The sequence below is a fragment of the Thiomonas sp. SCN 64-16 genome (genome assembly GCF_001725585.1).
Classification (GTDB): domain Bacteria; phylum Pseudomonadota; class Gammaproteobacteria; order Burkholderiales; family Burkholderiaceae_C; genus Thiomonas; species Thiomonas arsenitoxydans.
The window spans coordinates 1-56,636 of the sequence record NZ_MEGQ01000006.1 but is presented as its reverse complement, the minus strand read 5'-3'; the positions used below and the strand labels follow the sequence as shown (position 1 = coordinate 56,636).

The 56,636-nt window shown below is 62.4% G+C and carries 53 protein-coding genes and 3 tRNA genes (1 of these 56 running past the window's edge); 19 read left to right on the top strand and 37 right to left on the bottom strand.

Annotated elements, in window-relative coordinates; genetic code table 11:
- From ABT24_RS02965 to leuA, 3 genes are all read left to right on the top strand, one after another.
- Positions 1-147: the 3' portion of a chromate transporter gene (locus ABT24_RS02965; RefSeq protein ID WP_276728579.1), read on the top strand. Its footprint begins 387 nt before the window's first position; 147 of the gene's 534 nt are visible here — the last part of the coding sequence; its start codon lies off the left edge, out of view; its stop codon occupies positions 145-147.
- Between the two features lie 16 nt (positions 148-163).
- Positions 164-1,741, top strand: coding sequence for an NAD(P)H-hydrate dehydratase (locus ABT24_RS02960; RefSeq protein WP_276728582.1), 1,578 nt, complete (start codon positions 164-166; stop codon positions 1,739-1,741).
- Positions 1,742-2,126: 385 nt separating this feature from the next.
- Complete coding sequence (gene leuA / locus ABT24_RS02955; protein WP_276728585.1) at positions 2,127-3,839, top strand: 2-isopropylmalate synthase; 1,713 nt, start codon at positions 2,127-2,129, stop codon at positions 3,837-3,839.
- A 110-nt stretch (positions 3,840-3,949) separates the two neighbouring features.
- On the opposite strand, the gene ABT24_RS02950 is transcribed toward leuA, so the two are convergent.
- The 13 genes from ABT24_RS02950 to ABT24_RS02890 all read right to left on the bottom strand — a co-directional run bounded on the left by ABT24_RS02950 (position 3,950) and on the right by ABT24_RS02890 (position 15,857).
- Positions 3,950-4,026: transfer RNA gene (locus ABT24_RS02950), tRNA-Pro, on the bottom strand.
- Positions 4,027-4,057: 31 nt separating this feature from the next.
- A complete protein-coding gene (locus tag ABT24_RS02945; RefSeq protein WP_156052671.1) occupies positions 4,058-4,462 on the bottom strand; it encodes a MerR family transcriptional regulator in 405 nt (134 codons plus the stop codon).
- Between the two features lie 201 nt (positions 4,463-4,663).
- Positions 4,664-5,011: an integration host factor subunit alpha gene (locus tag ABT24_RS02940; RefSeq protein ID WP_276728694.1), complete on the bottom strand. Its 348-nt coding sequence runs from the start codon at positions 5,009-5,011 to the stop codon at positions 4,664-4,666.
- Between the two features lie 44 nt (positions 5,012-5,055).
- Positions 5,056-7,497 (bottom strand): phenylalanine--tRNA ligase subunit beta, encoded by a 2,442-nt coding sequence (pheT, locus tag ABT24_RS02935; RefSeq protein WP_276728588.1) that lies wholly within the window; start codon positions 7,495-7,497, stop codon positions 5,056-5,058.
- Between the two features lie 68 nt (positions 7,498-7,565).
- A complete protein-coding gene (gene pheS, locus ABT24_RS02930; protein WP_286737323.1) occupies positions 7,566-8,609 on the bottom strand; it encodes a phenylalanine--tRNA ligase subunit alpha in 1,044 nt (347 codons plus the stop codon).
- 158 nt (positions 8,610-8,767) lie between these two features.
- Positions 8,768-9,124 carry a 50S ribosomal protein L20 gene (rplT, locus tag ABT24_RS02925; RefSeq protein WP_013105707.1) on the bottom strand — a complete coding sequence of 119 codons (357 nt, stop codon included), beginning with the start codon at positions 9,122-9,124 and terminating at the stop codon, positions 8,768-8,770.
- A gap of 49 nt (positions 9,125-9,173) precedes the next feature.
- On the bottom strand, positions 9,174-9,371 hold the full coding sequence (gene rpmI, locus ABT24_RS02920) for a 50S ribosomal protein L35 (protein WP_013123033.1): 198 nt from the start codon (positions 9,369-9,371) through the stop codon (positions 9,174-9,176).
- Positions 9,372-9,585: 214 nt separating this feature from the next.
- Complete coding sequence (gene infC / locus ABT24_RS02915) at positions 9,586-10,131, bottom strand: translation initiation factor IF-3 (protein ID WP_156052675.1); 546 nt, start codon at positions 10,129-10,131, stop codon at positions 9,586-9,588.
- A gap of 51 nt (positions 10,132-10,182) precedes the next feature.
- Complete coding sequence (thrS, locus tag ABT24_RS02910; RefSeq protein ID WP_276728593.1) at positions 10,183-12,102, bottom strand: threonine--tRNA ligase; 1,920 nt, start codon at positions 12,100-12,102, stop codon at positions 10,183-10,185.
- Between the two features lie 146 nt (positions 12,103-12,248).
- Positions 12,249-12,325, bottom strand: a tRNA-Val gene (locus ABT24_RS02905).
- 47 nt (positions 12,326-12,372) lie between these two features.
- Complete coding sequence (locus ABT24_RS02900; RefSeq protein WP_276728596.1) at positions 12,373-14,589, bottom strand: RelA/SpoT family protein; 2,217 nt, start codon at positions 14,587-14,589, stop codon at positions 12,373-12,375.
- On the bottom strand, positions 14,586-15,425 hold the full coding sequence (locus ABT24_RS02895; protein ID WP_286737321.1) for an alpha/beta fold hydrolase: 840 nt from the start codon (positions 15,423-15,425) through the stop codon (positions 14,586-14,588). The genes ABT24_RS02900 and ABT24_RS02895 overlap by 4 nt, the downstream gene beginning before the upstream one ends.
- 90 nt (positions 15,426-15,515) lie before the next feature.
- Complete coding sequence (locus tag ABT24_RS02890) at positions 15,516-15,857, bottom strand: transglutaminase (RefSeq protein ID WP_276728697.1); 342 nt, start codon at positions 15,855-15,857, stop codon at positions 15,516-15,518.
- Positions 15,858-16,032: 175 nt separating this feature from the next.
- Between ABT24_RS02890 and ompR the strand changes: the two genes are divergently transcribed.
- The 3 genes from ompR (at position 16,033) to ABT24_RS02875 (ending at position 19,134) form a co-directional block, all read left to right on the top strand.
- The gene (ompR, locus tag ABT24_RS02885; RefSeq protein ID WP_013105699.1) at positions 16,033-16,761 is read left to right on the top strand and encodes an osmolarity response regulator transcription factor OmpR; all 729 of its coding nucleotides are present in this window, start codon (positions 16,033-16,035) and stop codon (positions 16,759-16,761) included.
- Entirely contained in the window at positions 16,730-18,205 is a 1,476-nt protein-coding gene (locus ABT24_RS02880; RefSeq protein ID WP_276728601.1) for an ATP-binding protein, read from the top strand. The genes ompR and ABT24_RS02880 overlap by 32 nt, the downstream gene beginning before the upstream one ends.
- Positions 18,206-18,324: 119 nt before the next feature.
- Positions 18,325-19,134 carry a DUF2189 domain-containing protein gene (locus ABT24_RS02875; protein WP_276728603.1) on the top strand — a complete coding sequence of 270 codons (810 nt, stop codon included), beginning with the start codon at positions 18,325-18,327 and terminating at the stop codon, positions 19,132-19,134.
- 3 nt (positions 19,135-19,137) lie between these two features.
- Here the strand turns inward: ABT24_RS02875 and ABT24_RS02870 are convergent, their stop codons facing one another.
- Positions 19,138-20,766, bottom strand: a complete 1,629-nt coding sequence (locus ABT24_RS02870; protein WP_276728605.1) for a peptide chain release factor 3 — start codon at positions 20,764-20,766, stop codon at positions 19,138-19,140.
- 177 nt (positions 20,767-20,943) lie between these two features.
- Here ABT24_RS02870 and dnaQ point away from each other — a divergent pair, with 177 nt between their 5' ends.
- The 3 genes from dnaQ (at position 20,944) to ABT24_RS02855 (ending at position 23,252) form a co-directional block, all read left to right on the top strand.
- The gene (gene dnaQ / locus ABT24_RS02865; protein WP_276728608.1) at positions 20,944-21,663 is read left to right on the top strand and encodes a DNA polymerase III subunit epsilon; all 720 of its coding nucleotides are present in this window, start codon (positions 20,944-20,946) and stop codon (positions 21,661-21,663) included.
- Between the two features lie 66 nt (positions 21,664-21,729).
- Positions 21,730-21,804 (top strand) — tRNA-Val (locus ABT24_RS02860).
- Between the two features lie 509 nt (positions 21,805-22,313).
- A complete protein-coding gene (locus ABT24_RS02855; protein ID WP_276728611.1) occupies positions 22,314-23,252 on the top strand; it encodes an ion transporter in 939 nt (312 codons plus the stop codon).
- Here ABT24_RS02855 and ABT24_RS02850 read toward each other — a convergent pair.
- The 3 genes from ABT24_RS02850 to wrbA are packed head-to-tail and all read right to left on the bottom strand — an operon-like array spanning position 23,194 to position 25,609.
- On the bottom strand, positions 23,194-24,624 hold the full coding sequence (locus tag ABT24_RS02850; RefSeq protein ID WP_276728615.1) for an FAD-binding oxidoreductase: 1,431 nt from the start codon (positions 24,622-24,624) through the stop codon (positions 23,194-23,196). The genes ABT24_RS02855 and ABT24_RS02850 overlap by 59 nt on opposite strands.
- Complete coding sequence (locus ABT24_RS02845) at positions 24,611-25,000, bottom strand: DUF2069 domain-containing protein (protein ID WP_276728617.1); 390 nt, start codon at positions 24,998-25,000, stop codon at positions 24,611-24,613. The genes ABT24_RS02850 and ABT24_RS02845 overlap by 14 nt, the downstream gene beginning before the upstream one ends.
- Positions 25,001-25,012: 12 nt before the next feature.
- Positions 25,013-25,609 carry an NAD(P)H:quinone oxidoreductase gene (wrbA, locus tag ABT24_RS02840; protein WP_276728620.1) on the bottom strand — a complete coding sequence of 199 codons (597 nt, stop codon included), beginning with the start codon at positions 25,607-25,609 and terminating at the stop codon, positions 25,013-25,015.
- A 17-nt stretch (positions 25,610-25,626) separates the two neighbouring features.
- Between wrbA and ABT24_RS02835 the strand changes: the two genes are divergently transcribed.
- The gene (locus tag ABT24_RS02835; protein WP_276728623.1) at positions 25,627-26,892 is read left to right on the top strand and encodes a YihY family inner membrane protein; all 1,266 of its coding nucleotides are present in this window, start codon (positions 25,627-25,629) and stop codon (positions 26,890-26,892) included.
- Here ABT24_RS02835 and ABT24_RS02830 read toward each other — a convergent pair.
- The 15 genes from ABT24_RS02830 to murB form a co-directional block, all read right to left on the bottom strand.
- Complete coding sequence (locus tag ABT24_RS02830; RefSeq protein ID WP_276728626.1) at positions 26,837-27,199, bottom strand: Mpo1-like protein; 363 nt, start codon at positions 27,197-27,199, stop codon at positions 26,837-26,839. The two genes, ABT24_RS02835 and ABT24_RS02830, sit on opposite strands and share 56 nt — an antisense overlap.
- A gap of 57 nt (positions 27,200-27,256) precedes the next feature.
- The gene (locus tag ABT24_RS02825; RefSeq protein ID WP_276728629.1) at positions 27,257-28,216 is read right to left on the bottom strand and encodes an NAD(P)H-dependent flavin oxidoreductase; all 960 of its coding nucleotides are present in this window, start codon (positions 28,214-28,216) and stop codon (positions 27,257-27,259) included.
- A gap of 1 nt (position 28,217) precedes the next feature.
- Complete coding sequence (locus ABT24_RS02820) at positions 28,218-30,002, bottom strand: acyl-CoA dehydrogenase (RefSeq protein WP_276728631.1); 1,785 nt, start codon at positions 30,000-30,002, stop codon at positions 28,218-28,220.
- Positions 30,003-30,092: 90 nt separating this feature from the next.
- Positions 30,093-31,025, bottom strand: a complete 933-nt coding sequence (locus ABT24_RS02815) for an electron transfer flavoprotein subunit alpha/FixB family protein (RefSeq protein ID WP_276728634.1) — start codon at positions 31,023-31,025, stop codon at positions 30,093-30,095.
- 51 nt (positions 31,026-31,076) lie between these two features.
- Positions 31,077-31,826 (bottom strand): electron transfer flavoprotein subunit beta/FixA family protein, encoded by a 750-nt coding sequence (locus tag ABT24_RS02810; protein ID WP_276728637.1) that lies wholly within the window; start codon positions 31,824-31,826, stop codon positions 31,077-31,079.
- A gap of 193 nt (positions 31,827-32,019) precedes the next feature.
- The gene (locus ABT24_RS02805; RefSeq protein WP_276728640.1) at positions 32,020-33,663 is read right to left on the bottom strand and encodes an acyl-CoA synthetase; all 1,644 of its coding nucleotides are present in this window, start codon (positions 33,661-33,663) and stop codon (positions 32,020-32,022) included.
- Between the two features lie 72 nt (positions 33,664-33,735).
- On the bottom strand, positions 33,736-35,022 hold the full coding sequence (locus tag ABT24_RS02800; protein WP_276728643.1) for a mechanosensitive ion channel family protein: 1,287 nt from the start codon (positions 35,020-35,022) through the stop codon (positions 33,736-33,738).
- A gap of 66 nt (positions 35,023-35,088) precedes the next feature.
- Positions 35,089-35,808, bottom strand: coding sequence for a hypothetical protein (locus ABT24_RS02795; RefSeq protein ID WP_276728646.1), 720 nt, complete (start codon positions 35,806-35,808; stop codon positions 35,089-35,091).
- The gene (zapE, locus tag ABT24_RS02790; protein ID WP_276728648.1) at positions 35,805-36,902 is read right to left on the bottom strand and encodes a cell division protein ZapE; all 1,098 of its coding nucleotides are present in this window, start codon (positions 36,900-36,902) and stop codon (positions 35,805-35,807) included. Before zapE ends, ABT24_RS02795 begins: the two co-directional genes overlap by 4 nt.
- Before the next feature lie 10 nt (positions 36,903-36,912).
- Positions 36,913-38,346: a dihydrolipoyl dehydrogenase gene (lpdA, locus tag ABT24_RS02785; protein WP_276728650.1), complete on the bottom strand. Its 1,434-nt coding sequence runs from the start codon at positions 38,344-38,346 to the stop codon at positions 36,913-36,915.
- 73 nt (positions 38,347-38,419) lie between these two features.
- The gene (gene odhB / locus ABT24_RS02780) at positions 38,420-39,730 is read right to left on the bottom strand and encodes a 2-oxoglutarate dehydrogenase complex dihydrolipoyllysine-residue succinyltransferase (RefSeq protein WP_276728653.1); all 1,311 of its coding nucleotides are present in this window, start codon (positions 39,728-39,730) and stop codon (positions 38,420-38,422) included.
- A gap of 132 nt (positions 39,731-39,862) precedes the next feature.
- Positions 39,863-42,715, bottom strand: coding sequence for a 2-oxoglutarate dehydrogenase E1 component (locus tag ABT24_RS02775; protein WP_013123007.1), 2,853 nt, complete (start codon positions 42,713-42,715; stop codon positions 39,863-39,865).
- Positions 42,716-42,993: 278 nt separating this feature from the next.
- Positions 42,994-43,527, bottom strand: a complete 534-nt coding sequence (gene def / locus ABT24_RS02770) for a peptide deformylase (RefSeq protein WP_276728656.1) — start codon at positions 43,525-43,527, stop codon at positions 42,994-42,996.
- Positions 43,528-43,542: 15 nt separating this feature from the next.
- On the bottom strand, positions 43,543-43,881 hold the full coding sequence (locus tag ABT24_RS02765; protein ID WP_013123004.1) for a DUF4282 domain-containing protein: 339 nt from the start codon (positions 43,879-43,881) through the stop codon (positions 43,543-43,545).
- Positions 43,881-44,906: a UDP-N-acetylmuramate dehydrogenase gene (gene murB / locus ABT24_RS02760; protein ID WP_276728659.1), complete on the bottom strand. Its 1,026-nt coding sequence runs from the start codon at positions 44,904-44,906 to the stop codon at positions 43,881-43,883. The genes ABT24_RS02765 and murB overlap by 1 nt, the downstream gene beginning before the upstream one ends.
- Before the next feature lie 43 nt (positions 44,907-44,949).
- Between murB and ABT24_RS02755 the strand changes: the two genes are divergently transcribed.
- Both ABT24_RS02755 and ABT24_RS02750 read left to right on the top strand, forming a co-directional pair.
- Positions 44,950-45,435, top strand: coding sequence for a YajQ family cyclic di-GMP-binding protein (locus tag ABT24_RS02755; RefSeq protein ID WP_276708506.1), 486 nt, complete (start codon positions 44,950-44,952; stop codon positions 45,433-45,435).
- Positions 45,436-45,441: 6 nt separating this feature from the next.
- On the top strand, positions 45,442-46,122 hold the full coding sequence (locus tag ABT24_RS02750) for a retropepsin-like aspartic protease family protein (protein WP_276728662.1): 681 nt from the start codon (positions 45,442-45,444) through the stop codon (positions 46,120-46,122).
- Between the two features lie 18 nt (positions 46,123-46,140).
- Here ABT24_RS02750 and plsY read toward each other — a convergent pair whose 3' ends face one another.
- Complete coding sequence (plsY, locus tag ABT24_RS02745) at positions 46,141-46,773, bottom strand: glycerol-3-phosphate 1-O-acyltransferase PlsY (protein WP_276728664.1); 633 nt, start codon at positions 46,771-46,773, stop codon at positions 46,141-46,143.
- 11 nt (positions 46,774-46,784) lie between these two features.
- Positions 46,785-47,273: an aminoacyl-tRNA deacylase gene (locus tag ABT24_RS02740; protein WP_276728667.1), complete on the bottom strand. Its 489-nt coding sequence runs from the start codon at positions 47,271-47,273 to the stop codon at positions 46,785-46,787.
- Between the two features lie 38 nt (positions 47,274-47,311).
- Between ABT24_RS02740 and ABT24_RS02735 the strand changes: the two genes are divergently transcribed.
- The 4 genes from ABT24_RS02735 (at position 47,312) to ABT24_RS02720 (ending at position 50,818) form a co-directional block, all read left to right on the top strand.
- The gene (locus tag ABT24_RS02735) at positions 47,312-48,163 is read left to right on the top strand and encodes a 3',5'-nucleoside bisphosphate phosphatase (RefSeq protein ID WP_276728670.1); all 852 of its coding nucleotides are present in this window, start codon (positions 47,312-47,314) and stop codon (positions 48,161-48,163) included.
- An 11-nt stretch (positions 48,164-48,174) separates the two neighbouring features.
- Positions 48,175-48,810 (top strand): L-threonylcarbamoyladenylate synthase, encoded by a 636-nt coding sequence (locus ABT24_RS02730; RefSeq protein ID WP_013105668.1) that lies wholly within the window; start codon positions 48,175-48,177, stop codon positions 48,808-48,810.
- 90 nt (positions 48,811-48,900) lie between these two features.
- Positions 48,901-49,560 (top strand): site-2 protease family protein, encoded by a 660-nt coding sequence (locus ABT24_RS02725; protein WP_013105667.1) that lies wholly within the window; start codon positions 48,901-48,903, stop codon positions 49,558-49,560.
- Between the two features lie 28 nt (positions 49,561-49,588).
- Positions 49,589-50,818, top strand: a complete 1,230-nt coding sequence (locus ABT24_RS02720) for a tryptophan--tRNA ligase (RefSeq protein ID WP_276728673.1) — start codon at positions 49,589-49,591, stop codon at positions 50,816-50,818.
- 12 nt (positions 50,819-50,830) lie between these two features.
- Here the strand turns inward: ABT24_RS02720 and ABT24_RS02715 are convergent, their stop codons facing one another.
- The 3 genes from ABT24_RS02715 to ABT24_RS02705 all read right to left on the bottom strand — a co-directional run bounded on the left by ABT24_RS02715 (position 50,831) and on the right by ABT24_RS02705 (position 52,065).
- Positions 50,831-51,370 carry a DedA family protein gene (locus tag ABT24_RS02715; protein ID WP_276728676.1) on the bottom strand — a complete coding sequence of 180 codons (540 nt, stop codon included), beginning with the start codon at positions 51,368-51,370 and terminating at the stop codon, positions 50,831-50,833.
- Between the two features lie 105 nt (positions 51,371-51,475).
- Positions 51,476-51,679 carry a cold-shock protein gene (locus ABT24_RS02710; RefSeq protein WP_013105664.1) on the bottom strand — a complete coding sequence of 68 codons (204 nt, stop codon included), beginning with the start codon at positions 51,677-51,679 and terminating at the stop codon, positions 51,476-51,478.
- Positions 51,680-51,843: 164 nt separating this feature from the next.
- Positions 51,844-52,065, bottom strand: coding sequence for a hypothetical protein (locus ABT24_RS02705; protein ID WP_276728700.1), 222 nt, complete (start codon positions 52,063-52,065; stop codon positions 51,844-51,846).
- On the opposite strand from ABT24_RS02705, the gene ABT24_RS02700 reads away from it, so the two are divergent.
- From ABT24_RS02700 to lspA, 3 genes are all read left to right on the top strand, one after another.
- Positions 52,042-53,013 carry a bifunctional riboflavin kinase/FAD synthetase gene (locus tag ABT24_RS02700; RefSeq protein ID WP_276728678.1) on the top strand — a complete coding sequence of 324 codons (972 nt, stop codon included), beginning with the start codon at positions 52,042-52,044 and terminating at the stop codon, positions 53,011-53,013. The two genes, ABT24_RS02705 and ABT24_RS02700, sit on opposite strands and share 24 nt — an antisense overlap.
- Positions 53,014-53,151: 138 nt before the next feature.
- Complete coding sequence (gene ileS / locus ABT24_RS02695; RefSeq protein ID WP_276728681.1) at positions 53,152-56,031, top strand: isoleucine--tRNA ligase; 2,880 nt, start codon at positions 53,152-53,154, stop codon at positions 56,029-56,031.
- A 12-nt stretch (positions 56,032-56,043) separates the two neighbouring features.
- Positions 56,044-56,571, top strand: coding sequence for a signal peptidase II (lspA, locus tag ABT24_RS02690; protein WP_013122992.1), 528 nt, complete (start codon positions 56,044-56,046; stop codon positions 56,569-56,571).
- The last annotated feature ends 65 nt before the right edge of the window (positions 56,572-56,636 follow it).

Sequence of the window (56,636 nt, the reverse complement as noted above, 5' to 3'; positions counted from 1 at the left end):
GGCTGGCTGCTGGCGCGGCAGGAAGCCACCAATTGGCAGCGCATCGCGCTCATGCTGCTTACCGTCGTGCTGGTCGTCCGCACACGGCTCAACCCCTTATGGCTACTGCTCGCCGGGGCATTGTTGGGTCTGCTCGGCTTCATTTGAGGGAGAAATTACGCACATGCTCAAACGCATCAGCCCCCTGCAATCCGAGCCGGTGTATCGCGTCGACGCGCTGCGCCAGATCGAATCCGAGGCCGCGCGCACATTACCCCCGCACAGCCTCATGCAGCGCGCGGGTAGTGCCGTGGCCCGGTTGGCGCAGGCTTGCTTTCCGCACGCAAGACGCGTCGTCGTGCTCGCGGGCGCGGGAAACAACGGCGGCGACGGCCTGGTGGCGGCCACACAGTTGCACCAGGCCGGACGCGACGTGCTCGTCCTCGCCTGCGGCGCCGAGACGCTGAACGAATGGCGCTCTCGCCTGCCCGCCGACGCCGCGTGGGCCTGGGCGCAGGCGCTGGCGGCTCAGGTTCAGTGCGCCCTGGACGATCAAAGCACCTTGCCCGAGGCCGATCTCTACATCGACGCGCTGCTGGGCCTCGGCCTGCGGGGCCCCATGCGAGCGCAGATGGCCGAGATTATTCAAAGGCTCAACGCGCAGCGCGGCGCCCCCGTGCTCAGCGTCGATCTGCCCTCGGGGCTGGATGCCGACACCGGCGCCGCAACCGACGTCTGCGTGCGCGCCAACGTGACTCTCAGCCTGCTCGGGCTCAAGCCCGGTTTATGCACCGGCCCCGCATCAAGCTTGTGCGGCACGCTGTGGCATGACGATCTCGGCGTCAGTGCGGCAACGCATCATCCGCAGGTAGCGATTGATGCTACCTGGCTCGGCGCCGATATGATTCGCCCTCTGCTGCCCGACTTGGCACAGTCCGCCCACAAGGGCCAGCGGGGCGACGTCGCGGTGATCGGAGGTGCCGCCGGCATGACAGGCGCTGCCCTGCTCGCCGCCCGCGCGGCAGCCCAGCTCGGCGCCGGCAGAGTGTTCGTCGGCCTGCTCGATGACCAAGCCCCCGCCGTAGATCTGCTGGCGCCAGAGCTGATGCTGCGCTCCCCCGCCTCGCTGATCGACGCCCAAGGCGGCCGAACCTGCCTGCTCGTCGGCCCCGGCGCCGGTTGCGACGACACCGCCCGCAGCTACTTGGCGCAGGCCCTGGCCCAACCCGTCCCCCTGGTGCTCGACGCCGACGCGCTCAATCTCCTGGCCGCGACTGATTCGCTGCAAACCCTGCTACGGCAACGCAACCCCATCACAACCCTATTGACGCCCCACCCCCTTGAGGCCGCCCGACTGCTGGGCGCCTCGGTACAGGCGATTGAGTCGGACCGTCTCACCGCTGCGCGCACCCTGGCTCAGCGCTTCGCCTGCTGGATTGTGCTCAAGGGTCGCGGCACCGTCATCGTCTCGCCGCAACAAACAGCGTGGATCAATGCCACCGGCAATGGCCTATTGGCCACGGCAGGCAGCGGCGATGTGCTGGCCGGCAGCGCGGCCGCCCTGCTCGCAGCAACAGGGAAGGCTTCATCAGTGCTCGCCGCCGTCTGGCTGCACGGCCAAGCGGCTATCCACTACGTCCGCAAACACGGCCCCGGCGGACTTACCGCCGCCACGCTGCCGTCGTGGATGGCGGCAAGCTGGGCCGATTTACCCTATCGTCGTCCCCGCCCTGGCATTGACGAAAATGCAGACTTTTGCTAACTTGCTTTCATGTCTATGTCTCGCATTCCTTTCGTCTCAAAGTTATCGATCAACGCTGAAGTTGCGCGTGATGTCAGTCTTCGGTCTTTCGGGGGCGGCGAGGGCGCTTGCGAGGCTTTGCTAATGGGCGGTCTACTACTGGCTTTGCCATTTAATGCCGCGCGCGACTGATTGACGTTTTCATCTCGTTTTCCAAATCCCAAGCGCCCGCGGCTTAAGCCACCGGGCGCTTTTCTTTTATATGCGCTTGCCATGAAGATTTTCTGCACCGATCTGAGACGACTACCCACCGGCGGTCGGGCCCTGCACCCGCGACAGCCAGACCGCCCCATCGTCGCACCCTCTTTGCCCTGCGCAACCCCATTCGCTTTCTGGAGATGACCTCATGTTGAAGCAACCGAACACCAAATACCGCGCCTTCCCTCAGATCGATCTGAAAAACCGTACCTGGCCCGATCGGGTCATCACCCAGCCGCCGATCTGGATGAGCACCGATCTGCGCGACGGCAATCAGGCGCTGTTCGAACCCATGGATGCACAGCGCAAGATGCGCATGTTCAAAATGCTGTGCGCCGTCGGCGTCAAGCAGATCGAAGTGGCCTTTCCGTCTGCCTCGCAAACCGATTTCGATTTTGTGCGCGAACTCATCGAGGGCGGCCATATACCCGACGACGTCACCATCGAAGTGCTGACCCAAGCGCGCGAAGATCTCATCCGCCGCACCTTCGACTCACTGCGGGGCGCCAAGCGGGCGATCGTGCATGTTTACAACGCTACGGCCCCAAATTTCCGACGCATCGTGTTCAACGTCGACGAAGCCGGTTGCACGCAGATCGCGGTGAATGCGGCCAAACTCATCAAGCAGATCGCTGCCGAGCACCCGGAAACCCAATGGACCTTCCAGTACAGCCCCGAGGTGTTCAGCGGCACCGAGCTTCCCTTTGCCGTCTCGGTGTGTAACGCCGTGACCGAAGTCTGGCAGCCCACGCCGGAAAACAAGATCATTTTCAACTTGCCGGCCACGGTCGAGATGAGCACCCCCAACATCTATGCCGACCAGATCGAATGGATGCACCGCCATCTCGACAAGCGTGACAGCATCATCCTGTCGCTGCATCCGCACAATGATCGGGGCTGCGCCGTCGCCGCTGCAGAGCTCGGCGTGATGGCTGGCGCCGACCGCGTGGAAGGCTGCCTGTTCGGCAATGGCGAACGCACCGGTAATGTCGATCTGGTCACCCTTGCGCTCAACCTCTATTCGCAAGGCGTGAACCCGGGGCTGGATTTTTCGAACATCAACGCCGTGGCGCGCACCGTGGAGGAATGCACACAGTTGCCCGTGCATCCCCGCCACCCCTATGCAGGTGATCTGGTGTTTACCGCTTTCTCCGGCTCACATCAGGACGCCATCAAAAAAGGTCTGGCCGCACAACGTCAAGATGCCCTGTGGGAAGTGCCGTATCTCCCGGTCGATCCGGCCGATCTCGGCCGCGCCTACGATTCGGTCATCCGCGTCAACAGCCAGTCCGGCAAGGGCGGCATCGCCTACCTGCTCGAAGCCACCTACGGTCTGGTCATGCCCCGCCGTTTGCAGGTCGAGTTCAGCGGTGTGGTGCAAAAACACACCGACGCCACTGGCGCTGAAGTCACCGCACAACAACTCTGGCAGATGTTCAATGAAGAGTATGTGCAGATTGGGCAGCCGTTGCACCTGCACAGCTACCACCTCAGCGACCACGGCGAGCGCCAAGGCGTTCGCCTGGAAATCGAAGTGGATGGCAAACACCTGAGTCTCACAGGCGAAGGCAACGGCCCCATCGACGCGGCCATCCACGCCCTGCGCCTGCCACTGGCCGTGCATAGCTATGAGGAGCGCGCACTCGGCCTTGGCGCGGATGCCAAAGCCTCGGCCGTCGTCGAAATGGCCATCGCAGGAACGGCCACCAGCACCTACGGAGTGGGCATGGACGCCAACATCGTCACCGCCTCCGTGCGCGCGTTGATCTCCGGCGCCAACCGCCTGCTGCAGCGCATGCCAGAAGCCGAGGCGCGGCAGCATCTGGAATCCCTGCAAGCCCCATTGCGTGCCGTAGCTTGAACCCTTAGTCGGGAATGCGAACCAAAAGAAAAAGCCCGCTTTAGCGGGCTTTTTTATTGCTTTTCCGTCAACGATCAGATCTGACGATCTGGTCATTTACTTAGTAATTTTGGTCGGGGCGAGAGGATTCGAACCTCCGACCCCCTGCACCCCATGCAGGTGCGCTACCAGGCTGCGCTACGCCCCGACGACCAAAGCAGGTAATCATACACCATTCCTCAGGGTTCGATCAAACTTCTGCGGATCGAGAGGAGTTCGGCGCGCAATTCGTTGATGTGCTGAATGGCAGGTAGCGGCACCGGAGGAGCCTGCTCTCCGGCATCCGGCGTGCCCGCTGCTTCTCGCATTGCGTGCTCGTCGCCAGGAATTCCGCCCAAACGCGCTCGGGCGCCGCTGATGGTGAAACCTTGCTCATACAGCAGTTCCCGAATACGGCGAATCAACAGAACCTCATGGTGCTGGTAATAGCGCCGGTTGCCCCTTCTTTTCATCGGACGCAATTGCGCGAATTCTTGCTCCCAATACCGCAGTACGTGCGATTTCACGCCGCACAACTCGCTGACTTCTCCAATGGTGAAGTAGCGCTTGGCAGGTATGGGCGGCAATGCAGGGACGGCACTCATGGTGGAGACGTGACAAATCCTAGAAACGTGAGCGGTTATGTCAAAACGGAATTCGCCCAAAGGGGCTGGTTAGTGGATTTTGCCGCATCTCAGGCGCATAACGGCAATGTCCAGCCGGATTCACCGTGGGTTCGCGGCATTCTTCACATACCTTACCAACAAATTTCGGCGTTCTTCGACGATTTGCAGACCCGGCGAAGGTCACAGCACCTCTTCGGCCAGATCAGCAAGGGCGGGGCCTTGGAGTTGATGCTTGAACTTGTGGCTGGCGTGGAAAATCACCACCCGGCGCGCGGCGATGGGAATGATTTCGCCGGTGCGGGGATTGCGGCCTGGCCGCTGCGCCTTTTCGCGTAACTGGAAATGGCCGAACCCGGAAAGTTTGATATCTTCGCCGCGGCCCAAGGCATCTCGAACGCGGTCGAAAAAGGCATCGACCATGTCTTTCGATTCACGTTTGTTGAGGCCGATACGCTCATAGAGCTGTTCGGCGAGTTCTGCCTTGGTCAGCGTCGGTGTCTGCACCGATTCGATCTGAATGCGTGCCATCTGTGTCCTCCTGTGTGCTGCTTTTGTTGTTGTTTCGACCGACTTCAACCCCTGAGTTGTGCCCCGGTTGCAGTCGCCAACTCGGCAACCAACGCCTGACAGGCGGCATCCACCCGCTCGTCAGTCAAGGTTTGCTGGTCTTGCAACTGCAGACGGAAGGCCATGCTTTTCGAGGTCGTGTCTCCGGGCGGGGTGAACAGGTCGAAGAGTCGCACCTCCCGGATGATGCCGCAAACCGGAATGTTCTGGATGGCGGTTTGTACTGCCTGCTGCATCTGCGCATAGCTGACGCCCGAGGGAACCTGAAACGCCAGGTCGCGCTGCACAGCGGGTACGCGGTTGATGGGGGCAAACACGGGCAGTTTCTGGGCCTGCAACAGCCCGGCATCCAGCTCGAAGATCACGGGTGCAAACTGCAGGTGATAGCGCTGCACCCATTGCGGATGCAATTCTCCCACCACACCCAGGCGCTCACCGCCCAGCCGAACTTCCGCGCTGCGCCCCGGATGCAAGGCGGGATGTTGAACCGGCATCCATTGCAACTCGCCCGTGCCCTCGCCTGAGCCCTCACACAAGGCCTCGACATCTGCCTTCACATCGTAGAAATCGACCCGCCGTTCCGGCTCGGCCCACTGCACGGGAACCACCGAGCCGTAGGCCAGACCCGCCAGGCGCATCGGCTGGCGAATACCCGCAACCTGCATCGGCCCGTTCTCGGCCTGCGCATCGCGCGCAAACACGCGACCGAGTTCAAACAGCCGCACCCGTTTGGCACGGTGGTTGAGGTTGTCTGCCAGCACCTTGACCAGTGAGCCGATGAGCGTGGAGCGCATCACCGACATCTGTGACGCGATGGGATTGAGCAGGCGAATGGGGTCAGCCTGACCTGCGAAATCCTGCTCCGATTGCGCATCCACAAAAGAGAAATTGAGGGTCTCTTGATAGCCCAAGGCCGCTGTTTTCAGACGTAGGCTGTGCAAACTGCGCTGGCCCTCGGGCACCGGCAGCGGATGCAGGCGCGCCACCGGCGCCTGGGTTGGAATGTGCTGATAGCCGTGAATGCGTGCGACTTCTTCGATCAGATCTTCTTCAATCTCCAGATCGAAACGTTCAGCGCCTGGCGTCACGATCCAGGCGGGTTCAGTGCTGTTGCGGTCGAGTTCAGCCTGAAGCCCGAGCCGCGAAAAAATCTCGCCCATACGGTCTGAACCGATAGGAATACCGATGACTTTCTCGCACCGCGCCACCCGCATCCGCACCGGCTTGCGTTGCGGCAGTTGGGTGATCTGATCGTCGGCCGGGCCCGCTTGTCCGCCGCAGATGTCCAGAATCAGCGCGGTGATGGCATCGAGGTGCTCGACAGTGGTCGCGTAGTCGACCCCGCGCTCGAAGCGGGCGGCCGCATCGGTAGAAAAGTTCAGACGGCGGGCGCGGCCACGAATGGCGTCCGGCCACCAGAATGCGGCCTCGAGGTAGATGTCCGTAGTGTCCAAGGTGACGGCGGTGGACTCGCCCCCCATGATGCCGGCAAGAGATTCCACGCCGTTTTCGGCGGCAATCACTCCCATGTCAGCGCTCAGGGAGATGGTCTGCCCGTTGAGCAATTCAAGCTGCTCGCCCTCGCGCGCCCAGCGCACGGTCAATCCGCCGCGAATCTTGGCCAGATCGAACACATGGCTCGGACGGCCCAACTCCAGCATCACATAGTTGGAAATGTCGACCAGAGCCGAAATGCTTCGCTGTCCGCTGCGTTCCAGCCGTGTCTTCATCCATTGCGGTGTTTCGGCCCGAGCATTCACCCCGCGGATGATGCGGCCGGAAAACCGCCCGCAGAGATCGGGCGCTTCAATGCTCACCGGCAATCGGTCCGCCAGAGTGGGCGCCACGGGCCTGAACGTCGGTTTGTGGAACACCGCACCCGTGACCGCAGACACCTCACGGGCGACACCGATGATGCTCAGGCAATGCCCCAGATTCGGCGTGAGCTTGATGGTGAACACCGCTTCGTCGAGCGAGAGCCATTCACGCAGATCCGCCCCGGCCTGCGGCGCTCCTTGAAGCGCCAGCAAGCCGGCATGATCGGCCGACAGGCCCAGTTCACGTGCGGAGCACAGCATGCCCTGCGATTCCACACCGCGCATCTTGGCCGGCCCGATCCGGAACGCGCCCTGCCCCTCTTGCTGCGGCGGCAACTCGGCCCCCACCAGCGCACAGGGCGCGGCCATGCCGACGGCCACATTGGGCGCACCGCAGACAATTTGCAGCCATTGAGCCGCGCCGACATCCACCTGGCAAACACGAAGTTTGTCGGCATTGGGATGAGGCTGCACATCACGCACCAGCCCCACTACAACGCCCGAAAAAGCGGGTGCCGCGGCTTGCACTTCCTCCACTTCCAGACCCGCCATGGTCAGGGTATCGGCCAGCGCTTCGGTCGAGAGGTCGGGATTGCAAAACTGGCGCAACCAGGATTCGGGAAACTGCATGATCAGCTCTTTGAAAAGTTCAGCTCAGCGGTCAGGCCGCAAAATAAAAGCGAGGGGTGGAGACTGGGTTAGGCGAACTGCTGGAGAAAGCGCAGATCGTTTTCGTAGAACAGCCGCAGATCCGAGATGCCGTAGCGCAGCATGGTGATGCGATCCAGACCGCTGCCAAAGGCGAAGCCGATGAACCGCTCGGGGTCGAGCCCGAAGTTGCGCACCACCGTGGGATGCACCTGCCCGGAACCTGCAAGCTCCAGCCAGCGGCCTTTGAGCGGCCCGCTCTCGAACATCATGTCGATCTCGGCGGACGGCTCCGTGAAAGGAAAGTACGAGGGGCGAAAGCGCACCAGAATATCGTCGCGCTCGAAGAAGGCCTTGAGAAAACTGGTGAAGGTGCCCTTGAGATCGGCCATCGACACATTCTGGTCGATCCATAGTCCTTCAAACTGATGAAACATGGGGGAATGCGTCGCGTCGCTGTCCACACGATAAGTGCGTCCCGGCGCTATCACCTTGATCGGCGGCATTTCGGCGGCCCCTGCATACCGCTGCACGTGGGCTCGGGCATGGCGAACCTGCATCGGAGAGGTATGCGTTCGCAGCAGCAACGGTTGGCCGTGCACATCCTTGGCGTCGACGTAGAAGGTGTCTTGCATCGAGCGCGCGGGGTGATTCTGCGGCGAATTCAGCGCGGTGAAATTGGTCCAGTCATCTTCGATCTCCGGGCCGTCGGCCACGTCGAAACCCATGGAGCGGAAAATCTGCTCCATCCGCATCCAGCTACGCGTCAGCGGGTGCAAGCCGCCTGGATTTCCAGCGCGCCCCGGCAAGGTCACGTCAATCGCCTGCGCCTGCAGTTGAGCTTGGAGCGCCGCCTGCTCGATCGCCTCGCGCCGCTGTTGCAAAGCCTGTTCAATCGCCTGTTTTGCCAGATTGATCTCAGCGCCCCGGGCCCGCTTTTCCTCAGTCGGGAGAGCCGCCAGGGCTTTCATCTCGATGGTGATCAAGCCGGTCTTTCCCAGATAGCGCGCCTTGGCGTTTTCCAGAGAGGCGGAATCCGTCGCTTGCGAAAACTCGGCACTGGCTTGATCGATCAGGGTTTGCAAAGGATTCATAGACTAAGTACACCGAAAAAGTGTGAACAGACATCCCAAGAGCGGCAACCAACCCTTGCGCCCAAGCGCAGCACCGCCAACAAAGAACAAAGGCCTGTGGAAACAGGCCTTTGCACAGCAAGACACGCAACAGAGCAACAAAGCTCCAGGCCCTGCGATCAGGCCATTGCTGCCTTGACCTGAGCGACGATTTTGGCGAACGCTGCTGCGTCGTGCACCGCCATGTCGGCGAGCACCTTGCGGTCAATTTCGATCTGCGCCTTTTTCATGCCATTCATGAACACGCTGTAGGTCATGCCGGACTGGCGCACCGCGGCGTTGATCCGGGTGATCCACAGCGAGCGGAATTCACGCTTCTTGGCACGGCGGTCACGGTAGGCATATTGCCCAGCCTTCATCACCGCTTCTTTGGCGATGCGATAGACGTTTTTGCGGCGGCCGCGGAAACCCTTGGCGAGGTCGAGAACTTTTTTGTGACGTGCACGTGCAGTCACACCACGTTTGACGCGAGGCATTTAAGACTCCTTATCCTGATTGATTGTTCGAACTGAGGCGACTGGCGCTTCAGGCGAAAGGCATCATGGCGGCGATCTGCTTCAGATCACTGTCATGCACCGCCGTGGCCCCACGCAAGTGACGCTTGTTCTTGGTGGTTTTCTTGGTCAGGATATGGCGCTTGAACGCTTGGCCACGTTTGACAGTGCCGCCCGGACGCACGCGGAATCGCTTTGCGGCACTCTTTTTGGTCTTCATCTTGGGCATGATTGCTCCATTAAATATGACATATCCGCAGGCGGTCTGACGATGAACCAGACACTTTCAAGCCCACGCACACGAGTTTTGCGGCATTCGCCCATCTGAGCCAAACACACGCGACTGCAGCTTGCGCCACAGGTTTGTTCACCGCCAAAAAGCAGGAACGCACTTCTCGCATTTGCTGCACCAGCACCATTTGAACCAGCGCAGCAAAGGCTGTTTATTTTTTCTTCTTCGGCGAGATGACCATGATCATCTGGCGCCCTTCCAGCTTGGGCATCTGCTCAACCTGGCCGACATCTTCGACATCGGCCTTAACGCGCTCCAGCACCCGCATCCCGATGTCTTGGTGGGTAATTTCACGCCCACGGAAACGCAGACTGACCTTGCCTTTATCACCTTCCTCCAAGAAACGGCGGAGGTTACGCAGTTTGATCTGGTAGTCGCCGTCGTCTGTTGCCGGACGGAATTTGACTTCCTTGATCTGGATTTGCTTTTGCTTGGACCGGGCTTCGTGGTTCTTTTTTTGTTCTTCGTATTTGAACTTGCCGTAATCCATTAAACGACAGACCGGAGGTGATGCGGTCGGCGCAATTTCCACCAGGTCCACATCATGCTGCTCGGCGAGTCTGAGCGCCTCGGTGAGGGAAACCACCCCAAGCGCCTCGCCGTCAGGTCCGACTAGGCGGAGTTCGGGAAGCGTGATTTCGCGATTCAGACGATGCGCGCGTTTTTCCGGTGTATTACGGCTCTGGAACGTAGCGATGGCTCAAACCTTTCAATTCATTTAGACAAATATGCTGCCCCAGCTGAGTTCTTACTGCTGGGCTGATCCGCGCGACTGCATTTCCTGGGAGAGTTTTTGCGTCAGCGCCTCTAGGGACAGCACCCCGAGGTTGACATTGCCGCGTGCCCGTACCGCGATGGTTCCCGCGTCTCGCTCTTGGTCACCGACCACAAGCAAGTAAGGCACTTTGCTCAATGCATTTGCACGTATTTTATAGTTGATTTTTTCGTTGCGCAAATCCAACTCGACCCTAAAGCCTTGTTTTGTCAGCGCTTGTGCAACAGATCGTGCGTAATCGGCCTGCGCGTCGGTGATGTTCATCACGACGGCCTGAACCGGTGCGAGCCACAGCGGCATCGCGCCGGCATAGTGTTCGATCAGTACACCGATGAAACGCTCCATCGAGCCGACTATCGCCCGGTGCAGCATGACCGGCCGCACCCGCTGCGAATGCTCATCGACATACTCGGCATCCAGCCGCTCGGGCATCATGAAGTCGACCTGCATGGTGCCCACCTGCCAGGCGCGACCGATCGAGTCTTTCATGTGGTATTCGATTTTCGGGCCGTAGAACGCGCCCTCTCCCGGCAACTCCTGCCACGCCACACCGCAAGCCTGCAGCGCAGCGCGCAATGCGGCCTCGGCTTTGTCCCAAACGGCTTCTTCGCCGATGCGCTTTTCTGGGCGCAAGGCAATCTTCAGGGCAATATCGGTAAAGCCGAAGTCGGTGTAGACCTGCATGGCCTGCTGGTGAAAAGCTGTTACCTCGGCCTCGATCTGATCTTCGGTGCAAAAAATATGACCGTCATCCTGCGTGAAACCGCGCACTCGCAGCAGACCGTGCAGCGCACCGGAGGGCTCGTTGCGATGGCACGCGCCAAACTCGCCATAGCGAATGGGCAAATCGCGATAGCTGCGCAGACCTGAATTGAAAATCTGGATATGACCGGGACAGTTCATCGGCTTGACCGCGAACTGGCGCTTTTCGGACTCGGTGAAGAACATGTTCTCCGAATAGTTGTCCCAGTGACCCGAGCGCTTCCACAAGCTCACATCGAGAATCTGCGGTCCCTTGACTTCTTGGTAGCCGCTATCGCGATAGACCTGCCGCATGTACTGTTCGACAGCCTGCCACAGCGCCCAGCCTTTGGGATGCCAGAAGGCCAGCCCCGGCGCCTCTTCCTGGAAATGGAACAGGTCGAGTTCCTTGCCGAGCTTGCGGTGATCGCGCTTTTCCGCCTCGGCCAAGGCGTGCAGATAGGCGTCCTGATCTTCTTTCTTGGCCCAGGCGGTGCCGTAAATCCGCTGCAATTGCGCGTTGCGATGGTCGCCGCGCCAATAGGCGCCGGCCACCTTCATCAGCTTGAACACCTTTAGCCGCCCGGTCGATGGCACGTGCGGGCCGCGGCAAAGATCGGTGAAAGCCCCTTCGGAATACAGCGACACATCCTCACCCGCAGGAATGCTGGCGATGATTTCGGCTTTGTAATGCTCGCCGAGCGACTTAAAATAGTCGACCGCTTCATCACGCGGCAGCACTTTGCGGCGCACTGGCTCATCCTTGCGGGCAAGTTCGGCCATGCGCGCCTCGATCTTTTCGAGATCTTCAGGCGTGAAGGGCCGCTTGTAGGCGAAGTCGTAGTAAAAGCCATTTTCGATCACCGGGCCGATGGTCACTTGCGCGTCGGGGTACAGGTCTTTAACAGCGTAGGCTAGAAGGTGAGCCGTCGAATGCCGAATCACTTCCACCCCCTCGGCATCCTTGTCCGTGACGATGGCCACCTCGGCATCTTGCGAAAGGCGGTAGCTGGTATCGACCAGCTTGCCGTCAACTTTTCCGGCCAAGGCCGCCTTGAACAGCCCGGCGCCTATCGACTGCGCCAGTTCGGCGACCGTCAGCGGGGCTTCGAAAGCACGTTTGGAACCGTCTGGCAGGGTGATTTGAAACATGATGCGTCTCGCTCAAATAAAAAAGGTGCGGATGGACCGCACCTTGTCATCGCTATGCACGGGCGTGCGGACCTCTAAAACTTAGGGGGTCTGCAAGCTAGTTCGAAAAGGATGCATGGCGTTGTATGAGGAGATTGGAGAGAGTTTGGTAGGCGGTATTGGAATCGAACCAACGACCTCTTGCATGTCAAGCAAGCGCTCTAACCATCTGAGCTAACCGCCTACGAAGCCCGCAATCATAGCACGGCTCTTGTGCACCCAATAACCGAGTTATTTTCTCGAAGCTTTCAGCACACCGGGCACGTCGGCAATGAGCTTGAGGGCGCGCTTGAGTTTGGCGCTGTTGGCCAACTGCACGGTGAACCGCATCTGCGCTAGGTCGCCTACTGAGCGGGTGCTCACTGCGATGACGTTGATGCGCTCTTGCGTCAGCACGTCGGAAATATCGCGCAGCAAGCCTTGGCGGTCGTTCGCGCTGACCTCCAGGTCGATCGGATAGAGCGCGCTGGCATCATCTTGGCCGGCCCAGGTCACGGCGATCACGCGCTCGGGATGCTGGCGCGCGATATTGCGAAAATTCTGGCAATTGGCGCGGTGAACCGTCACGCCTTTCTCACGGGTGACAAAGCCGCCGATGGCGTCGGGCGGAGCCGGTTTGCAGCATGCCGCAAGCTGCGTGAGCAGCGAGCCCATGCCCACGACCAGCACCTGCCCGCCCTGCTTTTTAGGGGCGGCGCCACCGCTTGAAAAAACCAGCGACTCGTCCGCAGCCGAAGTCGCGGGATCGGCGCGCAGGTAGGCCTCGATCTGCCGCTGCGAAAACTCATCTTTGCCGACGCGCTCGAATAGCTCATCGGCAGTGCGAAACCCCAATCCTTCAGCCAGACTCTGCAAATTGAAACTGGTCTTGCCCTCGCGCTGCAGCAGGCGCTCGACCTGCGCTCGGCCCTTGGCAATCGTCTGCTGCTGGGCGAGTTGATTGAACCAGGCGCGCACCTTGGCACGCGCCCGAGGGCTGCGCAAATAGCCCAGCTCGGCATTGAGCCAGTCTCGCGATGGACCGCCCTCTTTCGCTGCGACGATCTCCACCGTCTGCCCGCTACGCAGCGGCGTGGTCAGCGGGATGAGTGCGCCATCGACGCGCGCGCCTCGGCAGCGGTGCCCCAGATCGGTATGTAGCGCATAGGCGAAATCCACTGGCGTGGCGCCTCTGGCCAGCTCAACAATGCGGGCCTGCGGAGTCAGTACGAAGATGCGGTCTTCCGCATCGGCCTCCACGGCGGGGTCGGCGGAGGCGCCCGTCGATGCTGGCGCACTTGCTGCTGACGAACTTGCACCGGCGAGTTCCTGCTGCAGTGCCAGCAGCTGGCGCGCCAGGGCGATGCGCGATTGGTAGTCGCCCGCCTGCGTTTGCCCTAGATAACCCTTGGCGCCCGCCTCTTTGTAGGCCCAGTGCGCCGCGCTGCCCTGCTCGGCGTGCGCATGCATGGCGGCGGTACGAATCTGGATTTCAAAAATCTGCCCCGAGTCGGTTCGCACCACGGTGTGCAGCGACTGATAGCCGTTGGGCTTGGGCTTGGCGATGTAGTCGTCGAACTCGCCCGGCAGCGAAGCCCACATGGCGTGCACCACGCTCAAGGCGGCATAGCAGGCGCTGACGTCGCCGACGATGATGCGCAAGGCTCGCAAGTCCATCACCTGCTCGAACTGCAGATGCTTGCCTTGCATCTTGCGCCAGATGCTGTAGATGTGTTTGGGTCGGCCAACCACCTCGGCGGCGATGTGTTGCCGCTGCAATTCCTTCTGCAGCAGGGAGATGGCCGTGCTGATGCCCTGTTCGCGCTCGACGCGCCGCTCGTCCAGTTTGCGGGCGATGTCTTTGTAAACCTCGGGCTGCATCAAGCGGAAAGACAGGTCTTCCATCTCCCACTTGACCTGCCAGATGCCCAGACGATTCGCCAGCGGGGCATAGACCTCCATGCTTTCAGCCAGAAATGCCGCAGGCGCGGCTTGCTTGGTGCGGGTGAAATATCGCAGGGACTGCAGCCTTGACGCCAGGCGCAGCAGGGCGACACGCAGATCGCGTGAAAATCCAAGCAGCAGGCGCCGCACCAATTCGGTGTGCCGACGCCGCAGTTCCGCCTCGTCCGGACCGCTCCTTGCCATGCGGGAGACTTCGACCAGCTTGCGTGTTTCCACTGACAAGGCCGCCAGCGCTTCGCCGAAGTGTTTGCTCAGCTGATCTTGCGGATGCGCCAGTTGCGGCACCACCAGATTGAGGTAGGCCGCGGCCTGGGCGTCGGCATCGGCACCGATTTCGCGCAGGATGGCGCTCACGCCGTCCGCATGCTCCACGGCGGGCTCGCCGGTTTCGAGCACCACGGTATCGATCAGCGCCAAGGCGTAGGCCCGCGCCTGGTCGATCCGTTGGTCTGCGGGCTCCGCCTGGGCGGCGCTACGCACTGCGACGGACTGATTGGGGCTCACGACAGCAAAAAGTCGCGCACGATGCCCACCTGGTCGGGCTGCACCAGCGTCGGCGCGTGCCCCACGCCAGCAAGCTCGACCAGACGCGCCCTGGGGCCGCGCTGCGCCATCGCCAGCGCCGTCTGCACATTGAGAATGTCGGAATCCGCCCCTCTCACAACCAAAGTCGGCGCTGCGATCTGATCGTAGGCCTGCCAAAGGGCGATTTCGCCAGCCGCTACGGCCTGCGCCGTCGCCGCGCTGAACGGCTGAGATAGCGCGGGGTCGTAGTGCAAGCGCCAGCCGTCACCGTCCGGGCGCAGCATGGGGCGAGTCAGCGCCATCCATTGCTCCGGGGTGTGGGGGCCAAAGCCCTGCGAAATTTCGCGTAGCGAATCAGCCGCCTGCTCGGGGGTGTCGAAGCTCATTTGCCGTCCGACATAGCTGGCGATGCGCATCAACCCTCGCGAATCGAGCGATGGTCCCACATCGTTGAGCACCAGCCGATCTATCGGGCTGTGCTGCATGCCGGCCAGAGCAATACCAATGAGCCCGCCCAGCGAAGTGCCCACCCAAGACACCCGACGCGCCTTCAAGCGGGCCAGCAAGGTGACAAGATCGGCAAGGTATTGCGGCACCTGATACAGCGCAGGATTGGTCAACCAGTCCGACTCGCCCCGGCCGGGCAGGTCGGGGCACACCACGCGGCGGCCCGGTTGCAGCGCCTGAGCCAGCACGTCGAAATCGCGGCCCTGCCGGGTCAGACCATGAACACAGACGACGACATCATCTTGGTCCGCAGCGCCCCATTCCCAATAGGCCAGGCGATGCAAACCTCCGGGATGCAGGCATTGCACGGAGCAGAGACGAGGCTGATTTTCCACGGCGATCAACTGAGTTTCAGAAGGATCGGCTCATCATACCGATCACCGACCGACTCGGAGAGATCAGTGTTGCGATTTGTGCGTGGCGGAGGGCGCTCGCGCATTCATGCCCTGCGTCGCGCCTTGAATCTGCTGCCGCAGAACTTCCCGGTCATGCAAGGTCAACACATGCGGCTTGACGGGCGTGGACGCTGCCGGGCTGAGAAACTGCGAAGTAGCCAGACGGCCATCCGCCACCTTGCCGCCCACTCCTTCGGCCAGGTTGGCCTCCACCGGCCCGGCAATCTGGCGCAGCCGCTGCGGCATCAACGCCGCAGACGCCCCCGCCTGGGCCACCGTGCCGACAAGGCAGGCGCCGATCAGGGAAATCAGGCGTAATCGACGCCAGGATGGACGCAAGATCACAGGCAAGGGCGTATCCAAAGTTTGCAAATGAAATTATCGAATCGAATCGACCCGAATCACCTTGCTCTCGCAGTAAACTGTGTAACAAGCCTTAAGCTGACACATCGCTGCAAGGAAGGTCGGCAGCCTAGTTTGCCTTGTTTTTGCCTTGTTTTCATTCAGGAATGACGCCTCTATGGACCACGAAAAACCGAAGAAGCTGATGGTCGTCGATGACGACGCGCGCATCCGCGACCTGCTACGTCGCTATCTTTCCCAAGAAGGTTATGAAGTGTTCGTAGCCGAAGATTCCAAGGCGATGTCGCGCATCATGGTGAAGGAGCGCTTCGACCTGATCGTGCTTGATCTGATGCTTCCCGGTGAAGACGGCCTGTCCATTTGCAAGCGTCTGCGCGCCTCCAAAGACCAGACCCCGATCATCATGCTGACGGCCAAGGGCGAAGACGTGGATCGCATCATCGGCCTGGAGGTCGGCGCTGACGATTACCTGCCCAAGCCCTTCAACCCCCGCGAACTCCTCGCCCGCATCAGCGCAGTGCTGCGTCGCCAGCCTTCGCCGGAACTGCCCGGCGCGCCCTCGCGCGAAGACGAAACCGTGGTGTTCGGCCCCTTCAGCCTCGATCTGGCCCGGCGCGAACTCAGCAAGAACGGCGAAGTCATCAGCCTGACCACCGGCGAATTCGCCATGCTCAAGGCGCTGGTGCGTCACCCACGCCAACCGCTGTCGCGCGACCGCCTGGCCGAGTTGGCCCGCGGACGCGACTACGAAGCCTTCGACCGCAGCCTTGACGTCGCCATTTCTCGTCTGCGCAAAATCATCGAAACCGACGCAGCGCATCCGCGCTACATCCAGACCGTATGGGGCGTGGGCTATGTCTTCGTCCCCGACAACGCCGAAGGCTGATCCTGACGAAGGCCCTACCCCGCCCGACCAGACGCCGGGGCGTGGCGCGGGCTCGGTCGGCGGCTCTGCGGCTTTCTCTCTCAGTCCATTTTCCCGTATGACGCGCTGGATCAGCGCGCTGTTCGGCCGCCTGTACTGGCGCACTTTTCTGCTCATCGTCCTGCTGGTCAGCGCCAGCCTGGCGACGTGGTTCCAGAGCTTTCGGCTGCTCGAACTCGGCCCCCAAGTCGAGCAGACTTCCCGGCAGATCACCAGCCTGATCGATCTCACGCGACTGGCGCTGATTCACTCTGACCCGCAATACCGGGTTTCGCTGCTCGAAGATCTGGCGAAAAAAGAAGGCATCTACATCTACCCGCGCAGTCCGGGCGATCAGTGGACGCCGATGAATCATTCCGAATTCACCCGGCGGCTTGAAGTCGCGGTGGACACGCGGCTGAACGAACATCTCGATTTCGCCGACGTCGTGAACGACCGCCCTGGCTTGTGGATCGGCTTCGTGCTCGAAGGCGACCCCTACTGGTTGCTGCTCGACCGCTCCCGGATCGATCCCTCGCTGAGTGAAACCTGGGCAAGTTGGGGCGTCATCGCCACCCTGCTGGCGCTCATTGGTGCGGCGGTCATCGCCAGCTTTGTCAACAAGCCGCTGCGCGATCTGCGCCTGGCCACGGCCCGCGTAGGCGCCGGCAATTACTCTCAGATGCTCGACGAGCTGTCGGGCATGCGCGAAATTCGCGAAGTCAACCGGGGTTTCAACCGCATGGCGCGCAGCCTTCAGGAAGTCGAAGAGGAGCGCGCGCTGATGCTCGCCGGCATTTCGCACGACATCCGCACGCCGCTGGCCCGGTTACGGCTGGAAGCCGAGATGAGCGTGCCCGACGAGCAGGCGCGCGAATACATCATCGAAGACATCGAGCAGGCCGACCGCATCATCAGCAAATTTCTTGAATATGCGCGCAGCACCACGCCGAAGATCGAGACGGTGGATCTCAATGCCTTGATCGACTTTGTGCGCGATCGTTATCAGAAAGACGAGACCGTGGTGCTGCACCTGCAGACACCGCCGGTTCCGCCTGTCCGCGCCAACACCCTGGAGCTGCAACGCGTTGTGGTCAATCTGGTGGAAAACGCCAAGCGCTACGCCTTGACACCGGGAGAAGTGCACACCGATCTCGACATCAGCCTGCAGCCGGGCATCGACCATGTGCAACTCACCGTGCGCGACCACGGCCCGGGCGTCCCGGCCGATCACCTCGCCCAGCTCACCCGTCCGTTCTTTCGCGGCGACGCGGCCAGAACCTCGGCCAAGGGCACGGGCCTGGGTCTTTCCATCGTGGAAAAAACCATCACCGCCATGGGCGGGCGGCTTGAACTCAGCAATGCTCAGCCCAGCGGTTTGCAGGTGCAGATCTGGTTGCCACAAGCCAGCGCCCATACCGGCTGAGACATCACGATAGACACCACGGGGTATCCCGGGTTGTGCGACGGTTTGTCACACCTTAGCCTCTGAGTTGGATGGGCTGCCCTACGTCGGCTGCCCCCAACATGGAGGAGAACTGGGATATGACGCCAGAAGAAGCGCAGCATCACCCGCTAGCCGCGGAAACCCGCACCCGCGTGAGCGTGTGCAGTCTGCAATGGAATACGCCTTTTCGCTGGCTGGCCGCCGGTTGGCGCGACTTTGCCCGCTGCCCGGTTGTCGGTCTGAGCTACGGGCTCATTTTCACCGCGCTCGGCTGGCTGCTGGCCTGGACGCTGGCGAGTTCGCCTGAATACACCTTGATGCTGGCTGCTGGCCTGCTGCTGGTCGGCCCTGCCCTGGCCATGGGCTTGATGGAAGCGAGCCGCCGCTGCGAGATCAATCTGAAGGCGCGGCTGAACTTCTGTATCCGCTGCTGGTGGCCTCACCGGGGCAGCGTGGCCATCTTCGCCGGACTGCTGCTGGTCATCGAGTTGCTGTGGGGGCGCACCGCGCTGGTGGTGTTCGCCTTGTTTTTCGATGCGGGCATGCCCGAAACCGGCGGCGTGTTGCGGCTCTTGCTCGACCCTGCCAACGTCACATTCGTCCTGGTTTATCTGGGGGTCGCCCTGCTGTTTGGCGGGCTGGTGTTCGCCATCAGCGTGGTGTCTATCCCCATGATGCTCGATCGGCCCGTGGACGCCATCACCGCGGCGTTGACGAGCCTGCGCGTCTGCCTGGAGCATCCGGTGGCGATGTTCTGCTGGGCGGCGTTGATCGGCAGTATCAGCCTGCTGGCCATGCTGCCCTTTGGCCTGGGCTGGATTATTGTGCTGCCCGTCATTGGCCATGCCAGCTGGCACGCCTACCGGGGCGTCGTCTGCCCCAGTCTGCAACAACCCGCAGCGACCTGACCGTCAAGTCTGCAGCGAGGTCTTGAACACCTGGCCGGCATGCTCACGCAGGGTATGGAACTGGATTTTGGGTGCCAGCTCCTGCATCACCCGCAATTCGCTGGCGTGCGTGAGCAAGACCGCCGGCGCATCGACCACGTCGTAGGCGATGCGGTGGGCATTGGTTTCGATGAACCGCTTGAGCGCCTGCGGATCGTCGCAAGTGAACCAGCGCGCCATGCGGTATTTGCTGCTTTCCATGCGCGCATCCACGCCATACTCCGACTTGAGCCGGTGCTGCACCACTTCGAACTGCAGTGTTCCCACGGCCCCCAGCAGTAGGCTGCCGCCGGTGGACGGGCGAAAGACCTGAATCGCGCCCTCCTCGCCCAGTTGCTGCAGCCCGGTGCGCAGTTGTTTGCTGCGCATCGGGTCGGCAATTTCGACCGCACGAAACATCTCGGGCGCGAAGAACGGCAGCCCGGTGAACTGCAGTTCTTCGCCCTCGCTCAGGCTATCACCCAGATGCAGCGTGCCGTGATTGGGAATGCCAACGATATCGCCGGCAAACGCTTCGTCCAGCAACTCGCGCCGCTGCGACATGAAGGTCACGACGCTGCCCGGCCGAATGTCCTTGCCCGTGCGCCCCACCCGAATTTTCATGCCGCGTTCGAAATGGCCCGAGACAATGCGAACGAACGCAATGCGGTCACGGTGAGCCGGGTCCATATTGGCTTGGATCTTGAACACCACGCCGGTAAACGCGCTTTCGTCCGGCTGCACCACCCGCGTGGTCGCCGCGCGCGGCAATGGAGACGGCGCGAGTTCCACCAGCGCATCGAGCACCTCCTGCACGCCGAAGTTGTTGATCGCCGAGCCGAAAAACAGCGGCGACTGACGCCCTGCGAGAAACTCCGCCGCATCAAAAGCAGGCGCTGCTTCGCGCAGCAAACCGATTTCGCCCTGCGCCTGTTCGTAGGGCTGGCCAAAGCGGCGCGCCGACTCGGGATTGTCGAGCCCGGTCAGCATTTGGTCGTCATCGCGCACCCGCTCCTCGCCGGGCCGGAACACCCGCATGCGGTCCAGGCGCAGGTCATAAACGCCGTGAAATTCGCGCCCCATCCCCACTGGCCAGGTAAACGGCACCACGGCCATGCCCAGATTGCGCTCGATCTCGTCCATCAAGTCGAGCGGCTGGCGCACCTCGCGGTCCATCTTGTTCACAAAGGTGAGAATCGGCGTGTTGCGCGCCCGGCAGACTTCGAGCAGACGCAGCGTCTGCTCTTCGACGCCGTTGGCCGCATCGATCACCATCAAGGCCGCGTCCACTGCGGTCAGCACGCGGTAGGTATCTTCAGAAAAATCTTGGTGACCCGGCGTATCCAGCAGATTGATCACGCAATCGCGCCACTCCATCTGCATGACCGACGACGCCACCGAAATGCCCCGCTGCTTCTCAATCTCCATCCAGTCAGAAGTGGCGTGGCGACTGGCCTTGCGCGCCTTCACGCTGCCCGCAATCTGAATCGCGCCGGAGAACAGCAGCAGCTTTTCGGTCAGCGTGGTCTTGCCCGCGTCGGGGTGAGAGATGATGGCGAAAGTGCGTCGCCTGCGGATCTGCTCGCGGTTCAGTTCGGATTCGTTCGTGCTCATAGTCTGGCCGGGTCGCATCTCGCGACGGCTTGCATCTGGGGTAGGCTTTCAGATGCGTAGCGGGAAGAGCGTTTGAATTTCATAGACCTGAGGCCTTGCAGCCCGCGCGCTACGCGCAAAGTGACCGCCAATCCGGCGGTGCAGCAAACCCGCTATTTTGCCTGAGACCCACCCCGCATGACACGCCAAATCGTCCTCGACACCGAGACCACCGGCCTCAATCCCGCCAGCGGCGACCGCATCATCGAAGTTGCCGGAGTCGAACTGTTCAACCGCAGGCTGACGGGCAAGCACTACCACGTCTACCTCAACCCCGACCGCGCCAGCCACCCCGACGCCCTCAAAGTCCACGGACTCACCGAAGAATTTCTCTCCGACAAGCCGCGCTTCGCCCAGATCGCCGACGACCTGCTCGAGTTTGTGCGCGATGCCGAAATCATCATTCATAACGCCCCCTTCGATTGCGCCTTCCTCGACGCCGAACTCGAGCGACTCAACCGTCCCGCCTTCAAGCAACACGTCCCGCTGGTCACAGATACGCTGGCGATGGCTAAGCTGCAGTTTCCCGGAAAGTTCAACAACCTCGACGCCCTGTGTAAGCGTTTCGGCATCGACAATGCACACCGCACCCTGCACGGCGCACTTCTCGACGCCGAATTGCTCGCCGAGGTCTATCTCAGCCTCACGCGAGGCCAAGAAAGCCTGGTGATCGATCTGGAGACGCCTCAACAACAGATGAGCGTGGCTTCGCACCGACTCGATCATTTTTCCCTGCCCGTTCGCGCCCCCAGCAGCGACGAGCAAGCTGCGCATGAAGCGTTTCTGCAATTGCTCGACAAAAAAAGCCAAGGCAAGAGCATCTGGCGTCCGGGCGCGGAAGCGAGTCAAAACAGTTGAGCCGAATAAAGTGTGCAATAATTGCAGACTTTGCTGATCGTCCTTCCTGGAACGCAAGGGTGATTCGGGCGGTTAACTCAGCGGTAGAGTGCCACCTTCACACGGTGGAAGCCACTGGTTCGATCCCAGTACCGCCCACCAGTTTATTATTCGGTATAGTTCAAAGAGAGCCGTAAAGCATACAGAAATCAATGCTTTATGGCTTTTTTTATTCCGTAGCTGTTCGGTGTCGTTCTTTGACATCCGCGAGTTGATAGGGGTACAAAGCAGGGGTACATCAGAAAGGCATGGGGTACATGCCTAGATGGGGGGAACCCATGCCGCTGACTGATACCGTCGCCCGCAACACAAAGGCCACCGACCGCGCCCAAAAGCTCAAGGTCTTCATTGCGGCGGGCTCCGGGCTCGCACCGTTCCAGCCGATGTTTCGGTAGCCTGAAAGGCAAGCTGAACTCGACAGCGCCGTGCTGTAATTTGGATGAAGGACCGTCGCGCAGGACATCACTGCCCGCTTGCGTCCAATGCCCGGGATGGTCGTGCGGTGCCTCAGTCGCGAAGAGCCTCGACCGCAGGCTTCATTGATCGGTGGCCGCAAGCCCCGAGTTGCGCCCCTCATAAAATCGCGACGCAACTCACATACGCCTACGCCCATGCAAAACCGACAGTCCAGCACCAAGCTCGCGCCGCGCTCCAAGGAGGGGTGGCGGGCGTACTGGTACCGGGTGATGTATTACCACGACGAACGTGACGAAAAGCTGTTCGATCTGGTGCTGATCGGCTTCATTCTGCTCAGTGTGCTGATCACCGCGCTCGATTCGGTGCAGGCCGTGCATGTTCGTGCGCATGGGGTGTTTTATGTTTTTGAGTGGATTTTCACCATCGCCTTCACGCTGGAGTATGTGCTTCGGCTGTCCGTGGTGCAGAACCCGTGGCGGTATGCGCGCAGCTTTTTCGGCATCATCGATCTGCTGTCTTTCCTGCCGGCGTATCTGGAGTTGCTTTTTCTCGGGTCGGGCCATCTGACGGTTATCCGGACTCTCCGGGTGCTGCGTATTTTCCGGATTCTCAAGCTGATGCAATACACCAGCGCGTCGAATCAGATGCTCGATGCGCTTTCTCGCAGCAAGAACAAGATTTTTGTGTTCGTGCTCAGCGTGCTGACGCTGACCACTATTTTCGGCTCCATCATGTATCTGGTCGAGGGGCCGCAAAACGGCTTCACCAGCATTCCGCGTGGCATCTACTGGGCCATCGTCACCATGGCCACGGTGGGTTTTGGCGACATCACGCCGAAGACGGCGCTGGGGCAGATCATCACCTCGGGCATCATCATCGTGGGCTACGGCATCATCGCCGTGCCGACGGGCATCTATTCGGCGGAGCTGATCAACTCGTATCGGAACCAGCGCCGCGTCGAAGAACACCGCCAGGCGCAAGAGGAAGACGCCACGGCGTGCTCGCGTTGCGGGCTGGTCGGGCACACTGCAGATGCCCGCTATTGCCGCCGCTGCGGCGAAGCGCTGCCGGGTATCAGCCGGGCCACATCTTCCCCGGATTCATCAGATTCTGCGGATCGAGCGCCTGCTTGAGGGCGCGCATCTGGGCCAGCGCAACCGGGTTACCGTAACGCGCCAGATCGTCCCGCTTGAGCTGGCCGACTCCGTGTTCTGCCGAAAAAGTTCCGCCGCAAGCCACCGCGGCATCGTGCACGATGCGGTTGCAAACGGTTTGATGCTCGGCCAGAAAACGTGCCGCATCCGCGCCCACCGGAGCCTGCACGTTGTAGTGCAAATTACCGTCGCCCAGATGGCCAAAAACCACCAGGCGTGCACCGGGCAGCGCCTGCGTGACCAACTCGGCGGTGGACTCGACAAAGGCGACCATGCGCGAGAGCGGTACGCCGATATCGTGCTTGATGTTCAGTCCCTCCTGTGCCTGCGCCAGCGGAATCGATTCACGCAGATGCCAGAGCGCCTGGCTTTGCGACAGGCTCTGCGCCACGGCTGCATTGACGATCAAGCCATCGTTCAGCGCCATCTCCAGCAAAGACTCCAGACGCGCCCTGCCCTGCGGCTCGCCCTCGGTTTCGCTCGACTCCAGCAGCACGCACCAAGCGCTGGGCAACTCAAAAGGCAAAGCGAGTTGCGGAAAATGTTGCTGCACCAGTTGCAGACTGTGCGCGCTCATCAGCTCGAAGCCGGTCAGGCTGCACCCCAGCCGGGCGTGTGCTAAGCCGAGCAGGTCAATGGCGGCGGCCACATCCTGCACCGCGACCAGCGCGGTGATCTGCGCCGCCGGTTGCGCAAAGAGCTTGAGCGCCGCCGCAGTGATGATGCCCAGCGTACCCTCGGCGCCGACGTATAGATCGCGCAGGCTGTAGCCGGTATTGTTCTTACGCAGCAGGTTGAGTGCGTCGAGCACCTCGCCCTGCGCGGTGACGACTTCCAGTCCGAGACACAACTCGCGCGCATTGCCGTAGCGCAAGACCGCCGTGCCGCCAGCGTTGGTCGAAAGATTGCCGCCTATGGTGCAACTGCCCTCAGCGGCCAGAGACAGTGGAAACAGCAGACCGTGCTCGGCCGCGGCTTGCTGCACGGTGGCCAGCACACACCCGGCTTCCGCGACGAGCACGCCGCCCGCGGGGTCGATGGAGCGAATGCGGTTGAGCCGCCGGGTACTCAGCACGATCTGCTCGCCGCTGGCGTCTGGCGTGGCCCCGCCGACCAAGCCGGTATTGCCTCCCTGCGGCACCACCCCCACGCCATGCAGCGCGCAAAGCTGCACCACCCCGGCCACCTGTGCGGCGTCGCCCGGCTGCACCACGGCCAGCGCGCGTCCCTGATAGCGTTTGCGCCAATCGGCCAGATAGGGTGCACAGTCTTCCGCCAGGTGCAGCACATGCGACGTGCCCAGCAAGGCGCGCAAGGCGTCCAGCAAACGATGCTGTTCAGCGGACAGCATGGCGCGACGCTCCGGTGCGCAAAAAACCGGCCACGCAGAGGAACAACAGCAGCGAGAGCAGCAGTTCAATCCACCCCAGCCCGCGCGAGGCGGCGCTGGGGTCGGTCAGCGCGCGGGTGATGCCTTCAGCCGCGTAAAACCACAACAGCAGGCTCAGCCAGCGAAACGTCTGCACCTTGCCCCTCAGCACGCCGGGCACGGCGGGCAGGAGGGGCAGCACCTTGAGCACCAGCAACGATCCTCCGGGATGCAGCGGCGCTGCCCAAAGCTCCCAGACCACGCACAGCAGGATGAGCGCCAGCAGGCTGGCTACCGCACCCCGGTGCCAGACATGCTGCCAGGAGGCGGTCGATAACCGTTGAGAAGAATCCGACATCATGCGCTCGGTTCAGTCTGCCGCAAGCTTGAGCGCCACTCGCGCAAGCCGTTGCCCCAGCGCGAAGGCGAGGCGCTTTTCTTCTTCGCTCACCGGCAGGCTGGCGTCGGGCGCGGCGTGATGGCTGGCGCCGTAGGGCGTGCCGCCACCGTGGGTGGTCATCAGCCCCGTCTCGGTGTAGGGCAGGCCGACGATCAGCATGCCGTGGTGCAGCAGCGGCAGCATCATCGACAGCAGGGTGCTTTCCTGCCCGCCATGCAGCGTGCCGGTGGAGGTGAACACCGCCGCCGGCTTGCCCGCCAGAGCGCCCGAAAGCCATAGCGCCGAGGTCTGGTCGAGAAAGTATTTGAGCGGCGCGGCCATATTGCCAAACCGCGTGGGCGAGCCCAGCGCCAGAGCGGCGCACTCCTGCAGATCGCTCAGTTCCACGTAAGGCGGCCCTTCGTCGGGAATGGACGGTGCAGTCTGCTCAGCCACGGTGCTGACCCGCGGCACGGTACGCACCCGCGGCAGCGCCCCCGGCACCTGCGCCACGCCTTGCGCCATACTTTCGGCCAGCGTGCGGGTGCCGCCGTGTACGCTGTAATACAGAATCAGGATGTCTTTCATGCCGCTATCGTATTGCTATGCCCCGCCTTCGCCCCTCCGACACCCTGCTCGCCAGCCTGCGCACCCTGGCCCGACGCTTTGCTCAGGACAATCTGGCGCAAACCGCGGGTAGTCTCACCTTCACCACCCTCATCTCCCTGGTGCCCCTGCTCACCGTGGTGCTGGCGGTGTTCACCGCGTTTCCGGCGTTCGACAGAATGCAGGGGCAGATCCAGGCGCATCTGGCGCAAACCATGCTGCCCGATGGCATCTCGGACAAGGTGTATCACTACCTGAGCGATTTCGCCGCCAAGGCCAAGAGCCTCGGAGTGGTCAGCGTGGTTTTTCTCATCGTCACCGCCACTTCGATGATGCTGACCGTCGACCGTGCGCTCAACGCCATCTGGCGCACCCCGCGGCCCCGTTCGCTGGCGCAGCGCGTGCTGCTCTACTGGGCCGGTTTCACCCTCGGCCCACTGGTGCTGGGCGCGAGTATCGGTCTGATGAGCTTCGTCGCTGGCGCACACCGCGGCTTGCTGCATCACCTGCCCGGCGGGGCCAGCGCCTTGCTGAGCTTTGCTTCGTGGGCCGTCATGGCTGTGGCGCTGGCGGCGCTGTTCCGCTTCATTCCCAACACCGAAGTGCGTTGGCGCGACGCGCTCATTGGCGGATTCGTCGCCGCGCTGGCCTTCAGTCTGGGCGGGCGGGCGCTGGCCTGGTATTTCTCCACCGTCACCACCTACACCGCGGTCTACGGCACCTTTGCGGCCCTGCCCTTGCTGCTGTTGTGGATCTACTTCAGCTGGATCGCCGTGCTGGTCGGCGCCATGATTGCGGCTTATCTGCCTTCGCTGCGTGTGCGCGCGATCCGGCTGGACGGCTATGCGGGCGCCGAGTTTCTCAACGCGGTGCAAGTGCTCAAGCTGCTCCACGGCGCGCGCCTCGCACCCGATTGCGGCCTGCCCGCCGATCAACTCTCCAAGCGCCTGCGCATCGATCCCCTGCAATTGCAAGACCTGCTCACCGTGCTGGAACGTCTGGGCTGGATCGGCAAGGTCGCCGCCAAGCCCCGCAGCCCCTCGCGCTGGGCGCTGCTCTGCAACCCCGAGGCCACGCCCCTTGGGCCATTGATCGACGCGCTGCTGCTCGATAAAAAGCGCGCTGCACACACCTCGGCGCTGCTCGGCCACATGCTCAGCGATGAAGAGCGCGACTGGAGTCTGGCTCAACTGCTATCGGTACCGCCCGTCACAGCCGATGCGTCAGCATCTGCCACCACATCACCCAGTCGCCCATCAAGCTGAACAGCGGGCGCTTGAACGTCGCCGGACGGTTGTGTTCGACAAAAAAGTGGGCCGCCCAGGCAAAAGCGTAGCCGCAGATGACGGCCGCGAGCAGCCACCATGGGTTGGCGGTGAAAATGAGAAAAAACAGGCAGATCAGCGCCAGGGTTGAGCCAGCGAAGTGCAACTTGCGGGTAAGCGGCAGCCGGTGCTCGGCCAGATACAGCGGATAAAACTCGGCAAACGTGCGCGCCCCGGCGAGTTGCGCGGCGCTGGGGGGTGAAGGCGCCTCAGGCTGGGCCTGCGGGCGATGATGATGTGCACGCATGGGGTGTCTCCAGATTCGTGCTTCGGACTACACCACTATAGGCGAGCTGTCGGAGCGTCAGCGGCCGCACATCCGAGTTTTCGCGGCTTCGTATTCCCGCTGCAGTTGGGCCACCAGGTCTGCGGCGGGCTGCACCCGGCCCACGGCCCCTATGCCCTGGCCGCAGCCCCAGATGTCTTTCCAGGCTTTGGCCCCGCCGATGGCGGCGGCGAAATCCATCTTGCTCGGATCGCCCTCGGGCAGATGGTCGGGATCGAGCCCGGCGGCGGCGATCGAGCCGCGCAGGTAGTTGCCGTGCACGCCGGTGAACAGGCTGGAGTACACGATGTCTTGTGCGCTGCTGTCCACGATCATCTGTTTGTAGCCCTCGGCGGCGCGCGCCTCGTCGGTGGCGATGAAGGCGCTGCCGATATAAGCCAGATCGGCCCCCATGGCCTGCGCGGCAAGCACCGAGTCGCCACGGGCAATGGCGCCTGAAAGCACAACCGGCCCGTCGAACCAGCGCCGGGTTTCCTGCACCAGCGCAAAAGGCGATTGCGTGCCCGCGTGTCCGCCGGCGCCGGCCGCCACCAGAATGAGACCGTCTGCGCCCTTCTCCACCGCTTTGTGCGCAAAGGTCTGGTTGATCACATCGTGCAGCACGATGCCGCCCCAGCCATGCACGCCCTGATTCACTTCGGGGCGCGCGCCCAGCGAGGTGATGACGATGGGCACGCGGTACTTGGCGCAGAGCATCATGTCCTGCTCCAGGCGCTCGTTGCTGCGGTGAACGATCTGGTTGACCGCGAACGGCGCAGCAGGCTGGTCGGGATGCGCCGCGTTCCACGCGGCAAGCTCCTCCGTGATTTCGGCCAGCCATTCGTCGAGCTGCGACGCCGGGCGGGCATTCAGCGCGGGAAAACTGCCGACGATGCCCGCGGTGCATTGCGCAATCACCAACTTGGGATTGGAGATGATGAACAGCGGCGACCCGATGACAGGCAGCCGCAGCTTGGAAAGAATGGCGGGCAGACTCATCTCAGAACGCCTCCACCGGCAGGGCCATCACGCTGTCGGCGCCACTCAAGACCGCATCGCGCAAACCGCCGCAGCGCGGCAGGATGTGGGCGCAGTAAAACGCAGCGGTGGCCCGTTTGGCTTGGGCGAAGGAGGCTTCATCCGCCGGAAGGTCGCGCGTGGCCAGCCAGCTTTGCGCCATCTGCCAACCGGCCATCAGGTTGCCCGCCAGCATCAGATACGGCACGCTGCCTGCGAACACCGCATTGGGGTCGGACTTGCCGTGCGCCGCGACAAACGCCACCACCTGCGCATACGCTTCGCGGGCTTGCCGCAGCTGGCCAGCCATGCCCACGGCCTGCGCATCGCCCGTGGCCGTGAGTGCTTCTTCGACCTTGCTCACCCGCGCGGCGAAGTGCAGCGCCAGGGCGCCGCCATCGCGCACCGTCTTGCGTCCCACCAGATCGTTGGCCTGGATGGCCGTGGTGCCCTCGTAGATGGTGAGTATGCGGGCGTCCCGGTAATACTGGGCCGCCCCCGTTTCTTCGATGAAGCCCATGCCGCCGTGCACCTGCACGCCCAGGCTCGCCACCTCGATGCTCATCTCTGTCGAGTAGCCCTTGACCAGCGGCACCAGAAACTCGTAGGCCGCCTCGTGCGCGGCGCGCTGCCCGGCATCGGGATGGGCGCGGCCCACATCGTGCAGACTGGCAGCCACCAGCGCGAGCGCGCGGCAGCCTTCGGTGAGCGCGCGCATGGTCATGAGCATGCGGCGCACATCGGGGTGATACACGATGCTCACCGACTGCGCCGCGCTGCCGTCCACCGGGCGCGACTGCACCCGATCCTTGGCATAGGCCGCCGCCTTTTGATAAGCCCGCTCGGCTACGGCAATGCCCTGCAGGCCCACGGCGTAGCGGGCGGCGTTCATCATGATGAACATGTATTCCAGCCCGCGATTGGCCTCGCCCACCAGATCGCCAATCGCGCCGGTTCCCACCTCGCCCTTGCCGTCGCCGTAAATCAACACCGCCGTCGGGCTGGCCTTGATACCCAGCTTGTGCTCGATGGAGGCGCACCAAACGTCGTTGCGCCGCCCGTCTTCCAGCACTTTGGGCACGATGAACAGCGAAATGCCCTTGACCCCCGCCGGCGCATCCGGCAAGCGGGCCAGCACCAGGTGGACGATGTTGTCCGCCATGTCGTGCTCGCCGTAAGTGATGTAAATCTTCTGGCCGAACAGCCGGTAAGTTCCGTCGCCCTGCGGCTCGGCGCGGCTGCGCACCAGCGCCAGATCAGAGCCCGCCTGCGGCTCGGTGAGATTCATGGTGCCCGTCCACTCGCCAGAGATCAGCTTGGGGATGTAGCGCTGCTTCTGCGCATCGGTACCCGCGGTGAGCAAGGCTTCGATGGCGCCGTCTGACAAGAGCGGGCACAGCGCGAAACTGAGGTTGGCGCTGTTGAGCATTTCGGTGCAGGCCGCCGAGATGCTTTTGGGCAAACCCTGTCCGCCAAATTCAGCCGAATGCTGCAGCCCTTGCCACCCGCCATCGACGAACTGCCGGAACGCCTGCTTGAACCCCGGGGTGGTGGTCACCTTGCCGTCTGCCCAGGCACTGGGATGGAGGTCGCCCTCGCGGTTCAGCGGGGCGATCACATCGCGGTTGAATTTGCCGCATTCCTCCAGCACTGCAGCCGCCGTGTCGGGGGTGGCGTCCTCGAAGCCTGGCAGTTTGGAAATGGACTCCAGGCCTGCGAGATGTTCGAGGTCGAACATCATGTCGCGGATGGGGGCGGTATAGCTCATGCGAGTCTCCGTCTGGGGATGTTTGTGGAGCAGCCGTCTGCGCGGCTGTCGTCGGGTGTCAACACGTTGTGAACGGGCGGGGTTTAAGCCTCAAATCTGCTTGACCATTTCCGGCACGGCAGTGAACAAATCGGCCACCAAACCGTAATCGGCCACACCGAAGATCGGCGCTTCTTCGTCTTTGTTGATGGCGACGATGACCTTGCTGTCTTTCATACCGGCCAGATGCTGGATGGCGCCGGATATGCCCACGGCCACATAGAGTTGCGGCGCGACGATCTTGCCGGTTTGCCCCACCTGCCAGTCGTTGGGGGCATAGCCCGCATCGACCGCCGCGCGGCTGGCGCCCATGGCGGCACCGAGTTTGTCGGCCAGCGGGGTCATCACGGCCTCGAAGTTTTCCTTGCTGCCCAGGCCGCGCCCGCCGGAGACGATGATCTTCGCCGCGGTGAGTTCCGGCCGCTCGCTCTTGGTGGTTTCGCGTCCGACCAGACTGGACAGCCCGGCATCGGCCACGGCGTCAACGCTGCTCACTTCCGCCGTGCCGCCGGTCGCGGCCACCGGGTCGAAGCCCGTGGTGCGCACGGTGATGACCTTGATCTTGTCGCTGCTTTGCACCGTGGCAATGGCGTTGCCAGCGTAGATGGGGCGATCGAAAGTATCGGGGCTGTGCACATGAATGATGTCGGAAACCTGCGCTACATCAAGCAGGGCCGCCACGCGCGGGGCGATGTTTTTGCCGAAGGCCGTGGCCGGCGCCAGGATGTGGCTGTAGGACGGCGCCAAAGCCAGCACTTGCGCAGCGCTGGCTTCCGCCAGGCCCGCGGCGAGTTGCGGCGCGTCGGCGCACAACACCTTGCCCACGCCAACAGCCTGCGCGGCCGCCTGGGCAACCGCTGCGCAGTTTTGTCCGGCAACGAGCACATGCACTTGCGGATCGCACAGCAGCGCGGCGGCAATGGTGTTGAGGGTGGAGGGTTTGAGAACCTGGTTGTCGTGTTCGGCAATGACGAGTGCGGTCATGGAAAAATCCTCGAATGGGTTGCTTGCGAAAAGCCGCTCAGGGAAGGCAGGTCAGATGACCTTGGCCTCGGTCTTCAGACGGTCGACCAGCGTGCCGACATCCGGCACCTTCACGCCCGCGCCGCGCTTGGGCGGCTCGGCAACCTTCAGCGTTTTGAGTCGCGGGCTCACATCCACGCCCAGTTCTTCCGGCTTGAGGGTATCAATCGGCTTTTTCTTCGCCTTCATGATGTTGGGCAGAGTGACGTAGCGCGGCTCGTTGAGCCGCAGGTCGGTGGTGATGACGGCGGGCAGCTTGACCGCGATCGTCTCCAGTCCGCCATCCACCTCGCGGGTAACTTTCGCCTGCGTGCCGTCGAGTTCGACCTTGGACGCAAAGGTAGCCTGCGACCAGCCCAGCAAAGCGGCCAGCATCTGCCCGGTCTGGTTGGAATCGTCATCGATGGCCTGCTTGCCCAGAATGACCAACTGCGCCCCCTCTTTCTCGACCACAGCCTTGAGCAGCTTGGCCACGGCCAGGGGCTGCAACTCAGCCTCGCTTTCCACCAGCACGCCCCGGTCGGCGCCGATCGCCATGGCGGTGCGCAGGGTCTCGCCGCAGGCGGCTACACCACAACTCACCGCGACGATTTCGGTCGCCGCGCCCTTTTCCTTGAGCCGCACCGCTTCTTCCACGGCGATTTCGTCAAACGGGTTCATGCTCATCTTCACACCGGCGGTATCGATGCCGCTGCCATCCGACTTGACCCGCACCTTGACGTTGTAATCCACCACGCGCTTGACCGCGACCAGCACTTTCATGCAATTGCTCCAGTAGGGTTTGTTGTGTGGGTCAGTATAGGCAGCGCCCTGACCTGAACGGACTGACCGACCCATAATAGAACGACCGTTCGTTTTTGGCAGTGTAACGACGGACGCGGCCGCAAATCAAGCCCCGCGCAAAGGGCCCATTACCTTTGGCGGAATCAGGAAGGGCCGCTTTCAAATCGGATTTCTACAGATCAATCGCTTCGCGGGAATGCGCCTGCGCGCGCAAGGCGTATTTCTGAATCTTGCCGGTGGACGTTTTGGGCACCTCGCCAAACACCACTTTGCGCGGCGTTTTGAAGCCTGCGAGGTGAGCTTTGCAGAACGCGATGATTTCTTCTTCGGTCGCCGTTCGGCCTTGCTTGAGTTCGACAAACGCGCAGGGACTCTCGCCCCATTTCGGATCGGGCATGGCCACCACGGCGGCCACCAGCACAGCGGGATGGCGGTAAAGCACGTCTTCGACTTCGATGCTGGAGATGTTTTCCCCGCCCGAAATAATGACGTCCTTGCTGCGATCCTTGATCTTGATGTAGCCATCGGGATCGACCACGGCGAGGTCGCCGCTGTGAAACCAGCCGCCATGAAAAGCCTGCTCGGTCGCCTCGGGGTTGCCCAGATAGCCTTTCATCATGATGTTGCCGCGAAACATGATTTCGCCCAGGGTTTGCCCATCGTGCGGCACTTCTTCCAGGGTGTCTGAGTTCCGCACGGTCGCGGCATTCTGCAGGTGATAACGCACGCCCTGCCGCGCATTCAAACGCGCGCGCTCGGGCAGCGGCAGCTCAGTCCAGGACTCCTGCTTGGCGCAAACCGTCGCCGGGCCATACACCTCGGTGAGGCCGTAGGTGTGAGTCAGATCGAAGCCCATGGCTTCGAGCCCCTCGATCAGCGCCGCGGGTGGCGCGGCGCCGGCCACCATGGCCCGCACCGCATGGTGAATGCCGGCTTTCATCTCGGCGGGTGCATTGACCAGCAGATTGTGGACGATCGGGGCGCCGCAGTAATGCGTTACACCCGCGCTTCGGATGCGATCGAAAATGGCCTGCGCCTCGACCTTGCGCAGACAGACGTTGACCCCGGCCCGCGCGGCCACCGTCCACGGAAAGCACCAGCCGTTGCAATGAAACATGGGCAGAGTCCACAGATAGACCGGGTGCTTGGGCATGTCCCATTCGAGAATATTGGACACCGCATTCACATACGCGCCGCGATGGGAGTACACCACGCCCTTGGGTTTGCCGGTCGTGCCGGAGGTGTAATTCAAGGAGATCGAATCCCACTCGTCGGCCACATCGGGCAACGCCTCGCTCGCCAGACCTTCTGCGAGCAGCGCCTCATAATTCAGCATGCCGATGCCTTGGCCGCTGGGCACGAACTCCGGATCGGGCACGTCGATCACCAGCGGCGGCGCCAGACCCTGCTCCACCGCGAGCGCCACGGCCCGCTGCATCACGGCCGCCAGTTCGGGGTCGACCAGCACGGCCTTGGCGCCGCCGTGCAGCAGCATGTACGCCAGCGCCTCGGCGTCGAGCCGGGTGTTGAGGGTGTTGAGCACCAGCCCGGCCATGGGCACGCCGAAATGCGCTTCCACCATGGTCGGCACATTGGGCAGCATGACCGCCACCACATCCCCGCGCTGCAGGCCCCGTCGCACCAGGGCCGATGCCAGCCGTCGGCAACGCTCGCGCGTCTGCGCCCAGTTGCGCTGCAGGCTGCCGTGAAGGACGGCCAAGCGCTGCGGATAAAGGTCGGCGGCATGATCCAGAAAGATCAGCGGCGTGAGCGGCGCGTGGTTGGCGCGATTGGGGGTGAGGTCAGCGTCTTGCATATCGGTCTCCTTGTCTCGACAACATGCTGCAGCAGACGCCTTTCGCAGACCTTGCGTGGGAGCTTGCGCTCGCTATTGGCGCTCTGCAGCCTGCGCGGCTGGCTCCTTGCCCGGCGCCCACTGCAAAACCCGCTGCGGAAACGGAATCTCGATCCCGTTTTGTTTGAGCGCATGCCAGATGGCGAGATTGACCTGGCCGCGCACGCCCAGTGTGCCGTGTTCCGGGTCGGCAATCCAGTAGCCCACGGTGATGTTGATGGCGCTTTCGCCAAACGCATCGAGCACCGCGCTCGGGCCGGGGCTTTGCAAGACGCGCGGCACGGACTGCGCCGCCTCTTTGATCAGCACCAGCGCCTTTTCAATATCGGTGTCGTAAGACACGCCGACCGTGGTCGAGAGCCAGACGTTGGGGTCGTTATACGAGAGGTTTTCGATGCGGTTGGCGATCAGCATTTCGTTGGGCACGATGGAGTCCGTGCCCCCGGCACTGCGCACCAGGGTGTAACGGGTCTTGATGTCGATGATCTGGCCCTGAAAAGTCTCCACTCGCACGTTGTCGCCCACACGCAGACTGCGCTCGAGCAGAATGACAAAGCCCGAGACGTAGTTGGCTGCGATTTTCTGCAAACCCAGACCGAGGCCGACGCCCAAGGCACCTCCGAACACGCTGAGCACGGTGAGATCGATGCCCACCATCTGCAAGGCGGTGAGGATGGCCACCAACAGCACCACCGACCGCAGCAGCCGGGTGAACACCAGACGCAGGCTGGCGTCCAGCGGCGAGCGCATCAGCCGCGATTCCAGCAGCGAAGAAACCCACAGCGCCAGCAGCAGCGTGACGGCGATGGACGCCGCGCCCTTGAGCAAGGTCCAGCCGGAAAGGCGCTGACTACCCAGGGAGATCGACAGCGCATCGAGCGCTTCGCGAATTTCAGGCAGCACACCCGCCAGATGCAGCGCCAGCGTCACCCACAGGCCGATACTGACCACCCGCACCAGATAGTGCACGCCGCCATCCTTGGAAAACCGTTGCCTTGCGACGGAGCCGGCCAGACGTACCAGCAGCAGCACCGCCAGCACCGGCAGCGCCAGTTTGAGCAGCGGCAGTTTGAGCAGCAGATGCGAGCCATGCCGCACCAGAACCAGCGCCAGCAAAGCCACCGCAGGAAATCCCAGGCCGTAGCGCCAGGTCGCGCGAAACGCCGTCTTCCAGTTGGGCAGCTTGCGCACCTGCTTTTCAAGCGCCGTGCCCAGCAGCACACCCAGCGCCACAACGCCCAGCAGAATGCCGATCTGCAGCCGCAGTTGCTCTGGGGATTGGTGGGTGAACGCCGCGATAAGAGGAGATTCGATCAACATGCGCAAAAGCCCGAATGGCCCGAATGAACAGGCGGGCATGGTAGCCCGCCGCACCCGCGTGCTCTTCTACGGTGCGCTGGGTGGCGGCACCGGCAACGGCGCTGCCGACGGCTTGGCGGCATTCTGGCGCGCCTGCTCGGCCTGCTTCTCGGCGTAGGCCTTTTGCTTGGCGGCGAAGTCGGCCTCCGCCTGCTTGACCTCCGCCGCGCGCTGCGCCGGGCTCATCTGGCTTTGCGGCGCTGGGGCCGGAAACAGGCGCCCCGCAGGCGTGGGCACGGGCGCAGCGGCGGTGGCAGGCGTCTTCGGCGGCGCTGCAGCGGCCTGTGCGGCGGAATGTGCTGTGTTTTGGGCTGCTTGTCGGGCGGCCTGCTGCTGTCGCTGTGCAAGGTCGGCTTCGCGCGCCGCGCTCTGCTGCTCGGCTTGTGCGCGGTCGGGCTGTCCGCGCTGTGAGGCGGCCCTATTCGCCTGCACCCGGCGGAGTTCGTCTTCGGCAGCACGCAGGCGGCCGCGCAGAGCGATGGCCTGCAGATCGGTGTCGATGGGGGCCAGTGCGGCGCGCTCCTTCTCGCGTGCCGCGTCGAGGCAGTCGTTGACGAAAAAGCGCCGCAGACAGGCGCCGCGCTGCGCCGCGTACTCCGCCTGCACCTGCGCGCGCTGCTGCTGCAAGGCCACTTGTCGCGCAGCGTCTTGAGCCGGGGTGGGTTGCGCCGCCGCCAGGGCAGCGCTCGAACCTAGGCAAGCCATCAGCACCCACCCGACTGGGAAAACCTTTTGGAAGACGTTCATACCAGCGTGGCCTCGCCCTGGCGCCGCCCCTCGCGCAAATATTCGGCGCTCTGCATTTCGTTCAGGCGGGAAACGGTGCGGGTGAATTCATAGTCGAGCGGCCCGTGCACATAGAGCTGCTCGGGCGGCACGGCGGCAGAGAGAATCAGTTTGATGCGGCGGTCGTACAGCACGTCCACCAGCAGGGTGAAGCGACGCGCGGCGCTGGCCATGTCTTCGGTCATCAGCGGCACGTCGGACAGCAGCACAGTGTGAAAGCGGCTGGCGAGTTCGAGGTAGTCGTTTTGCGAACGCGGGGTTTCGCAGAGTTCGTGAAAGCTGAACCACACCACGCCGCCGGCGCGTTGCAGCGCCTGCACTTCGCGGCCTTCGATGGTCAGCACCGGGTCTTCTTCGGTGCTGGAAGCCATGCGCTCGAAGGCCTGTTCCATGCGGGCTTGCGCCTCGTCTCCCAGCGGGGTGATGTAGAGGTTGAGTTCGCGCAGGGCTTTGTGGCGATAGTCCACACCGGCATCGATTTTGACCACATCCATTTTTTGTTTGATGAGTTCGATGGCGGGCAGTATGCGATCGCGGTGCAGACCATCAGGATAAAGATCGTCGGGATGAAAGTTGGAGGTGGCAACCATTTGCACCCCATGATCGAACAGCCCGTCGAGCAGGCGATGCAGGATCATGGCGTCGGTCACATCGCTGATGTGAAACTCGTCGAAGCAGATCAGCCTGAAGCGCCGCGCAATGCGTTTGGAAAGCTCGGTCAGCGGATCGACCGTGCCCTGCAATGCGGCCATTTCGCGCTGCACCTCGTGCATGAACTCGTGGAAGTGCAGCCGCGTTTTGCGCAGCAGCGGCACGGTGACAAAAAACGCATCCATCAGCATCGACTTGCCCCGCCCCACGCCGCCGTAGAGGTAAACCCCGCGTGGCAATTCGGGATGCACCAGGGCTCGGCGAATGGCGCTCGACCGGCGCGACTTGTACTCGACCCATTCGTCGTAACACTGCTGCAGACGGGCCACACCCGCGCGCTGGGCGGCATCCGCGGTAAAGCCTCTCTCACTCAGGGATTGCTCGAAATACTCGGTGACATTCATGCGCTGCCGTTCAGAAGTTCAGCGTGCGACCAGCAACGCCCAGCGCCGCTTCCTTCAGGCTCTCCGACAGCGTGGGGTGCGCGTGGCAGATGCGGGCGATGTCTTCGCTGGCGGCCTTGAATTCCATCGCCACGGCAGCCTCGGCGATCAGCTCTGAGGCCATCGGGCCGATGATGTGCACGCCGAGAATTTCATCCGTCTGCGCATCGGCCAGCATTTTGACGAATCCGGTGGTGTCGCCCAGGGCACGGGCACGGCCATTGGCCATGAAGGGAAAACTTCCCGCCTTGTAAGCGCGGCCTGCGGCCTTGAGCTGCTGCTCGGTCTGCCCGACCCAGGCGATTTCGGGCGCGGTGTAAATCACCCACGGCACGGTGTTGAAATCGACGTGCGGCTTCTGCCCGGCAATGCGCTCGGCCACGGCCACGCCTTCTTCCTCGGCCTTGTGCGCCAGCATGGGGCCACGCACCACGTCGCCCACCGCCCAGATGCCCGGCAGGTTGGTGCGGCAGTCGGCGTCTACCTGAATGAAGCCGCGCTCGTCGAGTCGCAGGCCGATAGTTTGTGCACCGAGCGAGTCGGTATTCGGCTTGCGACCGACGGAGACGATGAGCCGCTCGACCTTGAGCGTCTGTGCTTCGCCTTTGGCGTTGGTCCACTCGACGGTCACCCCGTTTTTCAGCACCTTGGTCGCCGTGATCTTCGCGCCTAGATGGATCGCCAGCCCCTGTTTGGTGAACTGCTTGAGCGCCTCTTTGGCGATCTGCGCATCGGCGGCGGAGAGAAAGTCGGGCATGGCTTCGAGCAGGGTGACTTGCGCACCGAGGCGGCGCCACACGCTGCCCATCTCCAGCCCGATCACCCCGGCGCCGATCACGCCCAGCGTCTTGGGCACGGCGTCGATGGCCAGCGCGCCGTCGTTGGACAGCACGCGCTGCTCATCGAAGTCCAGACCGGGCAGACTGCGCGGCACCGAGCCAGTCGCCACGATGATCTGCTTGGCCGACAACACCTGCTCGGCGTCCTTGCCCGTCACCGCGACCTGCCAGCCGGCGTCGGCGTTGCCGCCTTTGAGCGCGGCTGTGCCGTGGAAAAACGTGACCTTGTTCTTCTTGAACAGATAGAGAATGCCCTCGTTGTTTTGCTTGACCACTTGGGCCTTGCGCTGCTGCATGACGGGTACATCGATGGACAGGCCGCTCACGCCAATGCCATGCGCGGCGAAATCGTGCCCGGCCTGCTCGAAATGCTCGCTCGACTGCAACAGCGCCTTGGAGGGAATGCAGCCGATATTGGTGCAGGTGCCGCCAGGCGCCGGGCCGCCCTGGGCATTTCGCCAGGCATCGATGCAGGCCACGTTCAGGCCCAGTTGAGCGGCGCGGATGGCCGCGATATAGCCGCCAGGGCCAGCGCCGATGACGATGAGATCAAATTCCGAAGACATGATGGTTTCCTGGTTGCGCGCACGCGGCGCGTCGAGGCGAATAAGCGGATGAAGCCTTGGCTTGGCGCCCGGATCAAAGATCGAGCAGCAGACGCGCCGGGTCTTCGAGCGCCTCTTTCATCGCCACCAGGCCGAGCACCGCTTCGCGGCCGTCGATCAGGCGATGGTCGTAGCTCATTGCCAGGTAGTTCATTGGGCGAATCACGATCTGACCGTCTTCGACCACGGGTCGGTCTTTGGTGGCGTGGATGCCCAGAATGGCCGACTGCGGCGGGTTGATGATGGGCGTGGACAGCATCGAGCCGAACACCCCGCCGTTGCTGATGGAGAAGGTGCCGCCGGTGAGTTCCTCGATGGTCAGCTTGCCGTCACGCGCCTTGGCGCCAAAATCGGCGATGGCTTTTTCGATGTCGGCAAAACTCATCTGATCGGCATTGCGCAGAATGGGCACCACCAGCCCGCGCGGACTGCCCACGGCGATGCCGATGTCGAAGTAGCCGTGATAGACGATGTCATTGCCGTCGATCGAGGCGTTGAGCAGCGGGAACTTGCGCAGCGCATGCACCGCGGCGCGCACGAAAAAGCTCATGAAACCCAGCTTCACGCCGTGCTGCTTCTCGAACTTGTCTTTGTACAGATTGCGCATGTCGATCACCGGCTTCATGTTCACTTCGTTGAAGGTGGTGAGGATGGCGTTGGTGGCCTGCGACTGCAGCAGCCGTTCGGCGATGCGCGCGCGCAGGCGGCTCATCGGCACGCGCTGTTCGGGCCGGTCGGTGTAGGCGGCGAGATCGAGATCGGCCTCCACCGGCTGCAACGCGGGGATGGTGAGCGAGGGCATTGCGGCCGCAGCGGTCGCCGGTTTCGGCGCGGGCGTTGGGGCTGGAACGGTCGGCGGTTTGGGCGCTGCCGCGGCCTGCAAGGCATCGCCCTTGGTGATGCGGCCGCCGCGCCCGGTGCCCGCCACATCTGACGGATTCACGCCCTGCTCGGCCATGATCTTCGCCGCAGCCGGCATAGCCACCGCCGCGCCTGCGGAGGGCGCCGCAGGCGCAACTGCAGATGCAACCGCAGCCTGCGCCGAAGCAGCCGGTTCAGCCGCCTTGACTGGCGCCACGGGCAAAGGGCTGGTCTGCGGCTTGGCTTCAGTGTCGATCTTGGCGATGACTTCGTCGCTGGTCACCGATTCGCCGTCGTTCTTGAGGATCTGCGCCATCACCCCGGCTTCGGGAGCGGGCACTTCGAGCACCACTTTGTCGGTCTCGATTTCAATCAGGATTTCATCCTGCGCCACGGGTTCGCCGGGCTTTTTTTTCCAGGTCAGCAGAGTGGCTTCAGCCACGGATTCGGAGAGTTGGGGAACTTTGATGTCGATCAGCGCCATGATGGAGTCCGGTATTTTTAAGGCGGCCGCGAGAAAGGAAGGAAACTGCGGGAACTGCGCGGCCAGTGAACGGTGTTAGAAGATTTTTTGTGGGGTTTCAGGGCGGCCGGTACGCGCGCCGCCCGTCATCAATCAGCGCGTCAGCACATAGCCTTTGAGCTTGCCGAAGGCCGCGCTCAGAAGCTCTTTTTGCTGTTCGGCATGTTTGGCGTAATAACCCACCGCGGTCGATGCGGAGGCAGGCCGCCCGGCGTAACCGAGCTTCTGCCCTTCGAGCATGTTTTCGTGGATGTGATGCTGTACGAAGAACCATGCGCCCTGATTCTGCGGCTCATCCTGGCACCACACGATGTCGCGCGCATTGGGGTAGCGTTTGACTTCAGCCGCAAAGGCCTTGTGCGGGAAGGGATAGAGCTGCTCAAGACGAATGATGGCCACATCGTCGATCTTGCGCTCGGCGCGCGCCGCCAGCAGGTCGTAATACACCCGCCCGGAGCAGGCCACGATGCGCTTGACTTTATCGGCCTGAAGTTCTTCCACCTCAGGCAAGACCACCTCGAAACGGCTGTTCGCCAGATCGGATAGCGGCGACTTGGCATGCGGGTGCCGCAGCAGCGACTTGGGCGTCATGATGATCAGCGGCTTGCGGAAGGGCCGCAGCATCTGCCGCCGCAGTAGATGAAAAATCTGCGACGGGTTGGTCGGCTGGCAGACCTGCATATTGGTTTCGGCGCAAAGCTGCAGATAGCGCTCCAGGCGCGCCGAAGAGTGCTCCGGTCCCTGCCCTTCGTAGCCGTGCGGCAGCATCAGCGTCAGGCCGCAGGCGCGGCCCCACTTCACTTCGCCAGCCGAGATGAACTGGTCGATCAGCACCTGCGCGCCATTGGCGAAGTCGCCGAACTGCGCCTCCCAGATCACCAGGGTGCGGGGGTCGGCGGTGGAGTAGCCGTACTCGAAACCCAGCACAGCCTCTTCCGACAGAATGGAGTCGATCACGGTGAACGGCGCCTGCCCTTCGGCGACGTTCTGCAGCGGGATGTAGGTGCCGACGTCCCACTTTTCGCGGCTTTGGTCGTGCAGCACCGAGTGGCGATGGCTGAATGTGCCGCGACCGCTGTCTTCGCCCGACAGTCGCACCGGAAAGCCATTGGCCACCAGCGAGGCGAAGGCCATGTGCTCGCCCATGCCCCAGTCCAGCGGCAGTTCGCCGCGGCCCATCTTGGCGCGATCGGCAATCACTTTTTCGACCAAGGGGTGAAGCTTGAAATTCTCCGGCACGGTGGTGATGCGCTCGGCCAGCCGCTTGAGCTCGGTCATCGGCAGGGCCGTGTCGGCGCTGTCGGTCCAGCGGCGGTTGAGGTAGGGCGACCAATCGACCGCGTACTTGCTCTTGTAGTTGGTGAGCACCGGCTCCAGGCTGATGCCCGACTCCATTTCGGCGCGGAATTCGTGCACCAACTGATCGGCATCCGCCGCGGCAATCACCCCTTGGCTCACCAAACGGTCTGCATAGACCTTACGCGCGCCCGGATGCGCCGCGATTTTCTTGTACATCAGCGGCTGGGTGACGGCGGGGGTGTCCTGCTCGTTGTGGCCCAGTTTGCGGAAACAAACAATGTCCACCACCACGTCGTGATGGAACTGCTTGCGATAGTCGAGCGCCAGACTGGTCGCAAAGGCCACGCTCTCAGGATCGTCGCCATTCACATGCAGGATGGGCGCCTCGATCATTTTCGCCACATCGGTGCAATACAGCGTGGAGCGCGCATCACGCGGATCGGAGGTGGTGAAGCCGATCTGGTTGTTGATGACAATGTGCACCGTGCCGCCCGTGGTGTAGCCGCGAGTCTGCGCCAGCGCCAGGGTTTCCATCACCACGCCCTGCCCGGCAAACGACGCGTCGCCATGCACCAGCACCGGCAACACCGTTTCACCGAGCGCGTCGCCGCGCCGATCCAGCCGCGCCCGGGTGGAGCCTTCGATCACCGGATTGACGATTTCCAGATGCGACGGGTTGAACGCCAGGCTCAGATGCACCGGGCCGCCGGGCGTGGACACATCGCTGGAAAAGCCCTGGTGATACTTCACGTCACCGGACGGCAAGTCATCTGCATGTTTGCCCTCGAACTCGTCGAACAAGTCCTGCGGCCGTTTGCCCAGGGTGTTGACCAGCACATTGAGGCGGCCGCGGTGCGCCATGCCGATGACCACTTCCTGAATGCCCAGCGCGCCCGCGCGCTGAACCAGGGTATCCATGGCGACGATAAAACTCTCGCCGCCTTCGAGCGAAAAGCGCTTCTGGCCGACATATTTGGTCGCCAGATAACGCTCCAGACCTTCAGCAGCGGTCAGTCGTTCGAGCAAATGTTTTTTCGCCTCGGCATCGACATCCGGGCGCGTGCGGGTGGATTCCAGCCGCTGTTGCCACCAGCGTTTCTGGTCCTGATCGCTGAGGTACATGAACTCGGCGCCCAGTGAGCCGCAGTAGGTTTCATGCAGGTTGTTGAGCAGTTCACGCAGCGACAGATTTTCGCGATCGAAAAAGGTGTTGCTGACGTTGAACACAGTTTCCAGATCGGCATCGGTAAAGCCATAGAACGACGGCTCCAGATCCGGAATATTCGGTCGCTCTGTGCGCTTGAGCGGGTCGAGATCGGCCCAACGCACTCCCACATTGCGGTAGGCGGCGATCAGTTGCTGCGCGGCAACCCGTTTACGCGCCAGTTCACCATCGGCCACTGCCTGCAAGGTGCGGATCGGGCCGGATTTGGCGCGCTCGGCAAAGGCCGACACCACCGGGGCATGCGGGACGTCGCGCGCATTGCTGCCGTCGAGCGCGGGCACATGTTGCAGCGCATCGAAGTATTCGCGCCAATGGTCGGGAACAGAACCAGGATTGGAGAGATAGCTCTCGTACATCTCTTCGACATACGGGGCATTGCCGCCGAAGAGATAGGAATTGGCTTTGAATTTCTGCATCAACATATGCGCTCACAGTCTGCCGGGCACCCCGGCGCTCAGTGGGAAAACATCCTTCCGCGGCTCGGGCTGCCCGATTGGCGGATTGCGGCTTTAGAAGGGCCTGGACTCAAACGAGTCTGGCAACACTCTAGCACGCAGTTTTGATGCAACGCAAAGCAGGGATGTAAGTGAGCGTTTCTGCAGAGCGTCGCTGCTTGGCGTGGTTGGCGGCATCCCGGGTGAATTTCCCCGGAATCGCTCGGGCTTGCAAATCCATTCAGTTGGGTCTTTGGAAACCGCCATCAGTCGTCCGCGATGTCCTGCCCGGGAAACAACTCGTCGGTAAAACCGAACCGGCTGAAATCGCGGATGCGCATGGGGTAGAGTTTGCCGATCAGATGATCGCACTCATGCTGCACGACGCGGGCATGGAAGCCTTCGGCCTCGCGGTCGATGGGGTTGCCATAGGCATCCATGCCGCGGTAGCGAATCCGGCGAAAGCGCGGCACCCAGCCGCGCAGGCCGGGCACCGATAAGCAGCCTTCCCAGCCCCCTTCCTCGGCATCGTCGAGCACTGAAATTTCCGGGTTGATGAGGACGGTCTGCGGCACAGCAGGCGCCTCCGGGTAACGGGCGCTTTGGCTGAAACCGAAAATCACCACGGCCAGGTCAACCCCGATCTGCGGCGCGGCAAGGCCAACCCCACCGGCCGCCTGCATGGTCTCGAACAGATCGGCGATCAGGGCGTGAAGTTCGGGCGTGTCCACCTTGACCACCGGTTTGGCGACGCGCAGCAGCCGGGGGTCGCCCATGCGCAAAATGGTGTGGAGTGTCATCGGCTATTTCTCCAGTCAGCGCAGGCCCGCGCGTTGTGACAGCAGTTGCAAGGCCTCGTGCATCTGCAGATAGGCGATGATGAATTCAAACATCATGCGCCACATGAGTTCCATGCAGAAAAAACACAGCAGAAACAACAAAACAGAGATCACGCGCCAACGCTTGGGAACGACCCGGCGAACCGCTGATGCTGACACGCCGCGCATCGACCGCCACAGCGCGAAACGATCGAGCCACAGCCAGAACGCCCAGGCCAGCATCGGCATGCCGATGGCGCCCAGCGCGTAAACCACGCGCAGCACATCCAGGCTGACAAAAGTGCGGAAGGCGAAAAAATCGACGATCGTCTGCATCACAGAATGACCGGCTCGGGCTCGAGGCGAAGGCCGAATTTCTGCTCGACGCTGTCTTGCACCGCGCGCGCCAGTTCCAGCACGTTGGCGCCGGTAGCCCCGCCGCGATTGACCAGAACGAGGGGCTGCTGCTCATGCACCCCCGCGTTGCCCAGCGTTTTTCCTTTCCAGCCGCAGGCGGCGATCATCCACGCTGCGGCGAGTTTGTAGGTGCCGTCGTCCAGCGGGTAGCTGACGATGTCGGGATGTTCTTCCAGAATTTCATTGCGGATGGTGCGGTTGACCACCGGGTTCTTGAAAAAACTCCCAGCGTTGCCCAGCTGGGCCGGATCCGGCAATTTGCTGGTTCGGATGGCGCACACGGCCTTGAACACGTCGTGGGGCGATGGATCGGAGATGTGCTCGCGCTGCAACCACCGCGCCACATCCGCATACCCCGCCACAGGCGTCCAGGGCTTGGGCAGACGCAGGCGAATCGCGGTGATAAGCGACTTACCCGCGAGTTCGCGTTTGAAAATGCTGTCGCGGTAGCCCAGCCGACAATGTGCCGCAGGCAAGGTGGCGCTGCGGCCGGTGACGAAGTCGACCACATCGACCGACTCCAGCCGGTCGGACAACTCCAAGCCGTACGCGCCGATGTTCTGCACCGGCGCCGCCCCCGCCGTGCCGGGAATGAGGGCGAGATTCTCCAGCCCGGCAAAGCCCTGCTCCAGCGCCCAGATCACCACGTCATGCCAGGACTCGCCTGCGCCCACTTCGATCAGGGTGGAACGGGCGTCGTCTTCAAGCACGCGTAGGCCACGAATTTCCGTCTTCACCACCACCGCATCGTCAATGTCGCGGGTGAACAGCACGTTGCTTCCGCCGCCCAGAATGAATTTGGGCGAACGCCCCCATTCGGGATGATCGACCACCAGACGAACATCGCGCGCACTGCGCACCCGCACCAAACGCCGCGCGGTGGCTTCGATGCCAAAGGTGTTGAATGCGCGCAGGGGCACATCGGTTTCGAGTTCCAGGCTCATAGAATCCCACAGATCAAACATCCATTATCTTCAAGGTTCACTTATGCCCTCTTTCGATGCTGTTCTCGAACCCGATCTAGTCGAAGTGCGCAACGCCTGCGATCAAGCGGCGAAGGAAATCGCCACCCGCTTTGATTTCAAGGGCAGCTCGGCCCAGGTCGAGCAGAACGACAAGGCGCTCACGCTGACGGCCGACAGCGACTTTCAGCTCGGGCAGGTGCGCGATGTGCTCATGGCCAAGGCCGCCAAGCGCAAGATCGACCCACGCTTTTTCGACCTCGGGAAAATCGAAAAAATTTCCGGAGACAAGGTCAAACAGGTCATCACTGTGAAGGCCGGCATTCCGCAGGAGCTGGCGAAAAAGATCACCGCAGCGATCAAGGGCTCCAAGCTCAAACTGACCTCCGCGATTCAGGGCGACATCGTGCGCATCACCGGGGCCAAGCGCGATGACCTGCAGGCAGCCATGGCGGTGCTGCGCAAAGACATCGAGGAAGCGCCGCTGTCATTCAACAATTTTCGGGACTGAGCTGGCGTGAGCAAATCCGCCAGGCTGCTGCGCCCTTGGTCTGCTGCGCGCGCTGCCCGCTGGGTCTTAGCCTGCACGGTCTTTGCGCTGGGCGGCAACCCGGCCTTTGCGGCGGCAAGCGTGGGTCTGGCCGGAAAATTTGGCGATCAGGCGCTGCTGGTGATCGATGGGGGCGCGCCGCGCACGCTGCGCATCGGTCAGACGGTGCAAGGCGTGAAACTGTTGGCCCTCTCGGACCAACAGGCCACGGTGGAAGTCAGCGGGCAGAAAATGCAACTGGGTCTGGGCGCCGCGCCGCTGAGCGTGGGGGCGACGGCCGCACAGCGCACCGTTCTGTTTGCGAGGTCGAACGGACAGTTCGTGACAGAGTGCCGCATCAACGGCGAACTGTTGCGCATGATGGTGGACACGGGGGCCACCCGCATCACCCTCAGCCGAGAACAAGCCCAGCGGCTGGGAATCAATCTGCAGAATGGGCGAGCCTCGGCCGTCAACACCGCCAATGGCACCATCCCTGCAACCTTGATTGATCTCGACAAAGTGCGCGTGGGCCATATCGAGCTGCACAACGTACCCGCCGTGGTGATCAACACCCCAATGCCCTACGCCCTGCTCGGCATGAGCTTCCTGCAGCGGGTCAATATGCAGCACGACGGCGACCACATGACCCTGAGCCCTCGATATTGAGTGAGGGGCGCGCAGTTTTTATTTCTTCCGCCCGATGCGGCTTTCTTCGCCGCGCATCAGCTTGCCGATATTGCCTTTGTGCCGCCAGATCAGCAGCGCGCTGATGATCACCAGAGCAAGCAGCAGCGCGGGGTCGGCGTTCCAGGCCAGCCCGCCGCCAAACCAGTAATAAAACGGTGCGAACACCGCAGCCACCAACGCCGCTAAAGAGGAGTAGCGAAAAAACCCGGCCACGATCAGCCAGGTCGCCAGCGTAGCCAGCCCCAGCCAGGGCTGGACGGCCAGCAACACGCCCGCAGCAGTCGCCACGCCTTTGCCGCCCTTGAAATGGAAAAACACAGGGTAGAGATGCCCCAGAAACACGGCCACAGCCACCAAGGCCACACCCGGCGCGCCAAGCCCGAAGCCAGGGCCGATCACCAGGGCCAGCCAGACCGCCAGCCAGCCTTTGAAGGCATCGAGCAGTAAGGTCAGGATGGCGGCGAGCTTGTTGCCGCTGCGCAGCACATTGGTGGCACCCGGGTTGCCCGAACCGTAGGTGCGCGGATCGGCCATGCCCATGACGCGGCTAACCAAGACGGCGAACGACAGCGATCCCAACAGATAGGCCAGCCCGGCGAAAATCAGGGCCACAACGTTCGATGTATTCATGCTTTCTGATTCTATTGAACGCAGTTCACCCAGCACACCTGCAAAACCGCGTCGAGCACGTCGGGGGAGAGCCCCAGCAAATAGCCGCGCCGCCCGCCATTGATGTAAATCCGCTCCAGCATTCGCACCGATTGCTCGCCATAAATCGGCATGGCCTTGCGCAGACCAAATGGCGACGTTCCGCCAACCAGATACCCGCTGTGCCGCTGCGCCACCTCTGGCTTGCAGGGCTCAACCTGCCGCGCACCGATTGCCCGAGCCAACTGCTTGGTCGAGACCTCCCGGTCGCCATGCATGAGCACGACCAGCGGTTGCGATGCATCGTCTTGCATCACCAGGGTTTTGATCACCGCATGCACCGGCAGCCCCAAGCTCTGCGCGCCCCAGGCGGCTCCGCCATGATCGACGTAGTCATACACATGCTCGGTGTAGGCCACGCCTTGCGCGCGCAGCCATTGCGTGGCCGGGGTCAGGCTGATATGTCGAGAAGATTTGCCCATCGGGCGCAGTTTAGACGTCCTCCCTACAATGCGGCATCATGTCTGCTTCTTCTGCGCGCAACCCCGATCTGCACTGTCATTCCACGGTTTCAGACGGCACACTGGCGCCTGCCGCCCTGGCGCAGCGGGCCCATGCGAATGGGGTCGATCTCTGGGCGCTCACCGATCACGATGAACTCGGCGGCTTGACCGAGGCGCGGCAAAACGCCGAGGCACTGGGTCTGCGTTTTGTAACTGGGGTGGAAATTTCGGTATCTTTTGCCGCGCAGACCGTGCACATCGTGGCGCTGAATTTCGACGATTCTCATCCGGTCTTGCAAGGCGGCCTGCAACAGATTCGCGCCGGTCGCGACCAACGCGCAAGAGACATGGCGGCCGATCTTGAAAAGCATCTGGGTCTGTCCGACGTGTACGCCGGCGCGCTGCGCTATGCGGGTAACCCGGCGCTGATGTCGCGCACGCACTTTGCCCGCTTGCTGGTGGAACTCGGCGTGTGCCGTCAGACCCATGAAGTGTTCAGCCGCTATCTCACGCCGGGCAAGCCCGGCTATGTCGAACACGAATGGGCCCGCCTCGACGAGGCCTTGAGCTGGGTTCGCGCCGCCGGGGGAATCACCGTGATCGCTCATCCCGGGCGCTACCGCTTCACCGAAACCGAAGAATGGGCCCTGCTGGAACGCTTCAAGTCTCTGGGCGGTCAGGGCATTGAGGTGGTGACCGGCAGCCATACCGCAGCGCAGGCCCGCAAATACGCCAAGCTCGCGCTGGAATTCGGCTTCTACGCCTCGCGCGGCTCCGATTTTCACAGCCCAGGAGAAAGCATCTGCGACCTCGGGCGTCTCGCCCCCCTGCCCGCCGACCTCGCTCCCGTCTGGGATCTGCTGCATTGAACCCCTCCACCATGGCGCAATACTTCAACCTGCACCCCGACAACCCGCAGCTTCGGCTGATCAAGCAAGCCGCCGCCGTGCTGCACAGTGGTGGCGTGGCGGCGATTCCGACCGACTCGTCTTATGCCCTGGTCTGCCATCTCGACGACAAAGCCGCCGTGCAACGCCTGCGGCAAATCCGCCAGGTGGATGAGCGGCATCACCTCACCCTGCTGTGCAGCGATCTGTCCGAGCTGGGCAACTATGCCCGCGTGGACAACCGGCAATACCGTCTCATCCGCGCCTGCACGCCCGGGCCCTACACCTTCATTCTCGAAGCCACCAAGGAAGTGCCACGCCGGGTGTCGCACCCCTCGCGCAAGACGATCGGCGTGCGGGTGCCGCAAAACGCCGTGGCCCACACCCTGCTGGTGGAAATGGCCCAACCCCTGCTCGCCACCACCTTGATTCTGCCCGGAGACGAACACGCGCTGAACGACGCCGCCGACATTCGCGACCAGCTCGAGCATCAAGTCGATCTGGTGCTCGACGCCGGGCCCTGCCCCAGCGAGCCCACCACCGTGGTCGATCTGTGCGGCGCAGAGCCCGTGGTCATTCGCATCGGCCGCGGCCCGCTCGATGCGCTCGGCCTCCCGGCCCTGCAGTAAACCCTGCAATCAAGCTCTTCATCCTTGGTGCAGGGCGGGTCAAGCCGCCCCTGGCCCGCCCTGACACAACGCCCTTCCTACAATTCCCGCATGGATCAACTCATACAGGCTGTCACCGTCTACGCCCTGCCGGTGCTCTTTGCCATCACCCTGCACGAAGCGGCGCACGGCTATGCGGCGCGCTACTTCGGCGATAACACCGCCTACATGATGGGCCGCGTATCGCTCAATCCGGTGCGGCACATCGATCCGATCGGCACCATCCTCGTGCCTCTCATTCTCTATTTCGCCACCTCCGGGGCATTTCTCTTTGGCTACGCCAAGCCGGTCCCAGTGAATTTCGGGCGACTGCGCAACCCCAAGAGCGACATGATCTGGGTCGCGCTCGCCGGCCCGGCTTCCAACTTTTTTCAGGCTTTTCTCTGGGGCCTGCTGCTCGTCGGCCTGCACGCCTTCGCCGTCAACGAGGTCTATTTTTACGATGTCGCCCAGGCCGGTATTCTGGTGAATCTGGTGATGTTCGTGTTCAACCTGTTTCCGCTGCCGCCACTCGATGGCGGCCGCATTCTGGTGGGGCTGCTGCCGGTGCGACAAGCCATCGCCGTCTCAAGGGTCGAACCCTACGGCTTTTTCATTGTGATGGCGCTGGTGCTCACCGGCATCGTCACCAACTTCTGGCTCAGCCCGCTCATGGCACTATCCATGCAAGTTCTCAAGGTTCTGCTCAGCCCCTTTCAGATGCTCCTCTGAGCCTCTTTTCTCCTCCGACTCTTTCCTTATGACTCTCCCTGCACAGGCCGATGGCGCAACGGGCGCCGATGATCGCGTTTTGTCCGGCATGCGCCCCACGGGTGCGCTGCACCTGGGGCATTACCACGGCGCCTTGAAAAACTGGGCACAGCTGCAAAACGCGCACGACTGCTACTTTTTCGTCGCCGACTGGCACGCGCTGACCACCCATTACGAAACGCCGGAAACCATCCACGCGCACACCACCGAGATGGTGATCGACTGGCTGGCCGCTGGCGTCGATCCGAACAAAGCCACCTTATTCGTGCAAAGCCGGGTGCTGGAGCACGCCGAGCTGTTTCTGCTGCTGGGTATGGGCACCCCTTTGTCCTGGCTGGAGCGTGTGCCCACATACAAAGATCAGATCGCCAATCTGAAGGACAAAGACCTGACCACCTACGGCTTTCTCGGCTACCCGCTGCTGCAGGCCGCAGACATCCTCATTTATCTGGCGCGTTATGTGCCCGTCGGGGCTGATCAGGTGCCGCACATCGAGATGAGCCGTGAAATCGCGCGCCGTTTCAACAACCTCTATGGCAAAGACCCTGCGGTTGAGGCGCAGGCGCGAGCCGCGGCGGCCAAATTGCCCGAGGACGTTCGCGCACAACTCGCTACCCTGCGTCGTGCCGCCGATCAGGAGGGGCTGACCGAAAAACGCGAACAGGCTCGCGAACTGATCGCCGCCAGCAAACTGTCGCGTGCAGAAAAAGACGCCTTGCGAGCGCAACTCAGCGGTGGTCGCAGGCAAATCCTGCGCGAACCCGAAGCGCTGCTGACCCCTGAGTCCAAGCTGCCAGGGTTGGATGGCCGCAAGATGTCCAAGAGCTACGGCAATTCCATCTCCATCCGGGAGGAGCGCGCGAGCGTCGAGCACAAAATCAAACGTATGCCCACCGATCCCGCTCGCGTCAAGCGCACCGATCCCGGCACGCCCGAACGCTGCCCCGTCTGGCAATTCCACCTGGCCTACACCGACGACGCCACCCGCGACTGGGTGCAACGCGGCTGTACCACGGCGGGCATCGGCTGCCTGGAGTGCAAGCAGCCCGTCATCGATGCCATCCTGCGTGAACAGCAACCCATGTTCGAGCGGGCCCAGCCCTACCTCGACAACCCCGCGCTGGTGCACGACATCCTGGCGCACGGCAGCGACAAGGCGCGCGCCACGGCACAACAAACTATGCACGCCGTCCGAGACGCGATGGGCCTAAAGATTTGAAGATGCGCGTTGTCAGCGTTTCCACAGACGCCAGACGATCAACACGACGACGATGGCGATAGCCAGCAGGATTTCCTCGGCCCATTGCAAACGAGACGCCAACTCCGCCACGCCTGCGCCGAAAAACCATCCCAGCCCTGTGACCAGCGGCGCCCACAAGGCGGCGCCTATGGCGTTGTAAAGCACAAATCGCCAGGGTGCTACGCCCGCCATGCCGATCAGCACAGGACCGGCGATGCGCAAACCATAGAGAAAACGCACGCTGACAATCGCCCAGGGCGCCCCGCGATGCAGCAAGCGCTGAACGCGGGGCAGGTTTTTTTCCAAACCGGAGAAACGCTGGACCAACTGCGGCCCAAACCAACGCCCCAGAAAGAAAAAAAACTGATCCCCCAGAGTAGCTGCCAGTGCAGCCACCAAAACAACCCAAGGCCACTCCAGCCAGCCACGGTGGGCCCCATACCCCGCAAGCAGCAGTACGGTCTCTCCCTCGGCAAGGGCACCTAAAGCCACTGCGGCATAGCCGTAATGTCGAACGAAATCCTCGACCATGGGTTACAGATCTATCGGGATAGTTGGCGCACAAAAAAACCGGCCAGTGGCCGGTTGATTTTGCAACGCCCTGACTTTTGATCAGGACGCAGCCACCCTATCTAATTAGATGGGGCGAATGGCAGAAGCCTGGGGACCTTTCGGGCCAGCCTTCACCGTGAATTCGACGCGCTGGTTTTCCTGCAGAGTGCGGAAACCTTTGGCCTGAATTTCAGAAAAATGCGCGAACAGATCTTCGCCGCCTTCATCAGGCTTGATGAAGCCGAAGCCCTTGGACTCGTTAAACCATTTCACAGTACCGGTAGCCATGAATCAACCTTTAAAGAAAATATAGATAAGTGCAAATCTTCAACAAGCCCGGCAAATCACTACTGTGAAACCGCCACAAGCCAACTCTCAAGCAAATGAGAACCTTGGCTCTTGTTTCGACTGCGCGCTAACTATACACGCAAAAAACCAGCGCGCGCGACAATTCAGCGCAGGGCAAACCCTCTGTGCACTCCTGCAAAAGGCGCGGTGTTGGATAAGGCGGACAATAGGCGTTTTTCAGGCAGGCAAGGTCGCAGCGATGCGCCGACGCGCGCATCAGATTGGAGCGCACCCTTAAAATTTTTTGATTGCTGCAGCAGCTCAAAAAATCTCTCAAAATAACACTCTAACAAATTGTTTTTATGCATGTTTTTAGAGGAATTCATCACCGATCATTGGCCTCGCAAACGGCGTTGACCATCGGTAATTTCGATGGGGTGCACCGGGGGCATCTCGCCATGTTGCACCAGTTGGTGCAAGTCGCCCGGTCGCGTGGCCTGGTGCCGACGGTGCTGACCTTCGAGCCGCACCCGCGTGATTTTTTTGCAACACTCCAGGGGCACCCTGACTCCGCACCCAGCCATATTTCGACCTTGCGCGACAAGTTGTGCGCCTTGCGTGAAGCCGGAGTGCAGCAAGTTGTCGTGCTGCGTTTCGATCCCCGCATCGCCGCGTTATCTCCAGAGGAGTTTGTGGCGCAGATCGTGTGGCAGGGCCTCAAGGCGCAATTCGTTCTGGTCGGCGATGATTTTCGCTTTGGCGCCAGGCGCGCGGGAGATTTCGCCCAGCTCGATACCTTGATGCGCAACCTTGGCGGCGAAGCACGTCAGATGCCTGTGGTCACGGAAACCGCGTTGCGAATCTCGAGTTCGGCTGTGCGGCAAGCGCTGCAGGCGGGTGACATGGAGACCGCGCAGGTTTTGCTGGGTCGCCCCTATGCCATTTCAGGGCATGTGTTGCACGGGGCCAAACTTGGCCGCAAGCTGGGATTTCCTACGTTGAATCTGCGTTTTGATCGCGCCCGCCCCGCGCTTGGCGGTGTTTTCGTCGCCCGGGTGCACGGGCTGGAGTTGGCGCCCCTGCCCGCCGTGGCGAGCCTGGGAACGCGCCCGGCCGTCGAGACCGACGGGCGGGTGTTGCTGGAAACGCATGTGTTCGATTGGCAGGCAGAGGCCTACGGTAAACTCATCCGGGTGGAACTCCTGCACAAACTGCGCGACGAAGCGCATTACCCCGACCTGACTCAACTGATCGCGGCGATTCAGAACGATAGCGATCAGGCGCGCGCCTGGTTTGCTCAGCTCGCCCGACAAACCACCCGCGATCGAATTTGACGGCGCTCGCTCTCAGGCACCCGACTCGCCCAGCTTTGACGATCGGTTGCTTCGGGTGATATCGCGGTTCACTTTTTCCTCGCTCACTTCTTCTCATTGGACCCTTTGCTCGGGGCTCCAGCACAGCACTGCAATTCCATGGATCACGCCGACTCCTCCGCAGCCGAAAAACCCGATTACCGGGCCACGCTGAATCTGCCAGACACCCCCTTCCCCATGCGCGGTGACCTGCCCAAGCGCGAACCGCAATGGATCAGGGACTGGAACGAAAACGGTCTCTACCAGAGGCTGCGCCTGGCGCGCTCCGGGGCGCCGAAATTCGTGCTGCACGACGGCCCGCCGTATGCCAACGGCCAGATTCACATGGGGCATGCGGTCAACAAGATTCTGAAGGACATGATCGTCAAGGCACGTCAGCTGAGCGGCTTTGATGCGGCTTACATTCCCGGTTGGGACTGTCACGGTCTGCCGATCGAAAACGCCATCGAAAAGCAGTTTGGCCGCTGCCTGCCGCGCGACGAGATGCAGGCCAAGAGCCGCGCCTATGCCACGGCGCAGATCGACCAGCAAAGGACGGATTTCAAGCGACTGGGCGTGCTGGGCGACTGGGATCATCCCTATCGCACCATGGATTTCGTCAACGAGGCGGCGGAGATTCGCGCTTTCAAACGGGTGATCGAGCGCGGCTTTGTCTATCGTGGCCTCAAGCCGGTGTACTGGTGTTTTGACTGCGGTTCATCGCTGGCTGAATTCGAGATCGAATATGCCGACAAAAAATCGCAGACGCTCGATGTCGCCTTTGAGTCGAATGATCGCGTGGCACTCGCTGCGGCTTTTGGCCTGCCCGCGCTGCCCGATGCCGCCAAGCCCGCCTTCGCCGTCATCTGGACGACGACCGCCTGGACGATTCCCGCCAATCAGGCGCTCAATCTCAACCCGGAAATCGAATACGCCCTGGTCGATACGCCGCGCGGCTACCTGGTGCTGGCCGCTAGCCTGGTCGACCCCTGCCTGAAGCGTTATGAGATTGAGGGCGCGATCGTGGCCACCGCGCCCGGCAAGGCGCTGGGCGGGCTGGAGTTCCGCCACCCGCTCTACGAGGTGGATGCGGGTTACCGCCGACTGTCGCCGGTCTATCTGGCCGACTACGCCACCGCCGACGACGGTACCGGCATCGTGCATTCCTCACCCGCTTACGGCGTCGACGACTTCAACTCCTGCGTTGCGCATGGCATGGCCTATGAGGACATCCTCAACCCGGTGCAGGGCGACGGCAGCTACGCGCCCGACTTTCCGCTGTTCGGCGGGCAGAACATCTGGAAGGCAGTGCCTCACATCATCGATACCCTGCGTCAGGCTGATCGGCTGATGGCCACCTACAGCATCACCCACAGCTACCCGCACTGCTGGCGCCACAAGGTGCCGGTGATCTATCGCGCGGCGGCGCAGTGGTTCATCCGCATGGACGAAGGCGAAGGCGTGTTCACCAAGGACAAGGCGCCGAAGACGCTGCGGCAGATGGCGCTCGAGGCCATTGAGCACACCAGTTTTTATCCCGAAAACGGCAAGGCGCGCCTGCACGACATGATCGCCAACCGGCCGGACTGGTGTATCAGCCGCCAGCGGAGCTGGGGCGTGCCGATCCCGTTTTTTCTGCACAAAGACAGCGGCGAACTGCACCCGCGCACCATGGACATCCTCGATGTCGCTGCCGAGATGGTGGAGCATGGCGGCATCGAGGCCTGGAGCAAGGCCAGCGCCACCGACATCCTCGGCCGCGTGGGTTGCGCAGACGACGCGGCGCATTACAGCAAAAGCGCTGACATCCTCGAAGTCTGGTTCGACTCGGGCACCACGCACACCACCGTGCTCATGGGCAGTCATGCAGGCGCGGGGCATGCCGAAGGCCCGCAGGCCGATCTCTATCTGGAAGGCCATGACCAACACCGCGGCTGGTTTCATTCCTCGCTGCTCACCTCGTGCGCCATGTACGGCCGCGCGCCCTACAAAGGGCTGTTGACCCACGGCTTCACCGTGGACAGCCAGGGCCGCAAGATGAGCAAGTCGCTGGGCAATGGCATCGATCCATTGCAGACCTGCAACAAGCTGGGCGCGGAGATCATCCGCCTTTGGGTAGCCGCCTCCGACTATTCCGGCGACATTGCGGGCGACGACAAAATCCTCGCCCGCGTGGTCGATGGTTATCGCCGCATCCGCAATACGCTGCGGTTTCTGCTGGCCAATACCAGCGACTTCGATCCCGCCCGGCATGCCGTACCGCTGAGCCAGATGTTCGAACTCGACCGCTGGGCGCTGGCCCACGCTCAGAGTCTGCAATCGGTCATCCTGGCGCATTACGAGCAATACGAGTTCCACCCGGTGGTGGCCAAGCTGCAGGTCTACTGCTCCGAAGACCTGGGCGCGTTCTATCTCGATGCCCTGAAAGACCGCCTCTACACCACCGCGCCCGACAGCCTTGCCCGACGCAGCGCCCAGACCGCCCTGTGGCAAATCACCCAAGGCATGCTGCGCTGGATGGCGCCCTTCCTCAGCTTCACCGCTGAAGAGGCTTGGGCGCTGATCGGCAAGAGCGAGAGCATTTTTGTCGAGACCTATTGGCAGTGGCCCGAGCAGACCGACAGCGCCTTGCTACTCGATCAGTGGGCGCGTATTCGTGCCATACGAGAAGCGACCAACAAGGAAATCGAGGCCTTGCGCGAGCAAGGCAAAATCGGCGCCTCGCTGCAGGCCGAAGTCGATATTTACGCCCCGTCGGCCGAGCACGCCCTGCTCGAGCGCTTGGGCGACGATCTTCGCTTTGTGCTCATCACCTCGCGCGCCAGCCTGCATCCGAGCGATGGAGAACTGCGCATCGTGGTGACGCCCACAAAGCAACCCAAATGCGAACGCTGCTGGCACTGGCGCGAAGATGTCGATGCCGATCCGGCGCATCCCGGTCTGTGCGGACGCTGCGTGAGCAACCTTTTCGGCGCGGGCGAACCGCGCCATCTCGCCTGAGACCCCCCGCCCATGCCCTCTGCACTGTCTGACAGCTCCTTCACCGCCCGGCGCGGCCGGGTCTGGCCCTGGCTGCTGGTCTCGCTGGCGATCATTGCCGCCGACCAGTTCACCAAATGGTGGGTACGGCAAGACCTGCCGCTCGACAGCAGCCATCCGGTGACCGGTTTTTTCAATCTAGTCTATATCCACAACCCCGGAGCGGCGTTCTCGTTTCTCGCCAGTGCGCCGGGCTGGCAGCGCTGGTTTTTCACCGCGCTGAGCCTCGCCGCTTCGCTGTTCATCCTCTGGCTGATGTTCCGCAACCGGGGAAAGCCTTTGTTCAATCTGGCGCTGGCGTGCATACTCGGCGGAGCCTTAGGCAATGTGATCGACCGCGTGCTGTGGGGCAAGGTGACCGACTTCCTCGACTTTTACATCACCCTCAACGGCCAGCAGTGGCACTGGCCCGCGTTCAATCTGGCCGACTCGGCGATTTTCATCGGCGCCATGCTGCTGATCGTGGACGAACTCCGACGCGCTCGCCAGCACCGGTCTTGACGTTTGGGCACCTCGAATTACCCGGTTTTTGAGCTGACATCGCCATGATGACGCCACAATCGAGC

Bases quoted from the DNA above. Each gene is read 5' to 3' on its own strand.
- ABT24_RS02960 (WP_276728582.1), top strand. From the start codon at position 164: ATGCTCAAACGCATCAGCCCCCTGCAATCCGAGCCGGTGTATCGCGTC.
- leuA (WP_276728585.1), top strand. From the start codon at position 2,127: ATGTTGAAGCAACCGAACACCAAATACCGCGCCTTCCCTCAGATCGAT.
- ABT24_RS02945 (WP_156052671.1), bottom strand. From the start codon at position 4,462: ATGAGTGCCGTCCCTGCATTGCCGCCCATACCTGCCAAGCGCTACTTC.
- ABT24_RS02940 (WP_276728694.1), bottom strand. From the start codon at position 5,011: ATGGCACGCATTCAGATCGAATCGGTGCAGACACCGACGCTGACCAAG.
- pheT (WP_276728588.1), bottom strand. From the start codon at position 7,497: ATGCAGTTTCCCGAATCCTGGTTGCGCCAGTTTTGCAATCCCGACCTC.
- pheS (WP_286737323.1), bottom strand. From the start codon at position 8,609: ATGAATCCTTTGCAAACCCTGATCGATCAAGCCAGTGCCGAGTTTTCG.
- rplT (WP_013105707.1), bottom strand. From the start codon at position 9,124: ATGCCTCGCGTCAAACGTGGTGTGACTGCACGTGCACGTCACAAAAAA.
- rpmI (WP_013123033.1), bottom strand. From the start codon at position 9,371: ATGCCCAAGATGAAGACCAAAAAGAGTGCCGCAAAGCGATTCCGCGTG.
- thrS (WP_276728593.1), bottom strand. From the start codon at position 12,102: ATGTTTCAAATCACCCTGCCAGACGGTTCCAAACGTGCTTTCGAAGCC.
- ompR (WP_013105699.1), top strand. From the start codon at position 16,033: ATGGACCACGAAAAACCGAAGAAGCTGATGGTCGTCGATGACGACGCG.
- ABT24_RS02880 (WP_276728601.1), top strand. From the start codon at position 16,730: ATGTCTTCGTCCCCGACAACGCCGAAGGCTGATCCTGACGAAGGCCCT.
- ABT24_RS02875 (WP_276728603.1), top strand. From the start codon at position 18,325: ATGACGCCAGAAGAAGCGCAGCATCACCCGCTAGCCGCGGAAACCCGC.
- ABT24_RS02870 (WP_276728605.1), bottom strand. From the start codon at position 20,766: ATGAGCACGAACGAATCCGAACTGAACCGCGAGCAGATCCGCAGGCGA.
- dnaQ (WP_276728608.1), top strand. From the start codon at position 20,944: ATGACACGCCAAATCGTCCTCGACACCGAGACCACCGGCCTCAATCCC.
- ABT24_RS02855 (WP_276728611.1), top strand. From the start codon at position 22,314: ATGCAAAACCGACAGTCCAGCACCAAGCTCGCGCCGCGCTCCAAGGAG.
- ABT24_RS02850 (WP_276728615.1), bottom strand. From the start codon at position 24,624: ATGCTGTCCGCTGAACAGCATCGTTTGCTGGACGCCTTGCGCGCCTTG.
- ABT24_RS02845 (WP_276728617.1), bottom strand. From the start codon at position 25,000: ATGTCGGATTCTTCTCAACGGTTATCGACCGCCTCCTGGCAGCATGTC.
- wrbA (WP_276728620.1), bottom strand. From the start codon at position 25,609: ATGAAAGACATCCTGATTCTGTATTACAGCGTACACGGCGGCACCCGC.
- ABT24_RS02835 (WP_276728623.1), top strand. From the start codon at position 25,627: ATGCCCCGCCTTCGCCCCTCCGACACCCTGCTCGCCAGCCTGCGCACC.
- ABT24_RS02830 (WP_276728626.1), bottom strand. From the start codon at position 27,199: ATGCGTGCACATCATCATCGCCCGCAGGCCCAGCCTGAGGCGCCTTCA.
- ABT24_RS02825 (WP_276728629.1), bottom strand. From the start codon at position 28,216: ATGAGTCTGCCCGCCATTCTTTCCAAGCTGCGGCTGCCTGTCATCGGG.
- ABT24_RS02820 (WP_276728631.1), bottom strand. From the start codon at position 30,002: ATGAGCTATACCGCCCCCATCCGCGACATGATGTTCGACCTCGAACAT.
- ABT24_RS02815 (WP_276728634.1), bottom strand. From the start codon at position 31,025: ATGACCGCACTCGTCATTGCCGAACACGACAACCAGGTTCTCAAACCC.
- ABT24_RS02810 (WP_276728637.1), bottom strand. From the start codon at position 31,826: ATGAAAGTGCTGGTCGCGGTCAAGCGCGTGGTGGATTACAACGTCAAG.
- ABT24_RS02805 (WP_276728640.1), bottom strand. From the start codon at position 33,663: ATGCAAGACGCTGACCTCACCCCCAATCGCGCCAACCACGCGCCGCTC.
- ABT24_RS02800 (WP_276728643.1), bottom strand. From the start codon at position 35,022: ATGTTGATCGAATCTCCTCTTATCGCGGCGTTCACCCACCAATCCCCA.
- ABT24_RS02795 (WP_276728646.1), bottom strand. From the start codon at position 35,808: ATGAACGTCTTCCAAAAGGTTTTCCCAGTCGGGTGGGTGCTGATGGCT.
- zapE (WP_276728648.1), bottom strand. From the start codon at position 36,902: ATGAATGTCACCGAGTATTTCGAGCAATCCCTGAGTGAGAGAGGCTTT.
- lpdA (WP_276728650.1), bottom strand. From the start codon at position 38,346: ATGTCTTCGGAATTTGATCTCATCGTCATCGGCGCTGGCCCTGGCGGC.
- odhB (WP_276728653.1), bottom strand. From the start codon at position 39,730: ATGGCGCTGATCGACATCAAAGTTCCCCAACTCTCCGAATCCGTGGCT.
- ABT24_RS02775 (WP_013123007.1), bottom strand. From the start codon at position 42,715: ATGTTGATGCAGAAATTCAAAGCCAATTCCTATCTCTTCGGCGGCAAT.
- def (WP_276728656.1), bottom strand. From the start codon at position 43,527: ATGACACTCCACACCATTTTGCGCATGGGCGACCCCCGGCTGCTGCGC.
- ABT24_RS02765 (WP_013123004.1), bottom strand. From the start codon at position 43,881: ATGCAGACGATCGTCGATTTTTTCGCCTTCCGCACTTTTGTCAGCCTG.
- murB (WP_276728659.1), bottom strand. From the start codon at position 44,906: ATGAGCCTGGAACTCGAAACCGATGTGCCCCTGCGCGCATTCAACACC.
- ABT24_RS02755 (WP_276708506.1), top strand. From the start codon at position 44,950: ATGCCCTCTTTCGATGCTGTTCTCGAACCCGATCTAGTCGAAGTGCGC.
- plsY (WP_276728664.1), bottom strand. From the start codon at position 46,773: ATGAATACATCGAACGTTGTGGCCCTGATTTTCGCCGGGCTGGCCTAT.
- ABT24_RS02740 (WP_276728667.1), bottom strand. From the start codon at position 47,273: ATGGGCAAATCTTCTCGACATATCAGCCTGACCCCGGCCACGCAATGG.
- ABT24_RS02735 (WP_276728670.1), top strand. From the start codon at position 47,312: ATGTCTGCTTCTTCTGCGCGCAACCCCGATCTGCACTGTCATTCCACG.
- ABT24_RS02730 (WP_013105668.1), top strand. From the start codon at position 48,175: ATGGCGCAATACTTCAACCTGCACCCCGACAACCCGCAGCTTCGGCTG.
- ABT24_RS02725 (WP_013105667.1), top strand. From the start codon at position 48,901: ATGGATCAACTCATACAGGCTGTCACCGTCTACGCCCTGCCGGTGCTC.
- ABT24_RS02720 (WP_276728673.1), top strand. From the start codon at position 49,589: ATGACTCTCCCTGCACAGGCCGATGGCGCAACGGGCGCCGATGATCGC.
- ABT24_RS02715 (WP_276728676.1), bottom strand. From the start codon at position 51,370: ATGGTCGAGGATTTCGTTCGACATTACGGCTATGCCGCAGTGGCTTTA.
- ABT24_RS02710 (WP_013105664.1), bottom strand. From the start codon at position 51,679: ATGGCTACCGGTACTGTGAAATGGTTTAACGAGTCCAAGGGCTTCGGC.
- ABT24_RS02700 (WP_276728678.1), top strand. From the start codon at position 52,042: ATGCATGTTTTTAGAGGAATTCATCACCGATCATTGGCCTCGCAAACG.
- ABT24_RS02705 (WP_276728700.1), bottom strand. From the start codon at position 52,065: ATGAATTCCTCTAAAAACATGCATAAAAACAATTTGTTAGAGTGTTAT.
- ileS (WP_276728681.1), top strand. From the start codon at position 53,152: ATGGATCACGCCGACTCCTCCGCAGCCGAAAAACCCGATTACCGGGCC.
- lspA (WP_013122992.1), top strand. From the start codon at position 56,044: ATGCCCTCTGCACTGTCTGACAGCTCCTTCACCGCCCGGCGCGGCCGG.